The 55,948-nt window shown below is 72.7% G+C and carries 52 protein-coding genes and 2 pseudogenes; 18 read left to right on the top strand and 36 right to left on the bottom strand.

Features of this window, described 5'->3' with window-relative positions:
• Nucleotides 1-229: 229 nt before the first annotated feature.
• Nucleotides 230-709 carry a helix-turn-helix transcriptional regulator gene (locus ABTW95_RS15560; protein ID WP_500226615.1) on the bottom strand — a complete coding sequence of 160 codons (480 nt, stop codon included), beginning with the start codon at nt 707-709 and terminating at the stop codon, nt 230-232.
• A 205-nt stretch (nt 710-914) separates the two neighbouring features.
• Here ABTW95_RS15560 and ABTW95_RS15565 point away from each other — a divergent pair, with 205 nt between their 5' ends.
• The 8 genes from ABTW95_RS15565 to ABTW95_RS15600 all read left to right on the top strand — a co-directional run bounded on the left by ABTW95_RS15565 (nt 915) and on the right by ABTW95_RS15600 (nt 11,716).
• On the top strand, nt 915-2,132 hold the full coding sequence (locus ABTW95_RS15565; RefSeq protein WP_396445944.1) for a hypothetical protein: 1,218 nt from the start codon (nt 915-917) through the stop codon (nt 2,130-2,132).
• Nucleotides 2,129-4,546 carry a serine/threonine-protein kinase gene (locus ABTW95_RS15570; protein ID WP_500226616.1) on the top strand — a complete coding sequence of 806 codons (2,418 nt, stop codon included), beginning with the start codon at nt 2,129-2,131 and terminating at the stop codon, nt 4,544-4,546. Before ABTW95_RS15565 ends, ABTW95_RS15570 begins: the two co-directional genes overlap by 4 nt.
• Nucleotides 4,543-5,811, top strand: a complete 1,269-nt coding sequence (locus ABTW95_RS15575) for a protein phosphatase 2C domain-containing protein (protein WP_500226617.1) — start codon at nt 4,543-4,545, stop codon at nt 5,809-5,811. Before ABTW95_RS15570 ends, ABTW95_RS15575 begins: the two co-directional genes overlap by 4 nt.
• Nucleotides 5,808-7,142 carry a vWA domain-containing protein gene (locus ABTW95_RS15580; RefSeq protein ID WP_396445940.1) on the top strand — a complete coding sequence of 445 codons (1,335 nt, stop codon included), beginning with the start codon at nt 5,808-5,810 and terminating at the stop codon, nt 7,140-7,142. The genes ABTW95_RS15575 and ABTW95_RS15580 overlap by 4 nt, the downstream gene beginning before the upstream one ends.
• Nucleotides 7,143-7,144: 2 nt before the next feature.
• Complete coding sequence (locus tag ABTW95_RS15585; RefSeq protein WP_500226618.1) at nt 7,145-7,996, top strand: FHA domain-containing protein; 852 nt, start codon at nt 7,145-7,147, stop codon at nt 7,994-7,996.
• Entirely contained in the window at nt 7,993-9,516 is a 1,524-nt protein-coding gene (locus ABTW95_RS15590; RefSeq protein ID WP_500226619.1) for a GlnX family signal transduction membrane protein, read from the top strand. Before ABTW95_RS15585 ends, ABTW95_RS15590 begins: the two co-directional genes overlap by 4 nt.
• Nucleotides 9,513-10,355: a glutamate ABC transporter substrate-binding protein gene (locus ABTW95_RS15595; RefSeq protein ID WP_500226670.1), complete on the top strand. Its 843-nt coding sequence runs from the start codon at nt 9,513-9,515 to the stop codon at nt 10,353-10,355. Before ABTW95_RS15590 ends, ABTW95_RS15595 begins: the two co-directional genes overlap by 4 nt.
• 173 nt (nt 10,356-10,528) lie before the next feature.
• Entirely contained in the window at nt 10,529-11,716 is a 1,188-nt protein-coding gene (locus ABTW95_RS15600; protein ID WP_396445934.1) for a hypothetical protein, read from the top strand.
• Here the strand turns inward: ABTW95_RS15600 and ABTW95_RS15605 are convergent.
• Complete coding sequence (locus ABTW95_RS15605) at nt 11,680-12,267, bottom strand: hypothetical protein (protein ID WP_396445933.1); 588 nt, start codon at nt 12,265-12,267, stop codon at nt 11,680-11,682. The genes ABTW95_RS15600 and ABTW95_RS15605 overlap by 37 nt on opposite strands.
• Nucleotides 12,268-12,403: 136 nt before the next feature.
• Between ABTW95_RS15605 and ABTW95_RS15610 the strand changes: the two genes are divergently transcribed.
• The gene (locus ABTW95_RS15610; protein WP_396445932.1) at nt 12,404-12,922 is read left to right on the top strand and encodes a PH domain-containing protein; all 519 of its coding nucleotides are present in this window, start codon (nt 12,404-12,406) and stop codon (nt 12,920-12,922) included.
• A 16-nt stretch (nt 12,923-12,938) separates the two neighbouring features.
• Here the strand turns inward: ABTW95_RS15610 and ABTW95_RS15615 are convergent, their stop codons facing one another.
• Genes ABTW95_RS15615 through ABTW95_RS15640 form a run of 6 tightly spaced genes read right to left on the bottom strand, consistent with a single transcriptional unit; the run spans nt 12,939 to nt 19,923 of the window.
• A complete protein-coding gene (locus tag ABTW95_RS15615) occupies nt 12,939-14,351 on the bottom strand; it encodes an NAD(P)/FAD-dependent oxidoreductase (RefSeq protein WP_396445930.1) in 1,413 nt (470 codons plus the stop codon).
• A 26-nt stretch (nt 14,352-14,377) separates the two neighbouring features.
• Nucleotides 14,378-15,205 carry an ABC transporter permease gene (locus ABTW95_RS15620; protein ID WP_500226620.1) on the bottom strand — a complete coding sequence of 276 codons (828 nt, stop codon included), beginning with the start codon at nt 15,203-15,205 and terminating at the stop codon, nt 14,378-14,380.
• A complete protein-coding gene (locus ABTW95_RS15625) occupies nt 15,202-16,062 on the bottom strand; it encodes an ABC transporter permease (RefSeq protein WP_500226621.1) in 861 nt (286 codons plus the stop codon). The genes ABTW95_RS15620 and ABTW95_RS15625 overlap by 4 nt, the downstream gene beginning before the upstream one ends.
• Nucleotides 16,062-17,306: a polyamine ABC transporter substrate-binding protein gene (locus tag ABTW95_RS15630; protein WP_396445927.1), complete on the bottom strand. Its 1,245-nt coding sequence runs from the start codon at nt 17,304-17,306 to the stop codon at nt 16,062-16,064. The genes ABTW95_RS15625 and ABTW95_RS15630 overlap by 1 nt, the downstream gene beginning before the upstream one ends.
• A complete protein-coding gene (locus tag ABTW95_RS15635; RefSeq protein ID WP_500226622.1) occupies nt 17,303-18,454 on the bottom strand; it encodes an ABC transporter ATP-binding protein in 1,152 nt (383 codons plus the stop codon). Before ABTW95_RS15635 ends, ABTW95_RS15630 begins: the two co-directional genes overlap by 4 nt.
• Nucleotides 18,455-18,489: 35 nt before the next feature.
• Nucleotides 18,490-19,923: a gamma-aminobutyraldehyde dehydrogenase gene (locus ABTW95_RS15640; RefSeq protein ID WP_396445925.1), complete on the bottom strand. Its 1,434-nt coding sequence runs from the start codon at nt 19,921-19,923 to the stop codon at nt 18,490-18,492.
• Between the two features lie 166 nt (nt 19,924-20,089).
• Here ABTW95_RS15640 and ABTW95_RS15645 point away from each other — a divergent pair, with 166 nt between their 5' ends.
• Nucleotides 20,090-20,551 carry an Lrp/AsnC family transcriptional regulator gene (locus ABTW95_RS15645; RefSeq protein WP_396445924.1) on the top strand — a complete coding sequence of 154 codons (462 nt, stop codon included), beginning with the start codon at nt 20,090-20,092 and terminating at the stop codon, nt 20,549-20,551.
• A 95-nt stretch (nt 20,552-20,646) separates the two neighbouring features.
• Nucleotides 20,647-20,907: a type II toxin -antitoxin system TacA 1-like antitoxin gene (locus ABTW95_RS15650; protein WP_396445923.1), complete on the top strand. Its 261-nt coding sequence runs from the start codon at nt 20,647-20,649 to the stop codon at nt 20,905-20,907.
• 77 nt (nt 20,908-20,984) lie between these two features.
• Here the strand turns inward: ABTW95_RS15650 and ABTW95_RS15655 are convergent, their stop codons facing one another.
• Entirely contained in the window at nt 20,985-21,416 is a 432-nt protein-coding gene (locus tag ABTW95_RS15655) for an HIT family protein (protein WP_396445922.1), read from the bottom strand.
• Nucleotides 21,417-21,622: 206 nt separating this feature from the next.
• Here ABTW95_RS15655 and ABTW95_RS15660 point away from each other — a divergent pair, with 206 nt between their 5' ends.
• Both ABTW95_RS15660 and ABTW95_RS15665 read left to right on the top strand, forming a co-directional pair.
• Nucleotides 21,623-22,297, top strand: a complete 675-nt coding sequence (locus tag ABTW95_RS15660; RefSeq protein WP_500226623.1) for an ATP-binding cassette domain-containing protein — start codon at nt 21,623-21,625, stop codon at nt 22,295-22,297.
• Nucleotides 22,294-22,983 (top strand): hypothetical protein, encoded by a 690-nt coding sequence (locus tag ABTW95_RS15665; RefSeq protein WP_396445920.1) that lies wholly within the window; start codon nt 22,294-22,296, stop codon nt 22,981-22,983. The genes ABTW95_RS15660 and ABTW95_RS15665 overlap by 4 nt, the downstream gene beginning before the upstream one ends.
• Before the next feature lie 19 nt (nt 22,984-23,002).
• Here the strand turns inward: ABTW95_RS15665 and ABTW95_RS15670 are convergent, their stop codons facing one another.
• Genes ABTW95_RS15670 through rlmN form a run of 3 tightly spaced genes read right to left on the bottom strand, consistent with a single transcriptional unit; the run spans nt 23,003 to nt 25,562 of the window.
• Nucleotides 23,003-23,818, bottom strand: a complete 816-nt coding sequence (locus tag ABTW95_RS15670; RefSeq protein WP_500226624.1) for a DUF1963 domain-containing protein — start codon at nt 23,816-23,818, stop codon at nt 23,003-23,005.
• A gap of 59 nt (nt 23,819-23,877) precedes the next feature.
• Nucleotides 23,878-24,381 (bottom strand): DivIVA domain-containing protein, encoded by a 504-nt coding sequence (locus ABTW95_RS15675; protein ID WP_500226625.1) that lies wholly within the window; start codon nt 24,379-24,381, stop codon nt 23,878-23,880.
• A 44-nt stretch (nt 24,382-24,425) separates the two neighbouring features.
• Complete coding sequence (gene rlmN, locus ABTW95_RS15680; protein ID WP_396445916.1) at nt 24,426-25,562, bottom strand: dual-specificity RNA methyltransferase RlmN; 1,137 nt, start codon at nt 25,560-25,562, stop codon at nt 24,426-24,428.
• Between the two features lie 115 nt (nt 25,563-25,677).
• Here rlmN and ABTW95_RS15685 point away from each other — a divergent pair, with 115 nt between their 5' ends.
• Complete coding sequence (locus tag ABTW95_RS15685) at nt 25,678-26,823, top strand: suppressor of fused domain protein (RefSeq protein ID WP_500226626.1); 1,146 nt, start codon at nt 25,678-25,680, stop codon at nt 26,821-26,823.
• On the opposite strand, the gene ABTW95_RS15690 is transcribed toward ABTW95_RS15685, so the two are convergent.
• The 5 genes from ABTW95_RS15690 to rpsB form a co-directional block, all read right to left on the bottom strand.
• Nucleotides 26,820-27,869, bottom strand: a complete 1,050-nt coding sequence (locus ABTW95_RS15690) for a phosphatidate cytidylyltransferase (protein WP_396445914.1) — start codon at nt 27,867-27,869, stop codon at nt 26,820-26,822. The two genes, ABTW95_RS15685 and ABTW95_RS15690, sit on opposite strands and share 4 nt — an antisense overlap.
• Nucleotides 27,869-28,426 (bottom strand): ribosome recycling factor, encoded by a 558-nt coding sequence (gene frr, locus ABTW95_RS15695; RefSeq protein WP_396445913.1) that lies wholly within the window; start codon nt 28,424-28,426, stop codon nt 27,869-27,871. The genes ABTW95_RS15690 and frr overlap by 1 nt, the downstream gene beginning before the upstream one ends.
• Before the next feature lie 74 nt (nt 28,427-28,500).
• Nucleotides 28,501-29,202 (bottom strand): UMP kinase, encoded by a 702-nt coding sequence (pyrH, locus tag ABTW95_RS15700; RefSeq protein WP_396445912.1) that lies wholly within the window; start codon nt 29,200-29,202, stop codon nt 28,501-28,503.
• Between the two features lie 150 nt (nt 29,203-29,352).
• The gene (gene tsf, locus ABTW95_RS15705) at nt 29,353-30,189 is read right to left on the bottom strand and encodes a translation elongation factor Ts (protein ID WP_396445911.1); all 837 of its coding nucleotides are present in this window, start codon (nt 30,187-30,189) and stop codon (nt 29,353-29,355) included.
• A gap of 83 nt (nt 30,190-30,272) precedes the next feature.
• Nucleotides 30,273-31,172, bottom strand: a complete 900-nt coding sequence (gene rpsB / locus ABTW95_RS15710) for a 30S ribosomal protein S2 (RefSeq protein WP_396445910.1) — start codon at nt 31,170-31,172, stop codon at nt 30,273-30,275.
• 383 nt (nt 31,173-31,555) lie between these two features.
• Here rpsB and ABTW95_RS15715 point away from each other — a divergent pair, with 383 nt between their 5' ends.
• Nucleotides 31,556-32,236, top strand: coding sequence for a murein hydrolase activator EnvC family protein (locus ABTW95_RS15715; protein ID WP_396445909.1), 681 nt, complete (start codon nt 31,556-31,558; stop codon nt 32,234-32,236).
• A 225-nt stretch (nt 32,237-32,461) separates the two neighbouring features.
• Here the strand turns inward: ABTW95_RS15715 and ABTW95_RS15720 are convergent, their stop codons facing one another.
• A complete protein-coding gene (locus ABTW95_RS15720; protein ID WP_396445908.1) occupies nt 32,462-33,382 on the bottom strand; it encodes a tyrosine recombinase XerC in 921 nt (306 codons plus the stop codon).
• A gap of 147 nt (nt 33,383-33,529) precedes the next feature.
• Here ABTW95_RS15720 and ABTW95_RS15725 point away from each other — a divergent pair, with 147 nt between their 5' ends.
• From ABTW95_RS15725 to dprA, 3 genes are read left to right on the top strand one after another with little or no spacing between them, the layout of a single operon-like run.
• Nucleotides 33,530-33,883 (top strand): YraN family protein, encoded by a 354-nt coding sequence (locus ABTW95_RS15725; protein ID WP_396445907.1) that lies wholly within the window; start codon nt 33,530-33,532, stop codon nt 33,881-33,883.
• Nucleotides 33,883-35,436, top strand: a complete 1,554-nt coding sequence (locus ABTW95_RS15730) for a YifB family Mg chelatase-like AAA ATPase (RefSeq protein ID WP_396445906.1) — start codon at nt 33,883-33,885, stop codon at nt 35,434-35,436. The genes ABTW95_RS15725 and ABTW95_RS15730 overlap by 1 nt, the downstream gene beginning before the upstream one ends.
• A complete protein-coding gene (dprA, locus tag ABTW95_RS15735; RefSeq protein ID WP_396445905.1) occupies nt 35,433-36,623 on the top strand; it encodes a DNA-processing protein DprA in 1,191 nt (396 codons plus the stop codon). The genes ABTW95_RS15730 and dprA overlap by 4 nt, the downstream gene beginning before the upstream one ends.
• Before the next feature lie 91 nt (nt 36,624-36,714).
• Here dprA and ABTW95_RS15740 read toward each other — a convergent pair whose 3' ends face one another.
• From ABTW95_RS15740 to smc, 18 genes and pseudogenes are all read right to left on the bottom strand, one after another.
• A complete protein-coding gene (locus ABTW95_RS15740) occupies nt 36,715-37,029 on the bottom strand; it encodes a DUF2469 domain-containing protein (protein WP_396445904.1) in 315 nt (104 codons plus the stop codon).
• Nucleotides 37,026-37,751: a ribonuclease HII gene (locus ABTW95_RS15745; protein ID WP_396445903.1), complete on the bottom strand. Its 726-nt coding sequence runs from the start codon at nt 37,749-37,751 to the stop codon at nt 37,026-37,028. The genes ABTW95_RS15740 and ABTW95_RS15745 overlap by 4 nt, the downstream gene beginning before the upstream one ends.
• A 412-nt stretch (nt 37,752-38,163) precedes the next feature.
• On the bottom strand, nt 38,164-39,033 hold the full coding sequence (gene lepB, locus ABTW95_RS15750; protein WP_396453730.1) for a signal peptidase I: 870 nt from the start codon (nt 39,031-39,033) through the stop codon (nt 38,164-38,166).
• 168 nt (nt 39,034-39,201) lie between these two features.
• Complete coding sequence (gene rplS / locus ABTW95_RS15755; protein WP_396445901.1) at nt 39,202-39,552, bottom strand: 50S ribosomal protein L19; 351 nt, start codon at nt 39,550-39,552, stop codon at nt 39,202-39,204.
• 118 nt (nt 39,553-39,670) lie between these two features.
• A pseudogene (gene trmD, locus ABTW95_RS15760) lies at nt 39,671-40,231 on the bottom strand (tRNA (guanine(37)-N(1))-methyltransferase); the annotation flags it as partial.
• A gap of 357 nt (nt 40,232-40,588) precedes the next feature.
• Nucleotides 40,589-40,810: pseudogene (locus ABTW95_RS15765) on the bottom strand (tRNA (guanosine(37)-N1)-methyltransferase TrmD); the annotation flags it as partial.
• Nucleotides 40,807-41,319, bottom strand: coding sequence for a ribosome maturation factor RimM (gene rimM, locus ABTW95_RS15770; protein ID WP_500226627.1), 513 nt, complete (start codon nt 41,317-41,319; stop codon nt 40,807-40,809). The gene rimM and the pseudogene ABTW95_RS15765, both read right to left, overlap by 4 nt.
• Nucleotides 41,320-41,330: 11 nt before the next feature.
• Nucleotides 41,331-41,573 (bottom strand): RNA-binding protein, encoded by a 243-nt coding sequence (locus ABTW95_RS15775; protein WP_067632131.1) that lies wholly within the window; start codon nt 41,571-41,573, stop codon nt 41,331-41,333.
• Nucleotides 41,574-41,575: 2 nt separating this feature from the next.
• On the bottom strand, nt 41,576-42,025 hold the full coding sequence (gene rpsP, locus ABTW95_RS15780; RefSeq protein ID WP_396445899.1) for a 30S ribosomal protein S16: 450 nt from the start codon (nt 42,023-42,025) through the stop codon (nt 41,576-41,578).
• A 231-nt stretch (nt 42,026-42,256) separates the two neighbouring features.
• Complete coding sequence (ffh, locus tag ABTW95_RS15785; protein WP_396445898.1) at nt 42,257-43,837, bottom strand: signal recognition particle protein; 1,581 nt, start codon at nt 43,835-43,837, stop codon at nt 42,257-42,259.
• A gap of 133 nt (nt 43,838-43,970) precedes the next feature.
• Nucleotides 43,971-46,337, bottom strand: a complete 2,367-nt coding sequence (locus ABTW95_RS15790; protein ID WP_500226628.1) for a [protein-PII] uridylyltransferase — start codon at nt 46,335-46,337, stop codon at nt 43,971-43,973.
• An 8-nt stretch (nt 46,338-46,345) separates the two neighbouring features.
• The gene (locus ABTW95_RS15795) at nt 46,346-46,684 is read right to left on the bottom strand and encodes a P-II family nitrogen regulator (protein WP_396445962.1); all 339 of its coding nucleotides are present in this window, start codon (nt 46,682-46,684) and stop codon (nt 46,346-46,348) included.
• A 2-nt stretch (nt 46,685-46,686) separates the two neighbouring features.
• Nucleotides 46,687-48,018, bottom strand: a complete 1,332-nt coding sequence (locus ABTW95_RS15800) for an ammonium transporter (protein ID WP_500226629.1) — start codon at nt 48,016-48,018, stop codon at nt 46,687-46,689.
• A 300-nt stretch (nt 48,019-48,318) separates the two neighbouring features.
• On the bottom strand, nt 48,319-49,473 hold the full coding sequence (gene ftsY / locus ABTW95_RS15805; protein WP_396445895.1) for a signal recognition particle-docking protein FtsY: 1,155 nt from the start codon (nt 49,471-49,473) through the stop codon (nt 48,319-48,321).
• 59 nt (nt 49,474-49,532) lie between these two features.
• Nucleotides 49,533-50,189 (bottom strand): DivIVA domain-containing protein, encoded by a 657-nt coding sequence (locus ABTW95_RS15810; RefSeq protein WP_396445894.1) that lies wholly within the window; start codon nt 50,187-50,189, stop codon nt 49,533-49,535.
• A 5-nt stretch (nt 50,190-50,194) separates the two neighbouring features.
• Nucleotides 50,195-51,340: a globin domain-containing protein gene (locus tag ABTW95_RS15815; RefSeq protein ID WP_396445893.1), complete on the bottom strand. Its 1,146-nt coding sequence runs from the start codon at nt 51,338-51,340 to the stop codon at nt 50,195-50,197.
• Nucleotides 51,341-51,346: 6 nt separating this feature from the next.
• The gene (locus ABTW95_RS15820) at nt 51,347-51,754 is read right to left on the bottom strand and encodes a globin domain-containing protein (protein WP_396445892.1); all 408 of its coding nucleotides are present in this window, start codon (nt 51,752-51,754) and stop codon (nt 51,347-51,349) included.
• A 333-nt stretch (nt 51,755-52,087) separates the two neighbouring features.
• Nucleotides 52,088-55,744 (bottom strand): chromosome segregation protein SMC, encoded by a 3,657-nt coding sequence (gene smc, locus ABTW95_RS15825; RefSeq protein WP_500226630.1) that lies wholly within the window; start codon nt 55,742-55,744, stop codon nt 52,088-52,090.
• Nucleotides 55,745-55,948: the final 204 nt, after the last annotated feature.

A 55,948-nucleotide genomic window follows, 5' to 3' on the forward strand; every position in this document is an offset into this window, starting at 1 on the left:
GAGTGGCACGCACCGGGCCGGTGGACGGACAGACCAGTGACGAGACCGCTGGTCAGGCTTCTATCAAGTCACGAACACCGGCCCGGGGCGCACCCCGCAGACACCACCGGCAGGCCGACAGATCCCGTCAAAGACACTCAACAACAAGGTCGCGGTTCCAAAGAGCCAGCCCCACCGGCAGCGTCTACATCCCTAGTCTCACTGGGTTCCAGGGGGTCGCCCCCCTGGGCTAACCCTGCCAGGGCAGGTAGCGGTCTGCGCGGCGGGGGCGGGCGCGGAGGCCGGTGGATTCGACGGCGAGGATGCGGTCGAAGCGGAAGGCGCGGACGCCGCGGCGCATGCGGCACCAGCCGACGAGGTACCAGTGGTCGCGGTGGACGAGGCAGGTGACGGGTTCGACTTCGCGGATCGTGACGTTGGCTCCGGCGTCGCCGTAGCAGAGCCGGACGACGCGGTGGTCGGTGATGGCGGCGGCGATCACGCGGGCGCGGTCGGAGGTGGAGGCGTCGAGGGGCGTGGTGAGGGTGGCGAGGGTGGTGGTGACGACGTCGTCGTGGGGGGCGGTGTCGAGGAGGGTGTGGAGGGCGCGGCGCGCGGTCGTGGCCTGCGGGCCGGTGCCGAGGTGCGCGAGGGACAGCGCGAGGGCGGCGATCTCGGCGGCGGTGAGGGGGGCCGGCGCGGTCTGGGGGTGCGTCGCAACGTTCGCCATGGTTCGATCATACGTTCGAACACTGACATTTTGCAGGGTCGGGGGACGGCCGGATCGCGTCGTGTGACGCAGGGCGGGACGGAGATCGCCGCGCGGTTGAGAAGGCGGCCTCGCATGGGGAAAACTGAGGCTCCAAAAGTGCTCTATTCGGGGGAATCGGGGGCGAACATGGGTCGACCGCGGACCGGCGTTGAGTGACGCGCGCGTGACCGGCCCCCCGATGAGCCGCGAGGAGGTCGACCGGACGCTGGCACGGCTCCGGGACGAGAAGGAGCGCATCGCCGCCGCGCTGCTCGAACTGGAGTCCCACCAGGGGTACCAGCTGCTGGAGGGGGCGACGTTGACCGGCGAGACTCGGCGCGTGCAGTCCGGCGTGCGGTCCCGCATGGCGTCGCTGTGGACGCTGTTCGACCTGTACGGGCGCGTGGTCGACGCCGCCGGGGAGCTGCGGGCCCGGCATCCGAGGCCGGGGCAGGCGCAGCTCGCGGAGCTGAGCCGGCTGCTGGCCGGGCCGTCGGTGGAGCTGCCGGTCCGGGAGGTGCCGCTGGAGCGGCGGACGCTGCTGGCCGTCCCGTCCGGGGAGCGGCTGACGCTGCGGGCGGCGGTCGACCGGATGACGCCGCTGTACGAGGAGGTCGCCCGGTCGGTCGCGGCGCTCGACGCGGTCTGGTCGACGCTGCTGTCCCGGCTCGCGGAGGTCGAGGCGGAGCGGCGGACGGCCGCCGGGCTGCTCGAATCCCTGGGCGGGGCCGACCCCGAGTTCGACCGGCTGTGCGAGGAGCTGGAGTCGGTCGCGGCCGTCGTGCGCGCCGACCCGCTGGCGCTGGCCCGGGACGGCCGGGCCGACACCGCGCGGCTCGACGCGGTCCTGACCGGCCTGGCGGGGGTGCGCCGCCGGCTGGAGGAGGCGGAGCGGCTGCGCGACGGGTTCGCCGACCGGATCCGCGGGATCTCCGCCGTCCTGGAGTCGCTGCGCGAGGCGGAGGCCGAGGCGCGCGCGGTCCGCGACGAGGTGCTCGCCAAGATCGCCTCCCCGGTGCTGCCCGACCTGCCCGACATGGCGGCGGGCCTCGCCGACCGGCTGGCCGCGGTGGCCGCGCCCGGGCGCGGCGGCTGGCACGACCTGGCCGAGCGGGTCGCGGGCCTGGAGCGGGCGGCGGCCGCGGCGCTGGAGCGGGCCCGCGAGGCCGCGGGGGTGATCCGCGGGCTGCTGGACCGCCGCGAGGAGCTGCGCGGCCGGCTGGAGGCCTACCGGGTGAAGGCCGCGCGGCTCGGCCACGCCGAGGACGCCGAACTGGCCCGGATCTACGAGCAGGCCCGCGAGCTGCTGTGGACCTCGCCGTGCGACCTGCGGAGCGCGACCGTGTCGCTGTCCGGATACCAGCGGGCCATCATGGCGCGGGCGAAGGGAGCGCAACGATGAGCCAGTGCACCGAGCCCGGCTGCGGCGGAACCGTCGACGGCGGCTACTGCGTCCTATGCGGCGTGGCGGCCTCCCCCGGAACCCCGGCTCCGTCCGCGGCGGCCGGGTGCGCGCGGCCCGGCTGCGGCGGGACGATCTCGGACGGCTACTGCGACGTCTGCGGCAGCCCGCCGGAGAGCGCCGCGCCCGCCGTGCCCGCGCCGCGCCCGCCCGCCGAGCGGCCCGCCGACGCGTGCGGGCAGGCCGGCTGCACCGGGACGGTCATGGACGGCTACTGCGATGTGTGCGGCTCGCCGCCCGCGCGGACGTCCCGCGTCCCGACCGCGAGCACCCGCACCGGCAGCACGCGCACCGGCAGCACGCGCACCGGGTCGTCGCGCTCGTCCGGCCGCCGCGGGATGCTCGGCGCGGGGCTGGTCGAGGTGCCGCGCGTCCCGTACCGGGACCCGTCGAGCGCGGTGATGAGCGACCCGCAGGTCGCGGAGAACAAGCGGTACTGCAGCAGCTGCGGCGAGCCCGTCGGCCGGGGCCGCGGCGACCGGCCCGGCCGGACGGAGGGCTTCTGCCCGAAGTGCGGCACCCGGTTCTCCTTCACCCCGAAGCTCAGCCCCGGCGACCTGGTCGGCGGGCAGTACGACGTGCTCGGCTGCCTCGCGCACGGCGGGCTCGGCTGGATCTACCTCGCCAAGGACCGCAACGTCAGCGACCGCTGGGTGGTGCTGAAGGGCCTGCTGGACAGCGGCGACGCCGACGCGATGGCCGCGGCGGCCGCCGAGCGCGCCTACCTCGCCGAGGTGGAGCACCCCAACATCGTCAAGATCTACAACTTCGTCCAGCACGGCGGCGACGGCTACATCGTGATGGAGTACGTCGGCGGCGAGTCGGTCAAGGACATCCTGCTGCGCCAGCCGCAGCCGCCCGGCGAGAAGCACCTGCCGCTCGCGCAGGCGATCGCGTACGGGCTGGAGTCGCTGCGGGCGTTCGAGTACCTGCACGCGCAGGGCCTGGTCTACTGCGACTTCAAGCCGGACAACGTGATCCAGTCCGAGGAGCAGCTGCGGCTGATCGACCTCGGCGGCGTCCGGCGGCTGGACGACCCGGACGGCGCCGTCTGGGGCACGGTCGGCTACCAGGCGCCCGAGATCGCCGACGACGGGCCGTCGGTCTCCTCCGACCTGTACACGGTCGGCCGCACGCTGGCCGTGCTGAGCTTCCCGTTCCGCGGCTACACCCGCCGGTACGCCCACTCGCTGCCGCCGCGCGAGGACGTCCCGGTGTTCCAGCGGTTCGAGTCGTTCCACCGGTTCCTGCTGCGCGCGACGCACCCCGAGCCGGACGAGCGGTTCCAGGACGCGGCGGAGATGGCGGAGCAGCTCACCGGCGTGCTCCGGGAGGTCCTCGCCGCCGAGGACGGCGCCCCGCGGCCCGCCCCGTCCGGGCTGTTCGGGCCGGAGCGGTTCACCGCCCGGATGGCGGGCGGGGACGCGGAGGAGCCGGCGCTGCCGCCCGTCCCGCCGGACGCGGCCGCGGCCGCGCTGCCGGTTCCGCTGGTGGACGGGACCGACCCCGCCGCCGCGTTCGTGTCCGGGCTGTCCGCGCTGGAGCCCGCGCAGGTCGCGGAGGCGGCGGCGAACGCGCCGGCGCGCACCCCCGAGGTCCGGCTGGCGCTCGCCCGCGTGAAGACCGAGCTGGGCGCGGTGGACGAGGCCGGCGCGCTGCTCGCCGAGCTGGCCGCCGAGCGGCCCGGCGACTGGCGGGTCGACTGGTACCGCGCGGCGGGGCTGCTCGCGCGCGGCCGGATCACCGAGGCGGAGCCGCTGTTCGACCGGCTGTACGGGCTGCTGCCCGGCGAGGCGGCGCCGAAGCTGGCCCTCGCGTGCTGCAGGGAGCGGACCGCTCCGGGCGACGCGGCCCGCCTGTACGAGACCGTGTGGCGCACCGATCAGAGCTACCTGACCGCGGCGTTCGGCCTGGCCCGGGTGCGCCTCGCGGCGGGCGACCGCGCCGCCGCGGTGGCCGCGCTCGACTCGGTGCCGAGGATCTCCATCCGGTACGTGCCCGCGCAGGTCGCGGCGGTGGCGACGGCGGTGCGCGGGCGGCCGCCCGCGGAGCTGTCGGCGGCCGAGCTGGTCGCCGCCGGGGACCGGCTCGCCGCGCTGGACCTGGACGCCGAGCGCCGCGACCGGCTCGCCGCCGAGGTGCTGGAGGCCGCGCTCGGCCGGCTGCTCGCCGGGGGCGGCTCGGCGGGCCGCCCGGCGGGCGGGTCGCTGCTCGGCGCCCCGTTCACCGAGACCGCGCTGCGCCGCCTGCTGGAGGCGACGTACCGGGAGCTCGCGCGCCGCACCCGCGACCGGGACGAGTGCCGCCGGCTCGTCGACTCCGCCAACGCCGTACGCCCGAGGACGCTGCTGTGACCGATGACCAGACCGGAGCCGGGCCCGCCGCGGCCGGCCGCGCTCCCGCCGCTCCCGCCGGCTCCGCCTCCGCCGACCACGCCAAGGCGGCGGAGCTGTCGTGCCCCGAGTGCGGCGAGATCGTCTACGCGGAAGAGCTCTTCTGCGAGAAGTGCGGGCACCGGCTCGGCGAGGCCCCCGCCGCGCAGCCCCCGCCGGGCGGGACGGCGGCGCAGGAGCCGTCCGCCGCGCGGCCGTGCGCCGGCTGCGGCGGGACGGCGGTCGACGCCGACGGCTACTGCGAGCACTGCGGGCTGCGCCAGCCCGCGGAGCACGACCACGTCGAGCTCGCGCTGCCGGCGCCCGGCGACGGCGGCGGTCCGGCGCCGGCGGCCGGCGCCAGCGACCGCGGCCGCCGCTACAGCCGCAACGAGGACGCGCTCGCCCTCGCCGCGCACGCCGCCGGGGTCGCGGCCGTCGTGTCCGACGGCGTCGGGTCGTCGCAGCGGCCCGAGGACGCCTCCCGCACGGCCGCCGACACCGGCGCCGCCGAGCTGGTGGCGCGGCTGGACGCCGGCGACGACCCCGAGGACGCCACCCGGCAGGCGGCGCTGCGCGCGGCGGAGGCCGTCGCCGCGCTGGCCACCTCCCCGGCGGACGCGCCGTCCTGCACGTACGTGTCGGCGGTGACCCGCGGCGCGACCGTCACCGTCGGCTGGGTCGGCGACAGCCGCGCCTACTGGCTGTCCGCCGGCGGCGCCGCGGAGCCCGCCGCGGACGGCGACCCCGGCGGGACGGCCCTGGACGCCGCCGAGGTCAGCACCGGCGACATGGCCGAGCTGGGCCCGTCCCGCCGGCTCACCGAGGACGACTCGTGGGCGGCGTTCATGGTCGCCGAGGGCTCGCTGAGCGAGGCGGAGGCGGAGGCGCACCCGAACGCGCACGTCATCACCGCGTGGCTGGGCGTGGACGCCGGTGAGGTGCGCCCGCACGTCGCGACGTTCCGCCCGGCCGGCCCCGGCACCCTCCTGGTCTGCAGCGACGGCCTGTGGAACTACTTCCCCGCGGCGGGCGACCTGGCCGCGCTGCTGGGCGGGCCCGGCGGCGCGGACGGCGCGCCCGACCCGGCGGCCGACCCGCTCGGCGCGGCGCGGACGCTCGTCCGGCACGCCCTCGACGCCGGCGGCCGCGACAACATCACCGTCGCCGTGATCCCGCTCCCCTCCCCCGCCTCCCACCGCCACGCCGAGAGCCGCGAGACCCCGCAGAGCACGGAGCCCCGATGAGCGAGCCGCAGTTCAGCATCAAGATCGACCAGAACCGGTACCTGCCCGAGGGCGGCCGCGAGGTGCACGCCATCGTGTCCGTCGAGGCGTCCGCCGCGGACGGGCCGCCCGCCGCCTCAGCGGCGAGGGCGTCGGAGGTCGTCATCATCGACACCTCGGGCTCGATGTCCTACCCGGAGACCAAGCTGCGCGCGGCGGTCGCGGCGGCGCAGGTCGCGGTGGACACGCTGCGCGACGGCGTGGAGTTCGCGGTCGTCTCCGGCTCCAACACCGCCTCGATGATCTTCCCGCGGCATCCGGGGCTGGTCCCGGCGACGCCGGAGACCCGCGCGGAGGCCAAGCTCGCGCTGAGCCGGCTGACGGCGTCCGGCGGCACCGCGATCGGGTCGTGGCTGCGGCTGGCAGGCCGGTTGTTCGACACGGTGCAGGGCGGGATCCGGCACGCGATCCTGCTGACCGACGGCAAGAACCAGCATGAGACGCCGGAGGAGCTGGACGCCGCGCTGGCGGCCTGCGGCGGCCGGTTCGTGTGCGACTGCCGCGGCGTCGGCACCGACTGGGAGGTCGCCGAGCTGCGCAAGGTCGCGTCCGCGCTGCTCGGCGGCGTCGACATCGTCGCCGACCCGGCCGGGCTGGTCGCCGACTTCCAGGCGATGACGGAGGCGGCGATGGGCAAGTCCGTCGCCGACGTCGCGCTGCGGGTCTGGACGCCGCGGACCGCGAAGCTGCGGTTCGTCAAGCAGGTGATGCCCACGGTGGAGGACCTCACCGGCAAGCGCGTCGGGTCGGAGCCGCAGGCGGGCGACTACCCGCTCGGCGCGTGGGGCGCCGAGAGCCGCGACTACCACATCTGCGTGGAGGTGGAGCCCGGCCAGGTGGGCGGCAGGGAGCTGCGCGCCGCATGGGTGAAGCTGGTCGTGCCGGGCGCGCCCGGCGAGGAGGCGAAGGTCCTCGCGACCGGCAACGTGCTCGCCCAGTGGACCGACGACGAGGCGCTGTCCACCAAGATCAACCCGAGGGTCGCGGACTACACCGGGCAGGCGGAGCTGGCCGACGCCATCCAGAAGGGGCTGCAGGCCAACCGGGACGGCGACGTCGACACCGCGACGGCGCTGCTCGGCCGGGCCGTGGTGCTCGCCGACGAGGCGGGCAACGACGCGATCACGGCGATGCTGCGCAAGGTGGTGGACGTCGTCGACCCGGCGACGGGCACCGTCCGGCTGAAGCGCAACGTCGACAAGGTCGCCGAGATGGAGCTCGACACCCGGTCCAGCAAGACGGTCCGGACCCGCAAGGACGAGACCGTGACCACCCGGCGAGGCGAGGGCTGAGCATGGCGAGCTGCCCGAGCGGACACACCTCGCAGTCGGCGGACTACTGCGACGTCTGCGGCGAGCGCATCGGCGGCCCGCCGGCCGAAGGGGGCGGCGCGGCCGCGGCGCCGGCGCCCGCCGCCGGGACGCCGTGCCCGGACTGCGGCACGCCCGGCACCGACCGCTTCTGCGAGGCGTGCGGCTACGACTTCGCGACCGGCGGCGGCCTGCCCACGCCGCGGACCGCACCCGCACAAGCCGCGCAGCCCGCACAGGCCGGGCAGCCCGCACAGGCCGGGCAGCCCGCACAGGCCGGGCGGCCGGCGCCGCCCGATCCGCCGCTCCGGGGGCCGTCCGACCCCCGGCCCGCGCCGCAGCCCGACCCGCCGGTGCCGTCCCCGCCCGTCCCGCAGCCGCCAGTCCCGGCGCCTCCGGTGCCGTCCCCGCCCGTTCCCGGGGCGGTGTGGACAGCCGTGGTGACGGCCGACCGCGAGTACTTCGACTCGATCATGGCCGAGGAGGGGCCGGACTCGGCGGCGCTGTCCTTCCCGCCGTACGCGCCGGAGCGGCGGATCCCGCTCACCGGCCGGCAGGTCAGGATCGGGCGGCGCGGCTCGGCGCAGCCGTCCCCGCCCGAGATCGACCTGCGCGAGCCGCCCGAGGACCCCGGCGTCTCCCACGTCCACGCGGTGCTGCTGGCGAAGCCGGACGGCACCTGGACGCTGGTCGACCCCGGCTCCACCAACCGGACCTGCATGAACGGGTCCCTCGACCCCATTCCCTACAACGTGGAGGTTCCCGTCTCCGACGGCGACCGCATCCACGTGGGCGCCTGGACCACCATCACGCTCACCCGAGGCGAGGCGACATGACGGCCGTTCGGCAAGTTCCCCCGGCGGGGCGGTCCCCGGCCTCCGCGCCGCCGGCGCCGTCCGCGCCGCCGGCCCGGCGGCGTTCCGCCGGACGGCTCCGGCGGGCGGACGGCGGCCCGCCCGCCGGCGCCGCGCGGCTGCTGCCCCGCACGGTCGCGGCCCGCGTCCGGACGCTGACCGCGCTGTCGCTCGTCCTGCTCCTGGCCGTGCTCGGCATCGGCTGGGCGGCGATCGCGGACGCCCGCGAGGGCGTGCGGGTCATCGGCCACGACGCGGGCCCGCAGGTCGTCGCGACCGGCGACCTCTACTTCCAGCTCAGCGACATGGACGCGCAGCTCGCCGACGCGCTGCTGATCGGGAACGCGCCGGGCGGCGGGCGCGAGCGGGCGCTCGCGCGCTACGACGACGACCGGCGCAGGGCCGGGGACGCGCTGCTGAAGGCCGCGAAGCTCGCCGACGAGACGACGGAGACCAACACCGCCCGGGACCTGCTGGACGCGCTCGCCCGCTACGAGCGGCTCGCCGGGCAGGCGCTGCTGCTCGACCGGCAGGAGCCGCACGCGTCCGGGCCGCCGTCGCAGAAGGTCATCGACCTCTACCGGCGGGCGACCGACCTGATGAAGCTCGACCTGCTGCCCAAGGCGTACAACCTGACCCTCGACAACGGGACCCTCGTCCGGCACACCTACGAGGACAAGCGGTCGGCGGTCCTGGCGGGCCGCACCTGGCTGCTCGCCGCCGGGCTGGCGCTGCTCGCGACCCTGGCCGGTCTCCAGCTGTACCTCGCCAGACGCTTCCGCCGCCTGCTGAACGTGCCGCTCGCGCTGGCGACCCTCGGCACGCTCGCCCTTGCCGGGGCGGGCGCGCTCATGCTGTCCGGGCAGGCGGACCATCTGCGGAAGGCCAAGGAGGAGGGCTTCGACTCGATCCTGGCGCTCTCCCGCACGCGCGCCATCAGCAACAGCGCGAACGCCGACGAGACCCGCTTCCTGCTCGATCCCGGCCGGGCCGACGCCTACGAGCAGGTGTATCTGAGCAAGTCCCAGACCGTCCTGTACCTGAAGGCGGGCAACTTGACCCAGTACAACGACGCCGTGCAGAAGGGCCTGTCGTTCGAGCCCGGACGGGCGCCGTTCCTCGGGTTCCTCGGCACGGAGGCGAACCGGCCGGCGGAGTCGCCCGAGCAGAGGGCGCGTTTGAAGGACGGCATGGACCAGGCGCTGAGCGCCTACCAGAAGGTCCAGGCGAACGACCGCCGGATGAGGGACCTCGTGAAGGCCGGGCAGCGGGACCGGGCCGTCGCCGCGCGCGGCGCCGCCGCCGCGGACTTCACCCGGTACGACCGGTTCCTGCAGCGGCTGGCGCAGATCCACCAGAAGGCGTTCGACGAGGCCGTTGCGGACGGCGGCGGCGGGACGAGCGGCTGGTACGCCGTCCTGCCCGCCGCGGGCGCCGTGATCGCCCTGCTCGTGCTCGCCGGGGTGCGTCCGCGCCTCGCCGAGTACCGGTGGTCGAAGTGAGGGCGCGGCGCGTGCGGGCGGCCGTCGCCGCCGCGGTGGCCGTCCTCGGCGCGGGCGCGGCGTGCGGCATCGCCGGCGCCGACGCCGGCTCCGTGGCCGGCAAGGACCGGCTCGTCATCGGCGTCAACGGCGACCAGCCGGGCGTCGGCGAACGCGGGGGCGGCGGCTACGCGGGCTTCGACATCGACATCGCCAGGGAGATCGCGAGGCGGCTCGGCGTCACCGGCCCGGACGTGGCGTTCAAGCGGGTGCGGTCCGCGACGCGCGAGGAGATGCTCCAGAACGGCGACGTCGACCTCGTGGTGGCGAGCTACTCCGTCACCCCGGAGCGCAAGGTGAAGGTCTCGTTCGCGGGCCCCTACTACGTCGCCCACCAGGACATCCTCGTCCGCGCGGCGGACGCCCGGAAGATCCTGAGCATCCACGACCTGGCCGGCCGGCGGCTCTGCAAGGTGCGCGGCTCGGTGTCGTTCCCGCGCATCCACGACGAGCAGGGCATCGCGGCGCTGCCGGTCGAGGAGGACGGCTACTCCGCCTGCCTCACCGATCTGGTCGAACGCAGGCTGGACGCGGTCTCCACCGACGACCTGATCCTCGCGGGCCTCGCCGCCAAGGCGTCCGGAAGCGGCCACAGGCTCCGCGTCGTGAACGCGCCCTTCACCGACGAGCCGTACGGCGTCGGCATCCGGAAGGGCGACGTGGACGGCTGCGAGGCGGTGAACAAGGCGATCACCGGCATGTACCAGGACGGTACCGTGCCGAAACTGCTCGGGAAGTGGTTCGGCGACACCGGGCTGAAGCTCACCACCACCGTCCCCCAGTTCGAGGGCTGCGTCTGAACGGCCGCCACGCACAGCGGGGAGCCGGTCACGCAATGACGCGAACGCGCCACTTGAGACCGGATGGTACGGAGATCAGTCGGTTGCGTAAGTTCCGGTCGGCGCGCGTGATCGTAAGTTATGGTCGCGATCAAAACCCGGTCCGGCAATAACCGTCAGGGATGAGGGGTGCCATGACGACGGTCATCCTGGTGGTGATGTGCGTCGTGGTGGGGGCGCTCGAACTCTACGCGGGCAAGCAGAGCCGCGACCAGGCCAACGCGTTCACCCGCCGGATCGACGAGCTGAACGACCAGGTCACCAAGCAGAACAACGTGCTGGTCACGGTCGGCGAGCAGCTCACCGCCGAGCTGTCGCGGGTGAAGCAGGACGTGCTGCCCGCGCTCGACAACCGGCTCCGGCAGAACACCGGGCAGGTCGAGGAGCTGGCGGGCCTCGTCCACCAGGCCGACGACTACCTGCGCACGCAGGCCGGCCGGCTGCGCGAGCTGGAGCAGCAGCGGATCACCCTGGCCGCGCTGCGCCGCAAGCTCGGCGAGGTCGAGACGTCGGTGCGGGCCGTCACCCGGGCGCACGGCGAGTCCGCCTCCGGGAAGGTCGACGCGGCCCTGGAGCGGCTCGCCGACCTGGAGCGCGGCGGCGCGGAGATGCTGGAGCTGCAGCGCACCCTCACCCGCACCCTGGAGGACGTCGAGGACGTCGTCGCCGAGCTGCTCCAGTTCACCGAGGGCGAGCTGGACGACACCGTCACCGCCGCGCTCACCGGCCGCCCCCGCGCCCACGGCGACGCCGTCACCGCCACCGGGCGGCTCTGGACCCGCGACGGCCAGATGGAGGACATCCTCTGCGACATGTACGAGCGGTGCGTGCGGGCGAGCCGGCTGAACGTCCGGTTCCGCACCGCGGAGGGGCCGGACGGCTCCGCGCCCGGCTCCCCCGAGCGGCGCCGCTACTTCCTCGGCGGGCACGCGTCGGAGGACCTCGCCGGGGTGTTCAGCGCGCTGCTCATCTCGACGGGCGCCGACCTGCCGTACAACGGCGTCCACGAGTCCAAGCGCGGGCTCGCGCGGGTGGAGCCGGGCGTCCCGCCGGGGGTCGAGCCGGTGCGGCCGCCGGAGGACGAGGCGGCCCTCAAGTCCCTGCTCCGGACGCTCTCGGAATGCTCCGGCGCCGTCGCGCAGATCGGGCCGCTCATGGCCGTCCGGACGCGGGACGAGCTGCTGTGCGCGGTGCTGACGGCCGCGCAGTCGCTGGAACTGGAGAGCGACGAGGTGTTCTGGGACCCGGCAGCCGCGACCGTCCGGCTGCGGCGGCTGCCGTCCCATCAGCTGTGGGACCTCACCGCCTGGGCGGGCGTGTAGGCGGGGAGGCCGTAGACGCGCACGGTGCGCTCCGCCGGGCCGCCGATGCGCACGTAGAGCGGGCAGGCGGCGGTGCGGGTGAGCGGGTCGACCTCGGCGCACAGCCCGATCCCGGCCGCGCGGTCGAGGAACACCGCGTTCTCCACCGCCCGCGCGCCGCGCACCGCGTACGGGACGGAGTCGGCGTCGCCGGTGTCGAACAGCTCCTCGAACGTCAGCCGGCGCGCGAACCGCATCAGCGCGGCCGCGTCCACGACCCGGCTGCCGATCGCCGCCGCGGGGCCCGCGACGACGATGCCGAAGCTCGGGTTCTCCCGGCCGCGGACGTAGATCTCCCGGTCCGGCTCCAGGCCGCGCCTGCGGTCGGGGATCTGCACGCCGAACCCGGCGTCGCCGTCCAGGTAGGCGGGCGGTCCGAAGCCGCCGGCCGCCGCGCCCGGCCGGACGCGCAGCGCGCCCGACGGCATCTCCCAGCCCGGCAGGTACACGCCGAGGCCGCGCAGCAGCAGCCGCCAGATGGGACGTCCCGTCACGTCCGGCGCGAACTCCATGGGTTCCATCATCCGGCGCGGCGGCTCCCGTCCACAAGATCCTTCCGGGAGCCAGAGCCCTTACCGCGCGGCCTCTGCGCGGCGGGCGGCGGGTCGGCTACCGTTGTAGCGACCGGATCATGACGAGGACGCCGCCGTGAATCTGCAGGACATGATGGTGCGCCGCGACAACTCGTCGCGCACCGTCGACAAGTACCTGATGGCCCACGAGGGGCATGTCATCGCGGTGCGCAAGCACCCCGCCGTCCTGCTGCTGCCCGTCGCGGTCGTCGTGGCCGGGCTGATCGCGTGCGCCGCGGTCAGCGCGGTGACCGGCGTCGCCTGGGTCTGGTGGCTGTGGCTGATCGCGATCGGCTACCTGGTCTGGAAGGTCGTCGCCTGGTCCGTGGAGTTCTTCCTGGTCACCGAGCACCGGGTGATGATCGTCAGCGGCGTGCTCAACCGGAACGTCGTGATGATGCCGCTGTCCAAGGTCACCGACATCACGCTGAACCGGTCCATGGCGGGGCGGATGCTCGGCTACGGCGAGTTCCGCACCGAGTCCGCCGGGCAGAAGCAGTGGCTGCAGAGCATCCCGTACATGCCGTACCCGGAGCAGCTCTACCTGGAGGTCTCCTCGGTCATCTTCGGCTCCACCGAGGCATCCCCCGACTGACCGGGCGTCCGGCCCCTCACGAGTCGAAGCCGAGGCCGAGGCGGTCGAGGGTGCGCAGCCAGAGGCCGCGGCGCCCCGCGTTGCGGTCCGCGCGGGCCATCCCGCGGCGGGTCAGCTCGATGACGCCGTAGCGGAGCGGCTCCGGCGGGAACGGGACGGGCTTGGTCCGCACCATCTTCAGCCGCGTGCGTTCGGTCTCCTCGCCGGGCGCGAGGCCCACGTGCAGGAGGTCGAGCATGACGTCCGCGCCGAAGCGGGTGGCTCCGACGCCGAGGCCGGTGTAGCCGGCCGCGTAGGCGAGCCTGCCGCCGTAGGCGGTCCCGAAGAAGGCGCAGAAGCGGCTGCAGGTGTCGATGACGCCGCCCCAGGCGTTGGTGAAGCGGACGTCTTCGAGCTGGGGGAACGTCTCGAAGAAGTGCCGGGCGAGGATCTCGAACGTGGCGGGGCGGTTCTCCAGCTCGCGCCGTATCCCGTTGCCGTAGTGGTAGACGGCGTCGTAGCCGCCCCACAGGATCCGGTCGTCGGCGGTGAGCCGGTAGTAGTGGAACTGGTTGGCGGTGTCGCCGATGCCCTGGCGGTTCCGCCAGCCGATGGCCTCGCGCCGGGCCGCGTCGAGCGGCTCCGTCATCAGCGCGTAGTCGTAGACGGGGACGACGAAGCTGCGCAGCCGCTTCACGAGCGGCGGGAACGCGCCGGTGCCGAGCGCGACCCTGCGCGCGGTGACCGCCGCCCCGTTGAGGGCGGTGAGGCGGAGGCCGCCGCCCTCGGCGCGCAGGCCCGTGACGGGGGTCTTCTCGTAGACGCCGACGCCGAGGGAGCGGCATGCGTCCGCGAGGCCCCAGGCGAGCTTCGCCGGGTGCACCATCGCAGTGGACTCGCGGTTCCACAGGCCGGCGAGGTAGGTCGGCGAGCGGACTTCGGCGCGGACGGCGTCCCGGTCGAGCAGGACGGGCTCCCACCCGAGCCCGGCCGCCGTCTCCGCCGCCTCCTCCAGCGCCGGGACCTGCCATTCCTCGGTGGCGACGTCCATCTCTCCGGTGAGCTCCCACTCGGCGTCGATCCCGTACTTCACGAGGGTGTCGCCGATGGCCCGCAGGTTGTCGCGGCCCAGGCGTTCGAGCACGGGCATGTCGTCCGGCCAGCGCCCCGCGCCGTTCTCCAGCCCGTGCGTGAGGCTGGCGGAGCAGAACCCGCCGTTGCGCCCGGACGCGGCCGCGCCGATCCGGCCGGCCTCCAGCACGACCACGTCCAGGGACGGGTCGCGCTCCTTGGCGAGCAGGGCCGTCCACAGGCCGCTGTAGCCGCCGCCGACGACGGCGAGGTCGCACGTCCGCGCGCCGTCCAGCGGGGGCGTCGCGGCCGGGCGGCCCTCGTCCCGGAGCCAGAACGGCGCCGGCTCCGCGTCCGCGAGCGCCTTCGCGATGTCCATCTCGTCCCCCCGTTCTCCAGGCGCGGTCAGCGGGAGGCGCGGATGCTGCGCCGCGCCGAGATGACGGCGATCAGGATGCCGACCGCGAAGATGAGCGTGCCCATCACGTTCACCTGCGGAGGCGTACCCGTCCGGGTGGAACCGTAGATCCACAGCGGGAACGTCACGGTGGCGCCGCTGGTGAAGTTGGTGATGATGAAGTCGTCGATGGACAGCACGAACGCCAGCAGCGCCCCGGCCAGCACACCGGGCATGATCATCGGCAGCGTGACCAGGCGGAACCGCGTCCACGGCCCGGCCCCGAGGTCCTGCGCGGCCTCCTCCACCGCCGGGTCCAGGCCGACGACGCGGGCCCGGACGGTCACCGCGACGAACGCGATGGAGAACATCACGTGCGCGACGAGGATCGTCAGGTAGCCGCGCGGCAGGTTGAACGTGACGAACATCGACAGCAGCGACGCGCCCATCACGATCTCCGGGCAGGAGATCGCCATGAACAGCACCAGGTTCGTCGAGCCCTTGCCGCGGAACCGGTAGCGGCCGAGCGCGAGGCCCGCGAACGTCCCGAGGACCGTGGTGATCAGCGTGCTGAGCAGCGCGATCGTCAGCGAGTTCACGACCGCGGTGGTCAGGTCGCTCTTGTCGAACAGGTGCCTGTACCACTTGAGCGTGAAGCCCTGCCATTCGAAGTTCTGCTTGCTGCGGGTGTCGTTGAACCCGAACAGGATCATGATCGCGATGGGCAGGATCAGCCAGGCGATCAGCACGAGCGTGTAGACGTGCAGGCCGGAGATCCGGCGGCGCGGCCGGGCGGGGCCCCGCTTCGCCGGGGTCTCGGTGGTGAGCGTCGTCATCGTCCCGCCGCCTCCAGAACGTCCTGCGTGCCGAGGGTGCGCGCGTAGGCGAAGATCCCGACGAGCAGGATCGCCATCAGCGAGAACGACAGCGCCGACGCCATCGGGTAGGCGCTGTTGTTGAAGTACTCGGTCTGGATCACGTTGCCGATCATGGTGTTCTGCGGGCCGCCGAGGACCTCGGCGTTGACGTAGTCCGACGACACCGGCACGAACGTCATGATCACGCCGGCGAAGACGCCGGGCAGCGACAGCGGCAGGATCACCCGCGTGAACGCCTGCACCCGGCTCGCGTACAGGTCGTAGGCCGCCTCGACCACCCGGGGGTCGATCCGCTCCAGCGCGACGTAGATCGGCAGCACCATGAACGGCAGGAAGTTGTAGGTGAGCCCGGACACGACCGCCACGCCGGTATCGAGGATGTGGAAGTCGTTCGGGAGGATCGTGCCGCGCAGCGGCCCGAGGATCGGGCCGTTGTCGGTCAGCACCAGCTTCCACGCCACCGTCCGCAGGATGAACGAGACGAAGTACGGAAGCAGGATCAGGAACAGGTACGTCGACTTGTGCCGCCCGCCGCGGAACGCGATCCAGTACGCGGCCGGGTAGGCGATCGCGATGCACAGGACCGTCGACAGGAACCCGTACCACAGCGACCGGATGAACTTGTCGCCGTAGGTGTCGATCCCGTCGAGGTAGTTCTGCCAGTGGAACGTCTGCCGGAACCCGTCGATGAGGTTCCCCGTCTGCAGCGACAGGGACACCATCAGGACCATGGGGATGAGGAAGAACGCCGCCATCCACAGCCCGCTCGGCAGGATCATGAGGTACGGCGTGAGCCGCCCCCGTCCTCGCGCCATCACGACCCCTTGGCGATGGGCTCGAAGATCTTCTGGTACTCCTGCTCCTCGGCCTGGGTGAGCCGCCGGTAGTGCCGCAGCCGGGCCAGGTCGGCCTCGGACGGGAAGATGAGCGGGCTGGTGGCCAGCCGCGTCAGGTCCTTCTTCTCGTCGCCGGTGGCCTGCGCCGCCTTCTGCTTGAGGATCTCCTGCGTGGACGGGATCGGCGGCATGTAGTTGATGAACTCGGTCAGCGGGACGTTGTTCTCCGGGACGTACAGCCAGTCCATCAGGGTCAGCGCGTCCACCGGGTTCTCGGCGGTCTTCGGGATGCACATGTTGTCGGTCCAGATCGTGCCGCCCTCCTTGGGCACCACGAACTTCACGTCCGGGCTGGTGAGGCTGTAGACGTCACCCGACCAGGCCATCGTCAGCCACACGTCGCCCTTGCTGACGGCGTCCACGTAGTCCTGGCTGTAGTACTTGCGGACGATGCCCTTGTCGCGCTGCTCGCGGAGCTTGGCGGCGGCCTTCTCCCAGTCGGCCTTCGTCGACTTCTCCGGGTCGATGCCGAGCAGGAACATCCCGAAGTTGCCGAGCTCCTGGGAGTCGCCCATCATGCCGACCTTGCCCTTGTACTTCGCGTCGAAGAGCTGGGCGATGCTGGTGATCTCCTCGTCCACGTACTTGGTGTTGTAGGCGATGCCGGTGACGCCCGACTCGTAGGGGATCGTGTGCGCGTTGCCGGGGTCGTAGGACGGGTTCTTGAACGACTCCCCCGCGTTCTTCTGGAAGTTCGGCAGTTTCGAGAGGTCGAGCGGGGCCAGGTAGCCGAGCTGGCGGCACTGCTCCAGCTGGATGCCGTTCGTCATGATCATCAGGTCGAACCCGATGGACTGGCCCGCCGACAGCGGCGCCTGGATCTTGCCGAACCACGGGCCCATCTCCTGGATGACCTCCTTGTAGGTCACCTTGATGCCCGTCTCCTTCTCGAACGCCTTGATGGTCTCCCGGTCGTCCTGCATGTAGCCGGGCCAGTTCGCCCAGTTGAGCCTGCCGTTCTTGACCTTGCCCGCCCAGTACTTCTGCACGTCGGTCTGGCTGACCTTCTCCTTGCCGCCCTGGCCCTGCACGCCGCAGGCGGACAGCGCGAGCCCGGCGCCGGCCGCGCCCATCATCCGGAGGACGTCCCGGCGGGCGAAGGTGGAACGCGCCATGCGCGGCCGCGTGAGTCCGCGCAGGAAAGCGGGGTCGATGTTGCTCACTGGGGGGCTCCTATGGCGTAAGAGTGACGCGGTTCCCACGACAGCCAGACGGTGTCGCCGCGGGTGGCGATGTCGTCGGCGGACGTGGCGTTCTGCAGGAACACGACGACGTCGGCCCCGGCGGAAGTGGTGATGTTGTAGTTCGTCGCCGTCCCGAGGTACACGACCTCGGTCACGGTGCCGCGGACGCCGCACAGCTCGTCCGCCGGCTTGTCCAGGCCGATGCCGATCTTCTCCGGGCGGACGGTCAGCTCCAGCCGCTCCCCAGCAGCGACCTTCAGCCCGTCGCGGATCGGGACCTCGATCCGCCCGTCCGGCCCGTAGGAGATCACCGCGGTGCCCCGGCCGACCTCGGCGATCTCGCCGCCCAGCAGGTTGGACGTCCCGATGAACCCGGCCACGAACCGGGACGCGGGATGCTCGTAGATCTCCCGCGGCGTGCCGAGCTGCTCGATCCGCCCGTCGTTCATGACCGCGATGCGGTCCGACATCGTCAGCGCCTCGCTCTGGTCGTGCGTCACGTACACGAACGTGATGCCGACCTCGCGCTGGATGCGCTTCAGCTCGACCTGCATCGCCTGCCGGAGCTTCAGGTCGAGCGCGCCGAGCGGCTCGTCCAGCAGCAGGGCGCGCGGCCGGTTCACCAGCGCGCGGGCCAGCGCGACCCGCTGCTGCTGGCCGCCGGACAGCTCGGCGGGACGGCGCCTCTCCCGTCCCGCCAGGTCGACGATGCCCAGCATGCCCCCGACCCGCTCGGCGATCTCGGCCTTCGGAACGCCGCGCCGGCGCAGGCCGAACGCGACGTTCTCGAAGACGCTCATGTGCGGGAACAGCGCGTACGACTGGAACACCATGTTCACGTCGCGCCGGTTCGGGGGCACGCCGGTGACGTCCTGCCCGAGGAGTCGGACCGTGCCCGCCGTCGGCTCCTCGAAGCCGGCGATCATGCGCATGGTCGTCGTCTTGCCGCAGCCGGACGGACCGAGCAGCGAGAAGAACTCGCCCTGCGCGATCTCCAGATCGATGCCGCGGACCGCGGCCACGGTCTCGCCATGGGCGTGGTAGTCCTTCTCCACTCCCGTGAGCTCGATGGCGGGGACTACGCGACCCGGGTCGTCGCGCGCCGGGGCCTGCTGGGTCTCGGTCATGGCCGGTCTTCCTTCACGGGCTCGTCCTGCGGTGGTCAGCCGCCGATGTAGTGCATGACGTGCTTGACGCGGGTGTAGTCCTCGATGCCGTACATCGACATGTCCTTGCCGTAGCCGGAGTGCTTGAAGCCGCCGTGCGGCATCTCCGACACGAACGGGATGTGGGTGTTGACCCACACGGCGCCGAAGTCGAGGGCCTTGCTCATGCGCATGGCGCGGCCGTGGTTCTGCGTCCAGACGCTCGCGGCGAGGCCGTACTTGACGCCGTTCGCCCACGCGATGGCCTGCTGCTCGTCCGAGAAGCTCTGCACGGTGATGACCGGGCCGAACACCTCGTTCTGCACCATCTCGTCGTCCTGCTTCAGCCCGCTGACGACGGTGGGCGCGAAGAAGTAGCCGCGGTCGCCGACCCGCTCGCCGCCGGTCAGGACCTTCGCGTGGCTGGGCGCCCGGTCGAGGAACCCCTGGACGCGCGCGAGCTGGTTCTCGTTGTTGACCGGCCCGTAGTAGGCGTCGGTGTCGCTCGGCGGGCCGACCGCGGTGCCCTTGGCGGCCTCGACGAGCGCCTCGGTGAACTCGCCCTGCAGCCGTTCGGCGACGAGGACGCGGGTGGCGGCGGTGCAGTCCTGCCCGGCGTTGAAGTAGCCGGCCTCGGCGATGCCGGTCGCCGCCGCCTCGACGTCCGCGTCGTCGAACACCACGACCGGGGCCTTGCCGCCGAGCTCCAGGTGGACGCGCTTCAGGTCCTTCGCCGCGGAGGCCGCGACCTCCATGCCGGCCCGGACGCTCCCGGTGATCGACACCATCTGCGGCGTCGGGTGCTCGACCAGCGCGCGGCCGGTGTCGCGGTCGCCGCAGATCACGTTGAACACGCCCGGCGGCAGGAACTCCGCCGCGATCTCCGCCAGCAGCAGCGTGCTCGCCGGCGTGGTCTCCGACGGCTTCAGGACGACGGTGTTCCCCGCCGACAGCGCCGGCCCGAACTTCCAGACCGCCATCATCATCGGGTAGTTCCACGGCGTCACCTGCGCGCACACCCCGATCGGCTCCCGCCGGATCGAGGACGTGTGGTCCGCCATGTACTCGCCGGTCGCCTTGCCCTCCAGCACCCTGGACGCCCCCGCGAAGAAGCGGAGATTGTCCACCATGGGCGGCATCTCCTCGTCCAGGGTCAGCTGGACCGGCTTTCCTGTGTCGCGGACCTCGGCCCGCACGAGCTCCTCGGCCCGCGCCTCGACCGCGTCCGCGAACCGCAGCATCGCGAGGCTCCGCTCCGCCGGGGTGGCGTCGCGCCAGGCCGGGAACGCGTCCGCCGCCGCGCGGAACGCGGCGTCGACGTCCTCGGCGCCGGACACGGGCGCCTCCGCGTACGTCTCGCCGGTGCTGGGGTCGACCACCTCCAGCGTCCGCCCGTCCTTGGCGTCCACGTACTCGCCACCGATAAAGTTGCGCAGCCGCTCGCCGCTCATCCTCAGGTCCCTCCTGGGCACCGTCGCCCGTTGTGTCCTGTAGGCCCAGACCCTTACAGAGGATCCCGCCCAATACAAGTGATTCCGTTGTTACGATCCAGTTTCACGACTGATTCACTTGACCCAGACGCCTCACACCCCCGATGCCGCACCTAGGAGACGATCGATGGAACGCGCAGCCCGCGTCCAGCTCGACGAGACCGCGAAGCACATCATCGAGCAGCTCCAACAGGACGGGCGCCGCTCCTACGCCGCGATCGGCAAGGCCGTGGGACTGTCCGAGGCCGCCGTCCGGCAGCGCGTGCAGAAGCTCCTCGACGCCGGCGTGATGCAGATCGTCGGCGTCACCGACCCCCTCATGCTCGGCTTCTCCCGGCAGATGATGATCGGCGTCAAGTGCGAGGGCGACCTGGAGAAGATCGCCGACGAGCTGGCCGACCTCCCCGAGATCGACTACGTCGTCATCACCGCCGGGTCGTTCGACATCCTGGTCGAGCTCGTGTGCGAGGACGACGAGCGCCTCCTGGAACTTCTCGGCCGTATCCGCGCCGTCCCGGGCGTCGTCTCCACGGAAAGCTTCGTCTACCTCAAACTGCGCAAACAGACCTACTCCTGGGGGACGCGCTGACTCCTCCGCACACCCGACGATTCTCGTTCTCAGTGGGGATGCCCTGGCAACACCTCCCGGCGTACTTTTAGATGCCGCAAGGAGGGAGACCGGCCATGCCCGAGTCGGTCCGCCAGGACCTTCCCGCCACCGAGCACATCGCCTTCCCCGCTTCCGCCGACCAATTCCTCGTCATCCGCAAGGCGGCCGAACTGGTCGGCTGGACCATCACCGACTACGTCCTGTCCGCAGCCCTGGACCGCGCCGAACGAGACCTCTACGAACACGCCGCCGCCCTTGAGGCCACCGCCCCCGCCGACCCCGCCGCCCCGGACCCGTCCGCCCCCTTCGTGGCCCTCCTCACGGCCATGGCCTGACTCCATGACCGCTCTGGCGCAGGACGGCCGGGGCAACGCCTCCCGGCCGTCCCGCGCCACGGACGCACCACCCGCCCCTAGCCGCTGAGGCCCTCCGCCAGGCGCGCGGCATAGCCGGCGGCCTCGGCCTCCGACTCGTACTTCTGCCGCGGCCAGAAGAACCCGCGGAGCCCGTCCTTGCGATTCCGGGGGACCACATGGACGTGCAGGTGCGGCACGCTCTGGCTCACCCGGTTGTTCATGGCCACGAACGACCCCGCCGCGCCGAGCACCGACTCCATCGCACCTGCGAGCCGCTGCGCATGCCCGAAGAACGGCCCCAGGAACTCCTCGGGCAGATCCATGAGCGTCTCGACATGCGCACGCGGAACGAGCAGCGTGTGCCCCTTGAACAAGGGCCGCATATCGAGGAAGGCCATCACGTCCGCCGTGTCCAGCACGACATGCGCTGCCCGCTCCCCCTTGACGATCTCGCAGAACACACACGCCTTGCCCGCCGACTCACCCATCCCTCCATCCTCCCGCACCCCCCTGCGCTCGACGGTGCGAAGCGCTGGTAAGGGCAGCCGCGAGTGGCTGGGTTCATGGGCACCTTCGGGTGGCCGGACTCGTGAGCCAGCGGTGGTTAACGCCGGGCTTACGGCGCTGGGCCTACCGTTTGGTGATCATGCGGCTGGAGAACGTGGCCTTTCGTTATCGGCGGAAGGATCCCTGGGTGTTCAGGGACGTCTCGTTGTCTCTGGCGGCGGGCACCGTCACCGAGGTGACAGGGCACAACGGCGCGGGGAAGTCCACGCTCCTCCGCGTCATCGCCGGTCTGCGCCGACCGCGCGTCGGCGCCGTCCACGGCCGTCCGTCCAGGGTCGGGTACGCGCCAGAGCGGTTCCCCGTGGACCAGCCGTTCAGCGTCCGGACCTATCTGGGTCACATGGCGGCGATCCGCCAGGTGCCCGGAGACCCGGTCGCCACGTGGGCGGAGCGGCTCCGCTTCGATCACCTCCTTGACGTCCGGCTCTCCGAACTGTCGAAGGGCAGTGCTCAGAAGGTCGGCCTCGCCCAGGCCCTCATGGCCGATCCGGAACTCCTCATCCTGGACGAGCCGTTCGCGGGCCTGGACGCCGCCACCCGCGACGCACTGCCAGAACTGATCTCCCAACTGGCGGCGGCCGGCACGACCGTGGTCGTCAGCGACCATCAGCGCTGCATCGAGGCCCTCCCGGGCGTCGACCGCCTGAGGGTGGCCGACGCCTCCGTCACCCGCCTCACCTCCGACACCCCCACGACTGAGGAGCGGGTCACCCTGGAGGTTGAGGTGTCCGGGGACGAGGCTGAAAGTCTGGAGAGCAAGCTCCGGGCGGACGGCTACCGGGTGCGGAGGCGCGAGCGATGATCGCTGTCGTCCGGTTCCAGATGGCGGGGTATGTCCGTTCGCTGCGCGTCTTGCCGCCGTTCATCGTCGTGGTGCTGTTCGTGGCGCTGATCCTCATCCAGGGGCCGGGCGGGCCCGATGCCTCCGATCTCGCGGTCAGGACGTTCGCGGACGTGGCGGCGTTCATGTTCCCCGTGTGGGCGTGGGCGGCGCGCGCTCTGCTGGATACGCAACCCGATGAGCAGCGCGCGCTCACCGCCACCGCGGTCCGTGGCCCGTTCACGCCGGTCTGGGCGGGGCTGCTCGCGGCGTATGCGATGAACCTCTGCCTGGGCGTTGTCGTGCTGGCCGTTCCTCTCCTGCAGGCCGTGCAGGCGGGCTCGCCCGGCTCGGCGATCCTGACCGGCTGCGCACTGAACCTCCTCGTCGCCGTCCCGGGGACGCTGCTCGGCGCGTGGACGAGCCGGGCGGTCATCCCCGACCCCGGTGTTTCGCTGCTCGTGCTTCTGGGCGGGGCTCTGGCGCTGCTCCTTCTCGGCATCGGCCCCCTCGCCCGGCTCTCCGTGCCGATGATCGAGTGGCTGCGCGCGGCCCACGACGGGCCCGGCGCCTTCACCTCGGACTTCCCCGCCATCGCTCTCCACCTCGTCCTGTGGTCCTTGATCGTGGGCGCGCTCTACGTCGCGACGTCGCGCCACCGCCCCTAGCCCCTCAAGCCACCGTGGGTCAGGCGGCTTGGAGGGTCAGCCAGGTCTCCTCCGGAGGGGTGTTCTGCCGGTTGCAGAAGTAGAGGCGGCCCGGGTCGCCCCAGTACCAGCCGAGGCGGGGGTCGGAGTCGAGCTGGAGCAGGAGGCGCCACTCTTCGGCCGTGCGCTGCTCGTCCGGGGTGAGGGCCGGCGAGTTCGGGGAGACCAGGGTGCGGCCCGTCGAGGCGTAGACGCAGTCGGGGCCGAGCGGGCGCTGGACGAGGACCGGCCAGCCGCCCAGCTGGTGCGCCGGCGCGTTCTCCGCCCAGGTGTGGCGCGTCCAGGCGGCGTGGAGCTGCGCGTAGACCGGCAGGACGCCGCTGTTGATCGTCTCCAGGCGCTGGACGGCGGGCTCCTGAGGTGAGGGCAGGGAGAGGAACGGGGTCGCGGCCAGCGCGGTCTCGGGATACAGGGCCCTCTCGGGCGCGGCGGGTCGGAGAGGCCCGGTGAAGACGCGCCAGCCGCCCCAGTGCGAGGGTTCGTCTCCCCAGGGGCGGGGCGTCTCCGCCGCGTAGTAGAACGCGATGACCGAGGTGGGCAGGCCCGGTATGTCGCCGAAGCGCGCCAGGTCGGCGAAGTCGATCGCGCCCAGGAAGTCGAGGGGGCGGCCGTTCCACTCGGGCCAGGGCTCGTCCGGCGGGAGGAGGGGCGCGCCGCCGAGGCGGACGGGGGCGCCGTCGCCGGCGCCGAGGCGCAGCGCCGGCCTGGCCAGGGGCAGCAGGAGGGCGGTGATCTCCGGGGCGAGGAAGGCGTCGAGCAGGAGGCGGAGCCGGCGGAAGTGCGCGATGAGGTCCATGCACGTAGCGTCGCGCTAACGGGACGCTGCGTGCAGGGGTCCGCGAAATTGTGGATAACTCAGCATTCCAGTGCGCTCGCGAGCTGCACCAGGAAGCGGTCGACCTCCTGCTCCTCGTAGCCGGGCAGCAACCGGACGACGCGGAAGACGGTCTCCCGCACGTCGCGGGCCGTCACGGGCGGGGCGGTCCCGCGCAGGCCGGCGATCACGCGGTCCAGGAAGGCGTCGACGTCCCGGACGTCGTAGCCGGCGCGCAGGCCGCTGCTGGCGAACCGGGCGTTCTGGATCCAGTTGATCAGCCAGTCGGGTCGTGCGCGCGGCCTCCCGGCGCGTTCCGCGACCGGCCCCTTAGCCTGCAGCTCCCTGATGCACTCGCGGAGCAGCTCGTCCACCGCCCGGTGGTCGTAACCGCGCAGGACGACGTCGAAGCGGGTCTCGCGCACCTCGTCCACGGTGATCGGCGGCCCACCGTCCAGCGCCTGGGAGACCCGCTTCAGCAGCGTGTCGACCTGGTGCCGGTCATAGCCGCGCATGACCACCGGCAACCGCGCGCCCGTCCTCACCACTCCTCCGCTCGCGCCAGCGGGGCGCAGGGCACGCCCGCGGCTCAGTCCTTCGCCGACGCGGCCAGCTGCCCGCAGGCCCCGTCGATCTCCCTGCCCCGAGTGTCGCGCACCGTGACCGGGACTCTGTGGGCCTCCAGGCGCCTGACGAACTCGCGCTCGTCCTCCGGCCGGGAGGCGGTCCACTTGGACCCCGGCGTCGGGTTCAACGGGATCAGATTGACGTGAACGAGATTCCCGCGCAAGAGCCTTCCGAGAAGATCAGCCCGCCACGCCTGGTCGTTGACGTCCTTGATGAGGGCGTACTCGATCGAGACGCGGCGCCCGCTGCGGTCGGCGTAGGCCCAGGCCGCGTCCAGGACCTCGGACACCTTCCACCGGTTGTTGATGGGGACGAGGTCATCCCGCAGCTCGTCGTCGGGCGCGTGCAGGGACACCGCCAGCCGGACCGACATGTCCTCCGCGGCGAGCTTCTCGATCGCAGGGACGAGCCCCACCGTGGACACGGTGACAGAACGCTGGGAGATGCCCAGCCCGGCGGGTGCCGGATCGGTGATGCGGCGCACCGCGCCTATGACGGCCTTGTAGTTGGCCAGGGGCTCGCCCATGCCCATGAAGACGATGTTGGAGACGCGTCCGGGCCCGCCCGGGATGCGTCCGCGCGCCAGTGCGCGCGCGCCCGCGACGACCTGTTCCACGATCTCGGCGGTGGAGAGGTTACGTGTGAGCCCGGCCTGACCCGTCGCGCAGAAGGGGCAGTTCATGCCGCACCCCGCCTGGGACGAGACGCACATCGTGGCCCGGTCGGGGTAGCGCATGAGCACCGACTCGAACAGGACGCCGTCGAACGCCTTCCAGACGGTCTTGAGCGTCGTCCCGCCGTCGCAGTCCAGTTCGCGGACGGGCGTCAGCAGCGTGGGCAGCAGCTCCGACACCAGGCGCTCGCGGACGGCGGCGGGCAGATCGGTCATCTCGGCCGGGTCGTCCACCAGACGGGCGAAGTAGTGCCTGGACAGCTGGTCGGCGCGGAACGGCTTCTCCCCCAGCTCGGCGACCGCCTCGCGGCGCTCCGCCGCGGTGAGGTCGGCGAGGTGCCTCGGCGGCTTGGCGCGCCTCGGCGCGGCGAAGACGAGCTTCGCCGGGGTCTTCTCGGGCGCGGTGGCGGGCTGGGTCGCAGACATGGTCCTTCCAGTGTCGCAAACACCGGCCCGTGCATCGTCCGTCCGCGGCAAGGACGCCCGTCCCGGTAGGGCGACATTCCTGCACATGACCTTGTCTGCGACTAAGGTCTCGATCATGTCGGTTTTGCGTAAGGGCGGTGTCTCGTCCCGGGGGTCCGCGGCCAAGGTCGTCCACGCCGCGGCGAGCCCGTACGGCAGCCGGCGGCTCGTCGTCGAGACCGACGGCGACGTCACCGTGGCCTACCTGAAGGACGCGCGGGACTCGGTGGTCGGCGCGACATGGGTCGCGAACCACCGCAAGGCCCCGCCGGAGCTGGACCAGTCCCGGCTGGACGCGGGCCGCCCGCCCCTCCTCCCGGCGTCCCACCTGCGCGATCCGTCGGGACGCAAGGCGCTGGACGCCAAGTCCCTGGAAGTCGTGTGGTTCGAGGAGGGCGACGGCGTCGCCGTCCTGGAGGCGGGCGACCCCCTGTTCGTGATACCCGGCTGGTCGGACATGGGGCGCGGCATCCCCGGGTACGCGCGCGACGCCGTGCGCCAGAGCCCCTTCGCGTTCCCGCTGGACGAGGAGATCGAGGACTTCGGCCCCCGCATCGACCTGGCGCGCGAGCACTGGAAGCGGTGCAGGGCCGACGGTTCCTGGGCGGAGTTCCAGCAGTCGGTGCTCGGACACCTGCTGCAGCGGCTCGGCCCGAGCGGCCACTACTGGCACGACGTCGGACGGCAGCTGGCCGGCGGGAGGACGGGTGTCGCCCCCACGGTCGGGGTTTCGGAGCGTCCTGCGAGGAGCGGCCGCGATTTCACGGTGTTGAGCACGGTCGGGATGAGCCGCCAACGCATGCCCACGGTCGAGCTGTACGAGGACGATGTCGCGCCCTACGCGCGGATCGAACTCGCCGTCGCCAGCACGCTCCCCAGCCAGAAGGCCGGCAGCATCTTCCCCTGGCTGGCTCAGTACCCGTGGCGGTCGGTGACGTGGTTCGCCCCCGGGGACGTCGTCAAGTGGTACCACGAAGCCCGCACGTTCCCCCTGAGCAGCGGCGAGTCGTCCTGGGAGGGCGTGCTGCTCCTGGACGACCCGAGCCGTCTGGCTGGCCCTGAGGCCCCCGCCATGGGCGGGTTCACGCTCAACGGGGATGCCGTCCGGTGGCTGTGGCTCGTCCCCATCACCGGCGAGGAGCACCGCTACGCGAAGAGCGAGGGATCGGACGCGCTGATCCGGCGCCTGGCGCAGCAGGGCCGCTCCTGGGTCATCTCTTAGGTCGGGAGGAACAGCTCCAGGAAAAGCCACACGACGGGGGCCGTCGCGACCAGCGAGTCGAGGCGGTCCATCACCCCGCCGTGGCCCGGTAGGAGCGTTCCCATGTCCTTGATGCCGAGATCCCGCTTGATCATCGACTCGACGAGGTCGCCTGCGGTCGCGGTGACCACGGCGGCGAGCCCGATGACGACGCCCTGCCAGACCTGCCCGCCGTCCAGCAGCCACCAGACGAGCCACCCGCCCACGGCCATGCACGTGATGGCGGAGCCGGTGACGCCCTCCCATGTCTTCTTGGGGCTGATCGTGGGGGCGAGCTTGTGCTTGCCCAGGAACGACCCCGCGAAGTAGCCGCCGATGTCGCTGGCGACGGTCGTCGCGATGAAGATGACGATGCGGTGGTCGCCGTCGTCAGGCCGCATGAGCAGCGCGACGATGCCGCCCATCAGCACCAGGTAGCCGGCCACGAACGACCCGGCGGCGACGTCCCGCACGTATCCGGCGGCGCCCTCGGTCATCCGCACCATCAGCAGCGCCAGCACCGTCAGGGACACCGCCGCCACCGTGGCGGTGGGCCCCCACACATACGAGACGACCGGTGTGCCCACCATGCCGGTGGCGACGGGGATGAACGGGACGCGGATGTCGCGGCTCTTGAACGCCTCGGTCAGCTCCCGCATGCCGAGGAAGAGGAACACGATCATCACGGCAAGGAAGATCTCCTTGACCGTGTAGAGCGACACCAGCACCAGCGCGCCCAGCGCGACGCCCACGCCGATGGCGAGCGGCAGGTTCCGGCCGGTCCTGCTCTCCCGCTTCCCCTCGGAAGCCCCAGCCGGCGCATCCGCGGACGCCTCGGAGGCCCCTTGCCTCAGGGGCGGGGCCGCGGCGGTGGCACCGACCGGCGGCGCCTCCTCGGCGGGGACGTCCTTCGAGGGACCGTCCTGCTCGGAGGGCGAGTCGAGCGCTTCTCCGGGGGGCGGGCCGGCCATGTCGACCTCCGGCTCGTCCGGGGAACCCGAGGGCTCCCCGGCATCGTCGAGTTCCATCAAACCTCGAGCAGTTCGGCCTTCTTGTGCTCGAGCAGCTCGTCGATCTGCGCAACGTAGCGGTGCGTCATGTCTTCGAGCTCCTTCTCGGCACGCCGTACCTCGTCCTCGCCGGCCTCGCCGTCCTTGGCGAGCTTGTCGAGGGTGTCCTTGGCGCGGCGCCGGATGTTGCGGATGGAGACCCGGCTCTCCTCGGCCTTGCTCCCGGCGACCTTGATGAACTCCCTGCGGCGCTCCTCCGACAGCTCGGGGAACACGACCCGGATGACGTTGCCGTCGTTGGTGGGGTTCACGCCGAGGTCGCTCTCGCGGATCGCCTTCTCCACCGCCTGCATGGACGACTTGTCGAAGACCTGGACGATGACCATCCGCGGCTCCGGCAGCGTGAACGACGCGAGCTGGTTGATCGGCGTCGGCGTCCCGTAGTACTCGGCGGTGATCTTGTTGAACATCGCGGGGGTTACCCGGCCGGTGCGGATGGCCTGGAAGTCCTCCTTGGCGACCGCGACCGCCTTCTCCATCTTCTCCTCGGCCTCGAGGAGGGTCTCGTCGATCACTGTGACTCCCATGTCATCTGGTCGGCCCTGGTTGTGCGGTTCCGCGGCGCGCCGGAGCGCCGCGGGGGCTGCGGTCAGCCCTGTGCCGGGCTGACCAGCGTGCCGATCTTCTCACCCCGGACGGCCCGGACGATATTGCCCTGCCCCATGAGGTCGAAGACCACGATGGGGAGAGCGTTGTCCATGCAGAGACTGATGGCCGTGGCGTCCATGACCTTCAGGCCCCGCTGTAGGACTTCACCGTAATCCAAATGGTCGAACTTGACCGCGTCTGGATTCTTCCGTGGATCGGCGTCGTACACACCGTCCACTTGGGTGGCCTTCAGTACCGCTTCTGCGCCGATCTCCAGGGCACGCTGGGCGGCGGTGGTGTCGGTGGAGAAGAAAGGCTGCCCGAGACCCGCGCCGAAGATGACCACGCGGCCCTTCTCCAGGTGCCGGATGGCGCGCCGCGGAATATACGGCTCGGCCACCTGGCTCATGGTGATGGCGGTCTGCACCCGCGTGTCCAGCCCCAGCTTCTCCAGGAAGTCCTGCAGGGCGAGGCAGTTGATGACGGTGCCGATCATCCCCATGTAGTCGGCGCGGCCGCGGTCCATGCCGCGCTCGGCCATCACGGCGCCGCGGAACATGTTGCCGCCGCCGCAGACGACCGCGACCTGCACGCCGTCCCGGACGGCCTCGGCGACGGCCTCAGCGACGTGCTGGACGACCTCGGGGTCGATGCCGAGCGGTTCGCGCCCGGCGAAGGCCTCGCCCGAGAGCTTCAGCAGCACCCGCTTCCAGCCGTCCCGGGGCGCGTGCCCGCGGGCGCCGTGCCCGTCGGACGACGAGGCCGCCGTCGCGCTAGTGGTCGTCTTGTCCGGCACGTCGGCGGCCTCCTCGTTCGTCGCGGTATCTCTCGGGTCCCTGTCTCCAGAGTGCCCCTACGCCTGCCCGACCTTGAACCGGGCGAAGCGGACGACCTTCACACCGGCCTCGTCGAGGACCTTGGCGATCGTCTTCTTGTTGTCCTTCACGAACGCCTGCTCCACGAGGACGAAGTCGCGGAAGTAGGCGTTCACCCGGCCCTCGACGATCTTGGGGATGGCCTTCTCGGGCTTGCCCTCGTCGCGGGTGAGCTGCTCGGCGAGCGCCCGCTCCTTCTCGATCACCTCGGCGGGGATCTCCTCGCGGGTGAGGTACTTCGGCGCCATCGCGGCGATCTGCTGCGCGACGTCCTTGGCGACCTCGGGGTTCTCCTTGTCCAGCTCGACCAGCACGCCGGTGGTCGGCGGCAGGGACGGGTCGGACTTGTGCAGGTAGCTGGCCACGTAGGCGCCCGTGAAGTGGGCGAAGCGGCGCAGCTCCAGCTTCTCGCCGATCTTGGCGCTGTTCTCCTCGATCAGGGCCTGGACGGTCTTGCCGGGCTCGATCTCGGCGGTCAGCAGGGCGGCCGCGTCGGCGGCGCCGCTGCCGGCGGCGAACTCGACAAGGCGCTGGGCCAGCTCGATGAACTGCGCGTTCTTGGCGACGAAGTCGGTCTCGCAGTTGAGCTCCAGCAGGGCGCCGTCGCCCGAGCCGTTGAAGTGCTCGGCGACGAGGCCGTTGGCGGCGGTGCGCTCGGCGCGCTTGCCGACGTCCTTGGCGCCCTTGAGGCGCAGCAGCTCCGTCGCCTTCTCGAAGTCGCCGTCCGCCTCGGTGAGGGCGTTCTTCACGGCCATCATGCCGGAGCCGGTCAGGTCGCGCAGCCGCTTGACGTCAGCGGCGGTGAAGTTGGCCATCGCTCTCTTCGCTTCTCTCGTCGTTGGTCGTGGACCCGCGACGGTCCCGGCGGCGCCCGTGCGGGGCCGCCGGGACCGCGGGATCAAGCCTGCTCGGCCTCGGCGGGCTTCGGCGCCTCGGCGGCCTCGTCGGCCGGCGCGGCCGCGGGGGCCTCCGCCGCAGCCTGCGGCTCGGCGCCCTCGGACGGCTTGTTCTCCAGCAGGTCGCGCTCCCACTCGGCCAGCGGCTCGGCGTTGCCGGCGGGGGCGGCGCCCTCGGCGGGCTTCTCGTCCCCTCCGGTCGCGGCGCCCGCGCGCGCGAGGAGGCCGTCGGCGACGGAGTCGGCGACCACGCGGGTCAGCAGGCTGACGCTGCGGATGGCGTCGTCGTTGCCCGGGACCGGGTAGTCGACCTCGTCGGGGTCGCAGTTGGTGTCGAGGATCGCCACGACCGGGATACCGAGCTTCTTGGCCTCGTTGACCGCGATGTGCTCCTTCTTGGTGTCCACGATCCAGATGGCGCTCGGAACCTTCGCCATGTCGCGGATGCCGCCGAGGGTGCGCTCCAGCTTGTCCTTCTCGCGGCGCAGGCCGAGCAGCTCCTTCTTGGTCATGCCGGAGCCGGCCACGTCGTCGTAGTTGATCTCCTCCAGCTCCTTGAGCCGGGTGAGCCGCTTGTGGACGGTGGAGAAGTTGGTGAGCATGCCGCCCAGCCAGCGCTGGTTCACGTAGGGCATGCCGACCCGGGTGGCCTGCTCGGCGATGGACTCCTGCGCCTGCTTCTTGGTGCCGACGAACAGGATCGTGCCGCCGTGGGCCACCGTGGCCTTGACGAACTCGAACGCGCGGTCGATGTAGGACAGCGACTGCTGCAGGTCGATGATGTAGATGCCGTTGCGCTCGGTGAGGATGAAGCGCTTCATCTTCGGGTTCCACCGGCGGGTCTGGTGGCCGAAGTGGACGCCGCTCTCAAGGAGCTGCCGCATGGTGACGACGGGTGCCATTGCCCGTGCTCTCCTTCTCTGGCCCTGCCGGGCCGCATTCGGTTGTCTGCCTGCGCCCGGGTGCGGCCCCACCGTCGCCGTGCGACGGACCTAGGGACTGCGCCCCACCGAGTGCGGTGGCATGCGGACGCGTGAAATCAGCCGCCGTGGGGCGTCCCACGCGGCCGGCCCGTTGCCGGGTCTGAGCCTGTCGTTCCGGGAGCGGCTTCTCGTCTCCCCACCCGGAGGCGGATCGATGACGGCCTGGCCCTGGCCGGTGTCCTTCCGGGCACCCCCACAGATTATCAGGGCGCCGACGCGTCCGGGCATCAACGGTCCGCGGGGTTATCCACAGTTCGCCGACCCCGTCGACGCGGCGCCGCGGGCCCGGCAGGCTGCGGTGCATGACGCTGCTCAGCCTGCTGCTCACCTGCGTGATCGCCGTCGGCGGACCCGGTCTGGACGCATGGCGCTGGCCGTTGGGCCCGCCCGCGCCGCGGGTGCTCCGGGGCTTCTCGCCGCCGTCCAGCCCGTGGGGGCCGGGCCATCGCGGGGTGGATCTCGCCGGCCGCCCCGGGCAGGCCGTCTACGCCACCGGGCCGGGGCGCGTCTCCTACGCCGACCGCCTGGCGGGGCGCGGCGTCGTGGCGATCGACCACGGGCCGCTGCGCACGACGTATCTTCCCGTCCGCCCGAGCGTGCATGTGGGACGCCTGGTCGCGTCCGGCACGCGCATCGGGGTCCTGGAGCGCGGCCGGCATTGCCGCGTCCCGTGCCTTCACTGGGGGCTGCGCCGCGGTGCCCTCTACCTCGACCCGCTCAACCTCGTCCAGCACCGGGTACGCCTCCTCCCCCAGTGGCCGCGCCGCTCTGCGAGCCCCTCGCCCGAACCGCCGGAGCCCCGAATGGCCCTGCGCGATGCGACCACGGCGACGGGCGGAGCGCTGACGGGCATGCTCCTGACACTGACCGCGGCCTTCGTCTGGCGCCGTACCCGTATCCGCTTCCGCCTCCACCGCCGCCGCCGTCACCCACCGGGCGTGATCAACCTGTCCCAAGAACGCCGCCTGCGCCGAACCCCCTGACACCCGAGGCCGCCGCCCCCCGCACGCGGGGGGCGGCGGCCCCCTCCAACGTCACGACCAGCCCCGGATTTCTCGCGCCTGGGCAGTACGGTCACGCGGCGGACGTGCCGTTGCTGGGGGCGGCGGGGGATACGAGCACCTCCAGGCATGATCGACGGATCCCGTTGATGAGCCTTGGTCAGCCAGTCGGGGAGATGCCGGGGGCGTCCGACTCCTCCATCACCCTCAGTCCGGGTGGGTGCTGCGGGGGTGGGCTTGGCGGTGAACCTGCTTCAGCCGTTCGGCTGAGACATGGGTGTAGAGCTGGGTGGTCTGGAGGGAGGCGTGGCCCAGGATCTCCTGGACGCTGCGCAGGTCGGCGCCGCCCTCTAGCAGGTGTGTGGCTGCGCTGTGGCGGAGCCCATGGGGGCTCAGGTCGGGGACCTGGCCGACCTCGGAGATCCGGTCGTGGACGATGCGGCGCGCGGTGGTCGGGTGGAGGCGTCCCCCGCGGACGCCCAGGAAGAGCGCGGGGCCGCTGTCCCCGGTGGCGAAGGAAGGGCGCCCCGCGCGAAGCCAGTCTTGGACGGCGCGGACGGCCGGTTCGCCTATCGGGACGATGCGTTCCCGTCCGCCCTTGCCGAGGACGCGGAGCGTCCTGCGCCCGGTGTCCAGGTCGTCGATGTCGAGTCCACAGAGTTCGCTGACACGGACGCCCGTGCCGTAGAGCACCTCCAGGACGGCCAGGTCACGGAGGCCGAGAGGGCCTTGGGCGTCCATGGTGTCGAGGAGGCGCGCCGCGTGCTCTTGGTTGAGGACGTCAGGGAGGTCACGCTGCCGCTTGGGGGCGCCCAGGAGCAGCCCTGGATCGTCCTGAAGGAGTCCCGTCCTGTGCAGGTGCCGGGTGAATGCGCGGGCGGCCGCCGTCCGGCGGGCCAGGGTGGCGCGGGAACGGCCTAGGGCGTGCTGGCGTGCGAGCCAGGCCCGCAGTAACGAGACGTCCAGGTCGGCGGGTTCGGTGACGCCGATGACGGCGGCATATGCGCACAGGTCGGCCAGATCGCCCAGATAGGCCCGCAGCGTGTGCGGCGACACGTCCCGTTCGGCGCTGAGATGGCGTCCGAAGTCGGCTACGGCGTCCTCCAGCGCGTTCGTCACATCCGCCACGCTGCGCCAACGATCCGGCCGGCGCAAGCACCGACGGGGGTGGCCCACGAATCGCCGCAAATCTCCAGGCGGGTTATCCACAGATTGTCGTTTCATGGCTACGCGTCGTCACCTCCCGGCAGTGTCGAAGCCGGAGGTGAGGAACCCGTGAACGCTCATATCGGTCTCGGCCGGCGCGGTGAGGACGCCGCCGTCGACTACCTCGTCGGCCTCGGCTGGACGATCCTCGACCGCAACTGGCGATGCCGCGAAGGCGAACTGGACATCGTGGCCCACGACGGGCGCCGGCACGTCGTCTGCGAGGTGAAGACGCGCAGATCCGCCCGGTTCGGCGATCCCGTCGAAGCGGTCACCACCGAGAAGGCGGCGCGGTTACGGCGGCTGGCCTGGCGGTGGGCCGCCGCCCACGGGGTCGGCGGCGCCCCCATGCGGGTCGACGTCCTCGGCCTGACCGGGGACGGCGACGGATTCTCGATCGACCACCTGCGGGAGGTGTGCTGATGACGCTCGCGAAGACCCGCTCGGTGTCGCTCGTCGGGGTGGACGGCTTCGTCGTCGACGTGGAGGCGGCCATCACCAGCGGCGTCCCCGGCCTGCATCTGGTCGGCCTCCCGGACACGGCGCTCAGCGAGGCCCGCGACCGCGTCCGCGCCGCCATCTTCAACTCCGGAGAAGACTGGCCCAACCGCCATGTCACGGTGTCGCTGTTCCCGGCGAGCATGCCGAAGAAGGGCTCCACGTTCGACCTCGCCATCGCCATTTCGCTGCTCGCGGCGGCGGAGGTCATCCCCGCGCGAAGCTGCGCCGGGATGGTGCTGATCGGCGAACTCGGCCTGGACGGCCGCATACGTCCGATCCAGGGGATACTCCCCGCCGTGCTGGCCGCCGCCAACCGGGGCTGCCGGACGGTCGTGGTCCCCCAGGCGAACGCCGCGGAAGCCGAACTCGTCCCCGGCATGCAGGTGGTGTCGGCGAGCACGCTGCGCGGGCTGCTGTGCACCCTGCGCGACGAGCCGCCGCCCATCGAGGAGGACGAGGAGGACGACTTCGCCCTTCCCCCCGACGGGTACGCCATCAGGCGGCAGGAGATCTCGCCCGATCTGGATCTGGCCGACGTCCGGGGGCAGGCCGAGGCCCGCCGCGCGCTGGAGATCAGCGCGGCGGGAGGGCACCACCTGTTCTTCGCCGGGCCGCCGGGCTGCGGCAAGACGATGCTGGCGGAGCGGCTGCCGACGCTGCTGCCGCCCCTGGAACCCGAGATCGCGCTGGAGGTCACCGCGATCCACTCGGTCGCCGGAACCCTCCGCCCGGGTCAGCCGCTGATCACCCAGCCGCCGTTTTATGCCCCGCATCACACCGCCTCGCGGGCGGCGATGGTCGGCGGCGGGTCGGGCCGGGTTCTGCAGCCGGGCGCCGTGTCCCTCGCGCACCGGGGGATCCTTTTCCTGGACGAGGCGCCGGAGTTCCAATTGGGGACGCTGGACGCCCTGCGCCAGCCCCTCGAAGAGGGCGTCGTCCGCATCTCCCGCATCGAGGGCATCGCGCAGTTCCCCGCACGGTTCACGCTCGTCCTCGCGGCGAACCCGTGCCCGTGCGCCGCGGCAAAGCAGATCGACTGCTCCTGCGCCCCGGGCGTCCGCCGCAAGTACGCCGGCCGCGTGACCGGCCCGCTCCTCGACCGCATCGACCTCAAACTGGAGCTGACACCGGCCAGCCGGGCCGAACTCCGCTACGACCTGGAGTTCGCCGAGTCCAGCAAGGTGGTGGCCGAACGCGTCCAGCTCGCCAGGGAACGGACGCGCCACCGCCTCGCCGGCACCCCGTGGCGTTCGAACTCCGAGGTCCCCGGCCCGGAGCTGCGCAAGCGCTTCACCCCCTCCGCGGAGGCGATGCGGGCGGCCGACGAGGCCCTGCAGCGGGGCACGCTGAGCGCACGCGGCCTCGACCGCATCCTGCGGGTCGCCTGGACCATCGCCGACCTGGCAGGCCACGACGAACCCGGGCCGGACGACGTCGGCGGCGCGCTCGCCCTGTGGTCCGCGGGGCGCCAATGAGCGACGAGAGAACCGCCCGCGCCACCCTCACCGCCGTCGCCGAGCCGGGCGACGCGTTCCTCAACCGCATCATCGACCACTGCGGCCCGGAGGGGGCCCTCGAAGCGGTCCGCACGGCTCGGCTCCCCAGCTCCATCGACGCCACTCCCAAGGAGGTCCGGCGCCTCGGCCAATGGCGGATCCGCCTCATCGCCGCGGAACCCGACCAGGACATGGCGGTCTGCGCCCAGTTCCGCGGCCGACTCATCTGCCCGGGAGATCCCGAATGGCCGACGACCCTCGACGATCTCGGCACCGGACGCCCCTACGCGCTGTGGCTGCGCGGCCCCGGCGACCTGCGCTACTCCTGCCTGCGTTCGGTCGCCGTCGTCGGTTCCCGCGCCGCGTCCCCCTACGGACTGCGCGCCGCCGCCGATTTCGCGTCCGACCTCGCCGACGGCGGCTGGACGGTGATCTCCGGCGGCGCCCTCGGGATCGACGCGGCCGCCCACCGGGGTGCGCTGGCCGCGGACGGCCCGACCGTCGCGGTCCTCGCCAACGGGGTGGACGTCCCCTACCCGGCGTCCAACGAGGGGCTGTTCGCCGAGATGGCGCGGCGGTCCCTGCTGGTGAGCGAGTCGCCGCCGGGGACCCACCCGCACCGGCTGCGGTTCCTCGTCCGCAACCGGGTGATCGCGGCGCTGTCCCGCGGCACGGTCATCGTCGAGGCGGAGGCCCGCAGCGGCGCCCTGAACACGGCCGGCTGGGCGTCCAGACTCGGCCGGGTGGTGATGGCCGTGCCCGGGCCGATCACGTCCCGCTCCTCGGTCGGCTGCCACCGGCTCCTGCGGGAGGAGGGCGTCACGCTGGTCACGCGCCCCGAGGAGATCATCGAGGCGGTGGGGCGCATCGGCGCCGACCTGGCGCCACCGCCCAGCACCCCCGTCCTCGCCCGCGACCGCCTCGAACCGGTCACCAGGTCCGTCCTGGAGGCGCTCCCGGCCCGCGGCGCGGCCGGCCCCGCGCAGCTCGCCGTCAAGGCGGGCGTCGACCTGACCACGGTCAACGCGAAACTGGGCCTCCTGTCGGCGGCCGGCTTCATCGAACGCGCCCCCTCCGGCTGGCGCCTCACGAAGTCCGGGAAATCCCCCAATGGCCCAGCCGAAGAACCCAACATCCCGGACTCTCCGCCCGAGGAGCCGAAATGACCCCGAGCCCGCTTCAGGAAGAGAAATCCGCGCCGGCGAGCACCGAGGCCACGGGACTCGGAGAAAGCCGCGGACGTCCACCGATCGCGGGCTACTCCTCAGAGGGGAGTTCGAAATCGCTCTTGGCGAGTTCTTCGACGTTCACGTCCTTGAACGTGACAACACGCACATTCTTGACGAAGCGGGCAGGGCGGTACATGTCCCAGACCCACGCGTCCTGCATCGTGACCTCGAAGAAGACATCGCCGGTATCGGTGTTGCGCACCTGAAGGTCGACGGAGTTCGTGAGGTAGAACCTGCGCTCGGTCTCGACGACGTAGCTGAACAGGCCGAGGACGTCGCGGTACTCGCGATAGAGCTGCAGCTCCATCTCGGTCTCGTACTTCTCGAGCTCCTCGGCGCTCACGCTCGTGCCCCTTCCGCGCGGCCTTCGCCGGAGACCTCCCCCTCGGTCTCCTCCCCCAAGCCCACATCTCCATTGTTGCGCAAGGCCCGCCCGACGTTGACGTAGGAGAACCGATGCTCTGGACACGGACCGTGCGCGGTGAGCGCCTCGCCGTGCGCGCGGGTCACGTAGCCCTTGTGGACGTCGAAACCGTACTGGGGGTACCGCTCGTGGAGCTCCACCATGATCCGGTCCCGGGTGACCTTGGCGACGATGGACGCCGCCGCCACGCACGCCGCGGCCTGGTCGCCTTTGATCATCGCCAGGCCGGGGACGTCCAGCCCCGGCACGCGGAAGCCGTCGCTGAGGACGTAGGCGGGCCGCTTGTCCAGGGCGGCCAGGGCCCGCCGCATCCCGGTGACATTGCACCGGTGGAGGCCGATCCGGTCGATGTCGTGGCACGGGATGACGATCGCGCTCCACGCGTACGCGCGCTCGGTGATCTCCGCGTACAGCTCTTCGCGACGCGCGGGGGTGAGCAGCTTGGAGTCGGTGAGACCGTCGATCCTTCCGCGTCCTCCCTGCAGGATCACCGCTGCCACCACGAGCGGCCCCGCGCAGGCCCCGCGCCCCGCCTCGTCGACGCCGGCCACGGGGCTGAACCCGCCATGGGCCAAGGCGCGCTCGAACGCGAACAGCCCTGCGTCCCGGCGGGGGGTGAAGCGGAGAGGACGTCCCTTCATGCTCCGCAGCGTACGTCCACGCACCGACGCCTCGCTCCGATTGCCCGCGATAGCCCACCATGTCCACTCCCGAACCACGACAGACTTCGCGAAACACCAGCGCACGCGAGGCAACAGGCGGCGCGAACACACGACCAAGCGCCTTCGCCTGTCCGATTCGCTCTCCGGGTGCCGTGCGCCCGACCCCCGTTGTGGGCGGGCGGGTGGCAGGCAGCTGGAAGCGGTACCTGGGAGGCGGCCCGGGCCGTTGTGGTCGCGGAGTGTGGGCTGCCGCAGTTCCGCCGGGGCGGCGGCCGGCCGTGCGCAGGCCGTGCGTGGGGCCGTGCGTGGGGCGTGCGTGGGGCGTGCGTGGGGCGTGCGTGGGGCCGTGCGTGGCCGGGGTCGTTTGTGCTTGCGGTGGTTGGGACCTCGGTCAGGTGGCTTTCAGCCGACGGCGGCGCAGGTAGGCGAGGGGGAGGGTGCAGAGGGCGCCGAGGGCGTACGGAGTGGCGGGGAGGGCGGCGGCCGCCGGCTTCTCCAGGCCGCGCTGCTTGAAGGTGCCGGGGATCGGAAGGGTGCTGATGCGGTCGAGGGGCCAGACGATGACGAAGGCGCGGCCGATGACGCGGTCGATGGGGATCGTGCCGCCGCCCGGGTCGCCGCGGTGGGAGCGGGAGTCGTAGGAGAGTTCGCGGTGGTCGCCCATGACCCAGAGCTGGCCCGGCTTCACGGTGACGTCGAACGGGTCGTTGGACGGCTTGTTCTGCTCGTGCGTGATCGGGTCGGTGAAGATGTAGGACTTCTCGTCGAGGGGGACGCCGTTGACGGTGACGCGGCCCTGGGCGTCGCAGCACTTGACGTGGTCGCCGGGGATGCCGATGACGCGCTTGATGTAGTCCTTCTCGTTGGGCGCCACGCCGAACGCGGTGCCGACGGCGCGCAGCGCCTTGGAGACCGGGTTGCCGGGCTCGTCCACCTGGACTTCGGGGTCCCAGGAGTCGAGGCCGTTGAAGACGATCACGTCGCCGCGGGCGATGTCCCGGGTGTGGTACACGATCTTGTTGACGAGGACGCGGTCGCCGACCTGGAGGGTGTTCTCCATGGAGCCGGACGGGATGTAGAACGCCTGGACCGCGAAGGCCTTGATGACGAGGGCCAGCACGACGGCGACGACGATGAGGACGGGGAGTTCCTTCCAGAACGATCCCTGCTTCTTCTGCTTCTTACCGCCGTCTTCGGAGTCCTCGGCCGAGTCCACTGGCTCCTTCTCTTCGGGCACCGCGCCCTCGGCTTCGGATCGCACGTCTCTCCGATCGTCCTCGTCAGTCATCAGAGCGAAAGCCTAGCGCCGCGGGGCCTGCGGGACGCCGCCCGCGGGCGTGTCGCGGGCGTCAGCGGCGCTCGCGCCGGTCCGGAACGGGCAACGCCCCGGGCACCCTCGCGGGTTCCCGGGGCGTCGTGGTCCATCGGCTCAGTGCTCGCGCTTCTCCTTGATGCGGGCCGCCTTGCCGCGGAGGTTGCGCAGGTAGTAGAGCTTGGCGCGGCGCACGTCGCCGCGGGTGACGACCTCGATCTTGTCGATCGACGGGCTGTTGATCGGGAAGGTCCGCTCGACGCCGACGCTGTAGCTGACCTTGCGGACGGTGAACGTCTCGCGCGCGCCGCCGCCCTGCCGCCGGATCACCACGCCCTGGAAGACCTGGATACGGCTACGGTTTCCCTCGGTGACGCGCACGTGCACCTTGAGCGTGTCGCCCGGACGGAAGTCCGGGACGTCGGTGCGCATCGCCTTCTTCTCGATCTCCTGGATCAGGGTGTGCATCGCAGCTGTTCCTCGTGGTCGAACGCGGGCGTCGAGAGGCCCCGGTGGGATGTTCATGGGGGCGTCGCGCCGCGGGAAGTGGTCTTGGGGTGCCGTGCGCTGTGGAGGCACGGACGCTCTAGTCTGCCATACCTTCGGAGTCAACCGGAAAACCGGCCTCGCGCAGGACCGCGCGGTCCCGGTCGTCGAGGTCCTCCGGTGCGAGGCGGGCGAGCAGTTCGGGGCGGTGCCGGGCGGTCCGGCGGAGCGCCTCGTCGCGCCTCCAGCGGGCGATCGCGCCGTGGTGGCCCGACAGGAGGACGTCCGGAACCGGCCGATCCCGCCAGACGGGGGGCTTGGTGTAGACGGGGCCCTCCAGGAGCGACTCCATGGCGCCCGGGGCGAAGGAGTCGTCCGCGACGGAGTCGGCGTTGCCGAGCACGCCGGGCACGAGCCGCGCGATCGCCTCGATCATCACCAGGACGGCGACCTCGCCGCCGGCGAGGACGAAGTCGCCGAGGCTGACCTCGTCCACGGGCATGCGGGTGCGGGCCTCCTCGGCGACGCGGGAGTCGATGCCCTCGTAGCGTCCGCAGGCGAACACCAGCCAAGGCTCTTCCGCGTACCGCACCGCGTCGGCCTGCGTGAACGGCCGCCCGCTCGGCGTCGGAATGATCAGCCGCGGCACCGCCCCAGACGCTCCGCCCCCATTTGACGCCTCTTCAGTCGCCGACGCGGCACCGCCAGCCGATTGATCCCCACCGGCCGACGCGGATCCGCCGGCCGACACGTCCCCGGGGCCCGACGAAACGCCGCCAGGCGACTGCCCCCCACCGGCCGAGACATCCCCAGGATCCGGCGAAACGCCGCCGGGCGACTGGTGCCCGCCGGTCGGCACGTCCCCGGGGCCCGACGCGGTGTCGGTGGGGGACGCGTGGCCACCTGGTCCGGCGGGCTCCGGGGCGCCGGGTGACTGGGTGTTGGAGAGTGCCGCGTGTCCGGCGGCGGGTGTGGCCTCGGTGGCCGACGGCTGCCCGTGGTTTTCGGGAGGGGGTGGGGCGATGGCGTCCAGGGCTTCGCCCCAGGGGTCGGGTTTCATGACCATGCCGGGGCCGCCGCCGTAGGGGGTGTCGTCGACGGTGCGGTGGCGGTCGTGGGTCCAGTCGCGCAGGTCGTGGACGCGGACGTCCAGCAGGCCGGCGCGGCGGGCCTTGCCCAGGAGGGAGAGGTCGAGGGGGGCGAAGTACTCGGGGAAGATCGTGACGATGTCGATTCTCATGGTTCGTCGAGCAGTCCGGGGGGCGGGTCGATGACGAGCCGCCCCCCGGGGACGTCCACCTCGGGGACGAGCGCGGCCACGAACGGCACGAGCTTCTCCCCGCCGGGGCCGCGCACGACGAGCAGGTCCTGGCCGTGGTGCAGCACGTCGGCGACGGCGCCGACGTCGGCGCCGTCAGCGGTGACCACGGCGAGGCCGATCAGCTCCTGGTCGTGGAAGTCGTCCGGGTCGGCGGACGGGGGGATGTCACCGGGGTCGACGACGAGCCACGTGCCGCGCAGGGCCTCGGCGGCGTCGCGGTCGCCGATCCCGGCGAAGCGCACGAGCAGGCGTCCCGAATGCCAGCGGGTCCGCTCGACGGTGAGCGGACCGGCGGCGCCGGGGTCGGTGGCGATCTCGGTGCCCGCGGCGAACCGGATGTCCGGCTCGTCCGTGCGGACGTCGATGGTCATCTCGCCGCGGACCCCGTGCGGCCGTCCGATACGTCCCACCACGAGCGGTTCGCTCATCGGAACGCCACTCAGCGGACCTCGTTGACGTCGAGCAGGTCAACGCGCACGTAGCGGCCCCCGGAGAGGGCGCTGATCACCGTGCGGAGGGCCTTGGCGGTGCGGCCGCCGCGGCCGATGACCTTCCCGAGGTCCTCGGGGTGCACGCGCACCTCCAGGACCCGGCCGCCCCGGATCCGGCGGGCGCGGACCCGGACGTCGTCCGGGTTCTCGACGATCCCGCGGACCAGGTGCTCGAGCGCTTCTTCGAGCACTGTCAGCCCTCGCTCTTGGCTTCGTCGGTCTCGGCGGCCTTGGCCTCGGACTTCTTCGGCTCGGCCTTCTTCTTGCCGCGGGTCGCGGTGCCGGCGGCCTCGTCCTCGCCCAGGGACTCCTTGACGGCGGCCTCGAAGGCGGCCTTCTTGTCGGGCTTGGGCTCGGCGACCTTGAGGGTGCCCTCGGCGCCCGGCTCGCCCTTGAACTTCTGCCAGTCGCCGGTGATCTTCAGCAGGTTCAGGACGGGCTCGGTCGGCTGCGCGCCGACACCGAGCCAGTACTGCGCCCGCTCGGAGTCGATCTTGATGAGCGAGGGCTCCTGCTTCGGCTGGTAGAGGCCGATCTCCTCGATGGCGCGCCCGTCCCGCTTGGTGCGGGCGTCGGCCACGACGATCCGGTACTGCGGGTTCCGGATCTTCCCCAGACGCTTGAGCTTGATCTTGACTGCCACGGGTGTGGTGTACTCCGATTTCATAACTGGGTGGACGAGCCCGCGCCAGGTGGGGAACACCGGCTCACGGCCGCCCGATGGACTCCGGCCGCGCAGGACGAGAGAGGGCGCCTCGCGGTTCCGGGTTTCCAGCCTGTCATTCTGCCAGACGTTCGGCGCGAAGGTGCAATCGCAAGGCCCCGTGTCCCCGACTCGCCCGCCATGGCGCCGCGGGGACCGCGGGGCCCGCGGTCACTTCTTCTTGCGGTTCTGCAGTTTGCCCAGGTCGGGCATCTGGAAGCCCGGCGGGAGCCGGCCCGCGAGGCCGGGGGGAAGTCCGTCCTGGCCGGCGCCGCCGGGGCCGCCGAGGCCCGGCGGGAGCGACTGGGGCATGCCGTCCGCGGCGGGCTGCCGGTTCTTGCCGGCGGCGCGCTTGCGCGGGTCGCCGCTGCGCTGCTTGCCCTTCCGGTTCTTCTTGGCTGCCGCCTTCGCCGCCTTCTTCCGCCCGCCGGGCATGCCGGGCAGCCCCATGCCGCCGGCCATCTGGCGCATCATCTTCTGCGCGTCGAAGAACCGGGTGACGAGGCTGTTGACCTCGCCGACGGACACGCCGGAGCCCTTGGCGATGCGGGCGCGGCGGGAGCCGTTGATGATCTTGGGCTGGGCGCGCTCCTGCGGGGTCATCGAGCGGATGATCGCGGCGATGCGGTCCAGGTCCTTGTCGTCGATCTGGCTGATCTGGTCGCGGACCTGCCCCATGCCCGGCATCATCCCGAGCAGGTTCCCGATCGGGCCGAGCTTGCGGATCATCATCATCTGCTCGAGGAAGTCCTCGAGGGTGAAGTCCTCGCCCGACGCGAACTTGGTGGACATCTTCTCGGCCTGCTCGGCGTCGAACGCCTGCTCGGCCTGCTCGATCAGGGTGAGGATGTCGCCCATGTCGAGGATCCGGCCCGCCATGCGGTCGGGGTGGAAGACGCTGAAGTCCTCCAGCTTCTCGCCCGTCGAGGCGAACATGATCGGGCGCCCGGTGATGTGCCGCACCGACAGCGCCGCGCCGCCGCGCGCGTCGCCGTCGAGCTTGGTGAGGACGACGCCGTCGAAGCCGACGCCGTCCATGAACGCCTGGGCGGTGTTGACCGCGTCCTGGCCGACCATGGCGTCCACGACGAAGAGGATGTCGTCGGGCTGGACGGCGTCGCGGATGTCGATGGCCTGCTGCATCATCTCCGCGTCGACGCCGAGGCGGCCCGCGGTGTCGATGACGACGATGTCGTGCTGGGCGTGCCGGGCCTGGTCGAGCGAGCGGCGCGCCACGTCGACCGGGTCGCCGACGCCGCTGCCCGGCTCGGGCGCGAACACCGGCACCCCGGCCCGCTCGCCGACGACCTGGAGCTGCTGGACGGCGTTGGGCCGCTGCAGGTCGGCGGCCACCAGCATCGGGGTGTGGCCCTCCTGCTTCAGCCACCGGGCGAGCTTGCCGGCGAGGGTGGTCTTGCCGGCGCCCTGCAGACCCGCGAGCATGATCACGGTGGGCGGCGTCTTGGCCAGCCGGAGCCGGCGGGTCTCGCCGCCGAGGATCTCGATGAGCTCCTCGTTGACGATCTTGACGACCTGCTGCGCCGGGTTCAGCGCCTGCGAGACCTCCGCGCCGGCGGCCCGCTCCTTGACCTGCGCGATGAAGTCCTTGACGACGGGCAGCGCGACGTCGGCCTCGAGCAGCGCGATCCGGATCTCGCGGGCCGTCGCGTTGATGTCGGCCTCGGAGAGCCGGCCCTTGCTGCGCAGGGACGAGAAGACCGTCGTCAACCGGTCGGAGAGCGTCTCGAACACGTGTCTGGACCGTCCTTGGAAAGCTTCTGGGATCGCTATCAGCGTATAGGGTCACCGGCCCGGCCCGCCCGCCTCGCCGGACCCGTTCCCGGAGGCTCCGCGACGCGCCCGCGCCGGAGCCGCCGCCGCCGCTTCAACGCAGGGCGGCGAGGACCTCTTCCCGGACGGCGGCGAGCGCGGCGGGGTCGTCGAGCGGGCGCCCCGCCCCGTCCACCACGTAGAAGACGTCCACCGCCTCGGCCCCGAGGGTGTCGACCTGGGCCGCGCGCACCTGCAGCCCGCACGCCCCGAGCGCCTGCCCGACCCGCCACAGCAGGCCGGGGCGGTCGTGGGCGCGCACCTCGATGACGGTCGCCGTCCGCGAGGCGTCGTCCACGATCATGACCCGCGGCGGGGGCGCCGCCGCCCCGGGCCGCACCCGCACCGACCGCGCCCTGCGCTCCAGCCGCCCCGCCACGTCGAGCCGCCCCGCGAGCATGAGCCGCAGGTCCGCCTCCAGCCCGGCCGGATCGGGCGGCGCCCCGAACTCCGGCACCGCCGTGAAGTCGAGCACCGCGGTCCCCGCGCCGTCCCCGGCCTCCCCCGCCCCGGTGTCCGCGGGCGCGGCGGCGTGCGGGGAGGAGGTGGTCCGGGCGGTCTTGACGGCCAGGCGGTGCAGGGCGAGGACGCCGGCGGCGCGCCAGAGGAGGCCGGGGCGGTCGGGGGCGGCGATGGTGATGCGGGAGCCCGCGACGCGGACCGCCGCGCCGTCGTGGCGGGCCAGGGCCAGGTGGTCCGGTGAGGGGTCGGGGGCGGGCGGGGGCGTGCCGCCGGAGAGGGCGGCGGCGGAGCGGCGGGCGAGTTCGGCGACGAGGCCGGCCTTCCAGGCGCCCCAGGCGGCGGGCCCGGTCGCGGTTCCGTCGGCGATCGCGAGGGCGGCGAGGAGGTCGAGGATCTCGCGTTCGCGGCCCGGCACCTCCGACACGGCGGCGGTGACGGTCTGGACGGTCACCGGGTCGTCGATGTCCCGGCGGGTCGCGGTCTCGGGGAGCAGCAGGTGGTGGCGGACGAGCGTTTCGAGTACGCGCACGTCGTCGTCGGGGAAGCCGAGGCGGGCGCCGAGGTCGCGGACGACGACGGCGCCGCCGGCCGAGTGGTCGCCGGGCCATCCCTTGCCGATGTCGTGCAGGAGGGCGCCGACGAGGAGCAGGTCGGGGCGGGCGACCTCGCGGGTGAGGGCGGCGGCGCCGGCGGCGGTCTCCACGAGGTGGCGGTCGACGGTGAAGCGGTGGATCGGGTTGCGCTGCGGGCGGTTGCGGACGCGTTCCCAGTCGGGCAGCAGCCGGACGATCAGCCCGGCCTGGTCGAGGGCCTCCCAGACGGCGATGGCGGCGGGACCGGCGCCGAGCAGGGAGACGAGCGCGTCGCGGGCGCCGGCGGGCCACGGCGCGGGCGGCAGCGCGGCGTGCTCGGCGAGCCTCGCGACCGTGGCGGGAGCGAGCGGGAGGCCGGCCTGCGCGGCGGCGGCGGCGACGCGCAGGACGAGGACGGGGTCGCCGAGGTCGGCGTTGCGCGCGAGGACGACCTCGCCCTCGTGCTCGACGGCGCCGTCCCCGACGGGGCGCCGCTGGATCGCCCGCCGGCGCCCGGTGGCCGGGGTGGGGAGCCGGCCGGGAACGCCCTGGGAGCCGCGGGGCCGGGTGACGCGGTCCACTCGGCGCCACAGGTTGGAGCCCGCGTAGGTGATCGTGCGGGCGGCCTCCACGATCGAGCGCTGCAGGGCGTCGGCGTCCAGCAGGCCGAGGGCGCGGGCCACGGCCTGCTGCTCCTGCAGGACGAGCCGGTCGGTGGCGCGGCCGGTGGTCTCGTGCAGGGCGTGGCGGACGTCGAGGAGCAGGTCGTGGGCGGCGCGGACGCGGCCGTCCGGGCCGGACGCCACCCAGGACGCGGCGACCGCGTGCATGACGTGGACGTCGCGCAGGCCGCCGTGGGCCTCTTTGACGTCGGGTTCCAGGAGGAAGGCCAGCTCCCCCTTGGCCTCCCAGCGGTCGCGGCACATCGCCGACAGCTCGGGCAGCCGGACGGCGGCGTCGGCGCGCCAGTCGGCGAGGACGGCGGCGCGCAGTTCGTCCACGAGGGTGTGGTCGCCCGCGATGCGCCGCGCCGACAGCAGGCCGAGGGCGGCCTTCATGTCGCCGCGCGCGACGGTCCGCGCCTCGTGGACGGTGCGGACGGAGTGGTCGAGCCGCGTCCCGGAGTCCCAGAGCGGGTACCAGACCCGGTCCGCGATCCCGGCGATGTCGGGGCGGCCGCGGTGCAGCAGGACGAGGTCGAGGTCGCCGCCGGGGGTCAGCTCGCGGCGCGCGTGGCTGCCGACCGCGACGAGCGCGACCCCGTCCGCGTCGCAGGCGGCGGCCAGCAGGGAGGCGAGGCGGCGGTCCAGGTCGGCGGCGCGTGCGGCCCGCGCCGCCGCCAGGGCGTCGCGGGCCGCCTGCGCACCGCCGGCCTCGGTGATGGCCACGGGGCGTCCTAGAGGGCTTCCGGGCCGGTCTCGCCGGTGCGGACGCGGACGACGGTGTCGACCGGCACCGCCCACACCTTGCCGTCGCCGATCTTGTCGGTGCGGGCGGCGCGGACGATCACGTCGATGATGTCGTCGGCGTCCTCGGCGTCGACCAGGATCTCCACCCGCAGCTTGGGCACGAGGTCGACCTGGTACTCGGCCCCCCGGTAGACCTCGGTGTGGCCCTTCTGCCGCCCGTAGCCGCTGGCCTCGCTGACGGTCATGCCCTTGACCCCGAAGGTCTCCAGGGCCTTCTTGACCTCGTCCAGCTTGAACGGCTTGATGACCGCCGTGATGAGCTTCATCCTCACGCCTCAACCTTCTTCGCGGGGGCGGCGGGCGCCGCCGCGGTCGCCCCGGAGCCGATGCCCGCGCGGATGGTGCCGAAGTCGTAGGCGGTCTCCGCGTGCGCCGTGCTGTCGATGCCGGCGGCCTCGTCGTCCTCGCTGATCCGGAAGCCCATCGTCAGGTCGATGACCTTCGCGATCAGGAAGGTCACGACGAACGAGTAGGCGAGGGTCGCCAGGACGGCGACGGCCTGCTTGCCGAGCAGCCCGAGCCCGCCGCCGGCGAACAGCCCGTCCGCGCCGCCGTCGTTGACCGCGGTGGTGGCCAGGAGGCCGATCAGCAGCGCGCCGACGATCCCGCCGACCATGTGGACGCCGACCACGTCGAGCGAGTCGTCGTACCCGAGCCGGTACTTGAGGCCCACCGCGAACGCGCACACCGCGCCGGCGACGAGGCCGAGGACGATGGCGCCGAGCGGGGTGATGAACGCGCAGGCGGGGGTGATGGCGACCAGCCCGGCGACGACGCCGGAGGCGATGCCGAGCGTGGTGGAGGCGCCGTCGCGCAGCTTCTCCACCACGATCCAGGCGAACGCGGCGGCGCAGGTCGCGGCGAGCGTGTTGATGAACGCGACGGCCGCGGTCTCGCCGGCCGCGAGGGCGGAGCCGGCGTTGAACCCGAACCACCCGAACCACAGCAGCCCGGCGCCGAGCAGCACGAACGGCAGGTTGTGCGGGCGCATCGGCTCCTTCGGCCAGCCCTTGCGCTTGCCGAGGACGATCGCCAGCGCGAGCGCCGCGACGCCGGCGTTGATGTGGACGACCGTGCCGCCCGCGAAGTCGAGTGCGCCGAGGTCGAACAGCCAGCCCGCCTTGCCGCCGTCCTGGCCGTCCGACCACCACACCCAGTGCGCGATCGGGAAGTACACGAGCGTGGCCCAGACCAGGGCGAACACGACCCAGGCGCCGAACTTGGCGCGGTCGGCGACGGCGCCGCTGATCAGCGCGACGGTGATGATGGCGAACGTCGCCTGGAACGCCACGAACACCAGCTGCGGGATGCCCGTGCCGTCGTCGGCCGTCGCCGCGTTCTCCAGCCCGACGAGCCCCCAGTCGCCGAAGCCGCCGACGAACGAGCTGAGCGGGCCGCCGTCGCCGAAGGTGAGGGAGTAGCCGTAGACGACCCACGCCATCCCCACCACGGCGATGCTGACGAAGCTCATCATCATCATGTTGAGCACGCTCTTCGCGCGGCTCATGCCGCCGTAGAAGAAGGCCAGCCCGGGTGTCATCAGCAGGACGAGCGCGGTACTCGTCAGCATCCAGGCGGTACTACCGCTGTCGATCTTCATCTCTCTGAGAGCCCCTCCTCGCCAGGGAACTTCGAACTGCTCAGAGACTCGACCTCGGCGGTTTCGCCCGCGGGACCCCCACGTTTCCACGGTGTGAAAACCGACACCGGCGTGTTTCGCAGGTGTTTCTAAATCCTCACATGTCGTAATTCGCTGATCGGCGGGCGGTCCCGGCCCCCGCAAACCCCGCGCGGCCGGCGTCCCCGGCCGCCCGGACCCTGCGCCGCCCGGACCCTGCGCCGCCCGGACCCTCCGCCGCCCGGACCCTCCGCGGCCCGGACTCTCCGCCGCCAGGGATTCTCAGTCGCCCAGGATCGCGTCCACGAACGCCTCCGGCTCGAACGGGGCGAGGTCGTCCGGCCCCTCCCCCAGCCCGACCAGCTTGACCGGGACGCCCAGCTCCCGCTGCACCTGGACGACGATGCCGCCCTTCGCGGTGCCGTCGAGCTTGGTCAGCACGACGCCCGTCACGTTGACGACCTCGGCGAACACGCGCGCCTGCTGCATGCCGTTCTGCCCGGTCGTCGCGTCCAGGACGAGCAGGACCTCGTCCACCGCGGCCTGCTTCTCCACGACGCGCTTGACCTTGCCCAGCTCGTCCATCAGCCCGGTCTTGGTGTGCAGCCGGCCCGCGGTGTCGATGATCACCACGTTGACCTTGCTCTCGATGCCCTGCCGGACCGCGTCGAACGCGACGCTCGCCGGGTCGGCGCCCTCGTCCTTGCGGACGACCTGCGCCCCGACGCGCGCCCCCCACGTCTCCAGCTGGTCGGCGGCGGCGGCGCGGAAGGTGTCGGCGGCGCCGAGCAGCACCGTGTTGCCGTCGCCGACGAGGACGCGGCCGAGCTTGCCGCAGGTGGTGGTCTTGCCGGTGCCGTTGACGCCGACGACCATGAGCACCGCCGGGCGGTCGCCGGCCGCCTCGGTGCGCAGCGAGCGGTCCAGGTCCGGGCCGATCTGCTTGATCAGCTCCTCCCGGAGCAGCTCCCGGACCTCCGCCGCGGTGCGGGTGCCGAGCACCTGGACGCGGGTCCGCAGGTCGTCGGTGACCTGCCGGGCCACGGCGGTGCCCATGTCCGCGGTGATGAGGGTGTCCTCGATCTCCTCCCAGGCGTCCTCGTCGAGCGTGTCGCGCGACAGCAGGCCGAGGAGGGTCTTGCCGAACGTGTTCTGGGAGCGCGCGAGCCGCGCCCGCAGCCGGACCAGCCGGCCCGCGCCCGGCGGCGGCTTCTCGATCTCGACCGTGGGCCGCGGCGCCGGCACCTCGGCCGGCGGCGCCCGCTCGATCGTGGGGGCTCCGGCCTCCGCCTCGTCGGCGGCGGTCGCGCCGCCGGTCCGTTCCGTCGGACGCTCAACCGGCGGGCGCGGGCGGGTGCGGCGGGGCCGCAGCAGGGTGATGCCGCCGACGATCAGCGCGACGGCGGCCAGCGCGGCGATGACGATCAGATATTCCATAGCGCCCCCAGTTTTCCATGCTCACCCCGGGGGACGGTCCGGGTGACCGGTCCGGGTGATCAGTCCGGCGCTCCCCGGGGCAGCGATGCCCGCTCGGAGGACTCCCATTCGTCGACGTTGCGGAGCAGGGCCTCCAAGTAGGAGCGCAGGTGGGTGCGGTAGACGTCGCTGTAGGTGCGCAGGTAGGCGATCTCGCGCTCCATGGCGCGGCGCTCGTCGGGCGGGAGGGGCGCGGCGGGGGCCTGCCCGGCGGAGCGGACGGCGGCGTCGGCCACGGCGGCGGCCTTGCGGTGGGCGTCCTCCAGCAGGTGCTCCGCGCGGCCCTTGGCGTCGGAGATGATCGCCTCGCGGTGCAGGCGCGCCTCGTGGGCCAGCTCGCGGGTGTAGCGCTCGGCGTCCGCGACGTAGAGGTCGGCGGTCTGCTGGGCCTGCGACAGGATCCGGACGGCCTGGAAGTGGGCGTCCTCGGGAGCCAGCACGCCGGAGCCGCCCCCCTTGGCCGCCTGGGCGCGCAGCCGGTTCACCTCGTTGGCGAGGGCGGCCTTGTCGTTGAGGATCTGGACGAGCTCCCGCTCGACGTACGCCAGGAAGTTGCGGACTTCGTCCTCGTCGTATCCGCGGCGGCCGAGGGCGGCCCGGGCGAACACCACCGAGTGGAGCTCGCCCGGGGTCAGCCGCGACCCCGTGGACACGACGGGAAGGTTCGGGGAGTTCAACGCGCTCACCTCTGTGCGTCGGCGAAGGTTTCCAGGCGGATGCGGTCGCGCGCGACGCCGAGCCGCGCGAGCTGCTCGACGGTGTGCCCGACCATCGCGGACGGCCCGCACACGTAGGCGTCGCGGCCGTCCCAGGGGCCGTGCCGCGCCACGATGTCCGACAGGCCGCCGTACTCGACGTCGCCCGACTGGAGGAACGCCGAGAAGCCGTGGCCGCCCGGCTCGTCCGACACGGCGGGCACGACGGTGAGCCAGGGGAACTCGCCGGCCAGCTTGGTCAGGTGCTCCAGGTCGTACAGGCCGTCGCGGGTGCGGGCGCCGAAGAACAGATGCACGCGCGGCGGGACGGGTCTCCGCGCGATCTGCTCCAGGATCGCCTTGAGCGGCGCCAGGCCGGTGCTGCCCGCGACGAGGAGGACGTCGCGCGGCGACTCCTCGTCCAGGGTGAGCGTGCCGACGGGCGCGCCCATGCGGATCCGGTCGCCGGTCTCGGTGGCGCGCACCAGGACCGGGCTCACCGGCCCGCCGTCCACCAGGCGGACGTGGAAGTCGACAGTGTGGTCGGGCCGGGGCGCGTTCGCCATCGAGTAGTACCGCCAGTGCCGCAGCCTGGACGGCACCTCCAGCGCGACCGACTGGCCGGGCAGGTAGGGCAGCGGCCGGTCCGGCTGGACGCGCAGGACGGCGATGTCGAACCGGCGCCGCTCGACCGCGACGACCAGCCCGTTCCACCAGGCGGGGCTGGTGAGGGCGTTCTCGTCGGCGGCCTCCAGCATGACCTTGGCGACCAGGCTGTAGGCGGCGTTCCAGTCGCTCTCGACGTCGTCGGTCCAGCCGTCCCCGGCGAAGTGCCGGAGGGTGGCGATGAGGCTGGCGCCGACGTGCGGGTAGTGCTCGGCGACGATCCCGAACCGGCGGTGGTCGCGGCCGAGCTGCTGCAGGAACGGGACGAGCGCGGGAAGGTCGTCGACCCGCGCGACGATGTGGCCGAGGGCGCGCAGCAGCTTGTCGCGCTGCCCGCTCATCCCGACCGGGAACATGTCGCGCAGGTGCGGGTTGCGCACGAACAGGTCGGAGTAGAAGAACAGGGGGACGGCGTCGCCCTGGCCGGCGACCCGCTCGAAGCTGTCCTTCAGTCGCTGGGCGTCCACGCGGGATCAGGCGACGGGCTCCGCGGCGGCCTCGGTCATGACTCTCGCGACGACGCCGTAGGCGGCCGTCCAGTCGCGTTCGAGGTCCTCGGTCCACGCGGGGCCGCTGAAGTGGGCCAGGGTCGCGAGAAGGCTCGCCCCGACGGGGCCGTAGTGGTCGGGGACGACGCCGAAGCCGTGGTGGCGCCGGCCGAGGTCCCGCAGGAACGGGACGAGGGAGTCCGGATCGTCGACCGACGAGACGATCTGGGAGAGCGCGGCGAGCAGCACCTCGTGCTGCTTGGCCATCGCGGCCGGGAACATCGATCTGAGCTGCGGGGAACGCGCGAAAAGGTCGGCGTAGAAGAATTCGGCGACGTCCACGCCGTTCGCGCCCACCAGCGCGAAATTGTCTTTGAGTTTCTGGGCGTCCACGGGCATCGGACCTCTCCGGTTCTCCGTCCCGGGCGGGAGGCCCGGGTGAGGGGAGGCCGGAGAACCACGGTGCACATGGGTAGCCGATGCCCACGGGGTGCACAAGTCCGCCAGCGTAGCCGCGGCGTCACGGTCGGTGCGGTCCGGCCGCGCCCATTACTCCTCACCGGCGAAAATGCATCGTGATCCATCAGTTATTGGACGCGCCATGTTTTTTTCGTCTGCCCGAAATGCAGACGGATGGGCGGTACAACGTTCCAAGAAGAAAAATGAGTGGATATTACGGACATATGAAATCCGCAACCCACTCGAATCGGACGGCGTCGGCCGGGTTCAGTCGCGCAGCCGCTGGCTGACGACCTGGGTGACGCCGTCGCCGCGCATGCTGACGCCGTAGAGGGCGTCGGCGCCCTCCATGGTGCGCTTCTGGTGGGTGATGACGATCAGCTGGGACGACTCGCGCAGCTCCTCGAAGACGGTGATGAGCCGCTGCGTGTTGGTGTCGTCCAGCGCGGCCTCGACCTCGTCCAAGACGTAGAACGGCGAGGGGCGCGCCTTGAAGACGGCGACGAGGAAGGCGATGGCGACCAGGGACCGCTCGCCGCCGGACAGCAGCGACAGCCGCTTGACCTTCTTGCCGGGCGGGCGGGCGGAGACCTCGACGCCGGTCGTGAGCATGTCGCCGGGCTCGGTCAGCGAGAGGGCGCCCTCCCCGCCGGGGAACAGCCGCGCGAAGATCCGCTCGAACTCGCGGGCGGTGTCCTCGTAGGCGGCGGCGAACACCTCCTGGACGCGGTCGTCGACCTCCTTGACGAGGCCGAGCAGCTCGCGCTGGGTCTTCTTGAGGTCCTCCAGCTGCGAGGTGAGGAACGCGTGGCGCTCCTCCAGCGCGGCGAACTCCTCCAGGGCGAGCGGGTTGACCTTGCCGAGCTGGTTGAGCTGCCGCTCGGCGGCCTTGGCGCGCTTCTCCTGGACGGCCCGGTCGTAGGGGGCGGGCTGCGCGTCCTCCCCCTTCTCGGGGTCGGGCGGGACGGGCTGGTCGGGCCCGTACTCGGCGACGAGCGACTCGACCTCCAGGCCGAACTCGTCCAGGGCGCGCTGCTCGTACTGCTCCAGCCGGAGCCGCTGCTCGGCGCGCGCGACCTCGTTGCCGTGCACGACGTTGACCAGGCGCTCCAGGGTCGCCGACAGCTCGCGGACCTGCGTGCGGACGACCTTCAGCTCGGCCTCGCGGGCGGCCTTGGCCTGCTCGGCGGCCTCGCGGCGGCGGACGGCGGCGGCGAGGGAGTGCTCGATGCGCTCCAGCGCCGTGCGGGCGCCGCGGTGGACGGCCTTGGCGACGCGCGCCTGCTCCTCCCGGCGGGCGCGGCGCCGGGCGGCGCGGGCGCGCTCCTCGCGCTCGCGGCGGGCGCCGCGTTCGAGGGCGTCGGCGCGGCCGGCGATCGCCTGCACCCGCTCCTCGGCGGTGCGGACCGACAGCCGCGCCTCCATCTCGGCGGACCGCAGCTCCTGGCAGCGGGCGTTCAGCTCGTCGCGCGCGGCGGTGTCGTGCCCGGCCTCGTCGGCGACCTCGGCGGCCTCCTCCGACTCGGCGAGCCGCATCGCGAGCTCCTCGGCCGCCTCGGTGTCGCGCTCCAGCGACTCGTTCGCGGCGTCCAGGGCCTTGGTGAGCCGCTCCACCTCGCCCCGCGCCGCCCGGACGTCGGCCTCCAGGCGCGCGGCGCGCTTGGCCTCCTGCGCGGCCCGCGCGTCGAACTCGCGCACGCGGGCCCTGACGCGGTCCAGGTCGCTCTGGGCCCGGTTGACGGCCGACTGGGCTTCGGCGGCGGCCGCCTCCGCGGCCTCCAGCGCCGCCTGGGCGGAGTGCTCGCGCTCCACCGCCGCGCCGAGGTCTCCGGCGGCCGCCGCGGCCGCGGTCTCGGCGGCGGCGAGCTCCTCGGCGGCCTGGTCGAGCGCCGCGCGCATCTGCAGCAGGCTCTGGCCCCCGCCGGCCGCGCCGCCCTGGGCCCAGTGGGCGCCCACGAGCTCGCCGTCGCGGGTCACGGCGCGCAGGGACGGCTCGCGGCGGACGAGGGACGCGGCGGCAGGCACGTCGTCCACCACGGCCACGTCCCGCAGGAGATGCTCGACGGCCGGGCGCACCGCGCCGGGGACGCTGACCGCGTCGACCGCGTAGTCGACGCCGGGCACCCGCGCGGCCGGCGCCGCCGCTCCGCCGCCGATGAGCAGCCCGGCGCGCCCGGCGTCGCGCGCGCGGAGCAGCGCCAGGGCGGCCTCGGCGGTGTCCAGGGAGCCGACGGCGATGGCCTCGGCGGCGTTGCCGAGCGCGGCGGCGACCGCCGTCTCGTAGCCGGGGCGCACGTTCAGCAGCGACGCGACCGTGCCGAGCACCCCGTCGAGCGACCCGTCCGCGCCCGCCGACAGCAGGGCCTCCCCGCCCTCGGCGGCGCTGGACAGCGTCAGGTTCAGCGCCTCGATGCGGGCCTGCAGCGCCGCGACCCTCTTCTGCGCGGCCTGGTCGGCGGACCGCGCCGCCCCGACGGCGGACCGCGCCTCCTTCAGCGCCCGCCGCGGGCCGTCCACGGCCGCGCGGGCGGCCTCGGCGGCGTCCTTGGCGGTGGCGAGCGCCTCCTGCGCGGCCTCATGCTCGGCGGCGAGCGCCGGGTCCTCGACGACCTCGGCCTCGAACGCCTCGAACTCCACCCGGGCGTCCTCGGCGCGCTGCTCGGCCTCCTCGCGGGCCTCGGCGAGCCGGCCGATCTCCGACCGCCCGGCCTGCGCCTTGCTGCGCAGCGCCTCGACGCGGCCGCGCAGCCGGGCCAGCTCCTCGCGGCGGTCGGCGGCGGCGCGCGCGGCGGCCTGCAGGCGGCGCTCCTCGGCGGCGAGGGCCTCCTCGACGCCCGTCCGCTCCTGGACGGCGTCGGCCAGCCCGTCCTGCGCCTCGTCCAGCGCGGCGCGGAGCATCTCCTCCTGCTCGCGGATCTCCGCGGCCTCGCGCTCCATGTCCTCGGGGTCGCGCCCGCGCCGCTCCTCCTCGCGCGCCTCGGCCGCGTTGCGGTGCCGCTCGGCGGCGAGCTCGGCGACGCCGTTCAGCCGCTCCTTCAGCGCCGACAGCCGGAACCAGGTGTCCTGCACCCGCGCGAGCCGCGGCGCCTGCTCGGCCTCCTCCGCCTCCAGGACGGCCTCGCGCCGCTGCGCCTCGGCCAGCGCCCGCTCCGTCTCGGCGCGGCGCTCCCGGATCGCGGCCTCGTCGGCGGCCTCCTGCTCCAGCTTCGTCCGCAGCGTGACGAGGTCGTCGGCGAGCAGCCGCAGCCGCGCGTCGCGCAGGTCGGCCTGGATCACCGCGGCGCGCCGCGCGATCTCGGCCTGCCTGCCGAGCGGCTTCAGCTGCCTGCGCAGCTCGCCGGTGAGGTCCTGGACGCGGGTGAGGTTGCCCTGCATCGCGTCCAGCTTGCGGAGGGCCTTCTCCTTGCGCTTGCGGTGCTTGAGGACGCCGGCCGCCTCCTCGATCACCGCCCGGCGCCCCTCCGGGCCCGCGTGCAGGACGCGGTCGAGCTGCCCCTGCCCGATGATGACGTGCATCTCGCGGCCGATGCCGGAGTCCGACAGCAGCTCCTGGATGTCCAGCAGCCGGCACGGGTCGCCGTTGATCGCGTACTCGCTGGACCCCGACCGGAACATCAGCCGGCTGATCGTCACCTCGGTGTAGTCGATGGGCAGCGCCCCGTCGGAGTTGTCGATGGTGAGCACGACCTCGGCGCGGCCGAGCGGCGCCCGGTTCGCCGTCCCGGCGAAGATGACGTCCTCCATCTTGCCGCCGCGCAGCGACTTGGCGCCCTGCTCCCCCATCACCCAGGCCAGCGCGTCCACGACGTTGGACTTGCCCGACCCGTTGGGCCCCACGACGGCCGTGATCCCCGGCTCGAACTTGAGCGTGGTGGAGGACGCGAAGGACTTGAAGCCGCGCAACGTCAAGGTCTTCAGGTACAAACCTTCGCCATCCTCCCTGCTCCGCGCCGGCGCCGGGCGCCGGGCGCCCGCCCGTTCCGCGCCCGGCGGCAACGCTAGAGGCTATCGCGTACCTGCGCCGACGATCCGTTCCGCCGCCCGGTCCCTCCGGCCGGGGCGCGCCGTCCGCCGCCCCGTCCGGCAGATGCCGCAATTCCATAGATCAACACGTAACGCGCAGATTCG

Origin of the sequence: Spirillospora sp. NPDC127506 (genome assembly GCF_040302145.1) — a bacterium.
GTDB lineage: Bacteria > Actinomycetota > Actinomycetes > Streptosporangiales > Streptosporangiaceae > Spirillospora.

Bases quoted from the DNA above. Each gene is read 5' to 3' on its own strand.
- ABTW95_RS15560 (WP_500226615.1), bottom strand. From the start codon at position 709: ATGGCGAACGTTGCGACGCACCCCCAGACCGCGCCGGCCCCCCTCACC.
- ABTW95_RS15570 (WP_500226616.1), top strand. From the start codon at position 2,129: ATGAGCCAGTGCACCGAGCCCGGCTGCGGCGGAACCGTCGACGGCGGC.
- ABTW95_RS15580 (WP_396445940.1), top strand. From the start codon at position 5,808: ATGAGCGAGCCGCAGTTCAGCATCAAGATCGACCAGAACCGGTACCTG.
- ABTW95_RS15585 (WP_500226618.1), top strand. From the start codon at position 7,145: ATGGCGAGCTGCCCGAGCGGACACACCTCGCAGTCGGCGGACTACTGC.
- ABTW95_RS15590 (WP_500226619.1), top strand. From the start codon at position 7,993: ATGACGGCCGTTCGGCAAGTTCCCCCGGCGGGGCGGTCCCCGGCCTCC.
- ABTW95_RS15600 (WP_396445934.1), top strand. From the start codon at position 10,529: ATGACGACGGTCATCCTGGTGGTGATGTGCGTCGTGGTGGGGGCGCTC.
- ABTW95_RS15605 (WP_396445933.1), bottom strand. From the start codon at position 12,267: ATGGAGTTCGCGCCGGACGTGACGGGACGTCCCATCTGGCGGCTGCTG.
- ABTW95_RS15615 (WP_396445930.1), bottom strand. From the start codon at position 14,351: ATGGACATCGCGAAGGCGCTCGCGGACGCGGAGCCGGCGCCGTTCTGG.
- ABTW95_RS15620 (WP_500226620.1), bottom strand. From the start codon at position 15,205: ATGACGACGCTCACCACCGAGACCCCGGCGAAGCGGGGCCCCGCCCGG.
- ABTW95_RS15625 (WP_500226621.1), bottom strand. From the start codon at position 16,062: ATGGCGCGAGGACGGGGGCGGCTCACGCCGTACCTCATGATCCTGCCG.
- ABTW95_RS15635 (WP_500226622.1), bottom strand. From the start codon at position 18,454: ATGACCGAGACCCAGCAGGCCCCGGCGCGCGACGACCCGGGTCGCGTA.
- ABTW95_RS15640 (WP_396445925.1), bottom strand. From the start codon at position 19,923: ATGAGCGGCGAGCGGCTGCGCAACTTTATCGGTGGCGAGTACGTGGAC.
- ABTW95_RS15645 (WP_396445924.1), top strand. From the start codon at position 20,090: ATGGAACGCGCAGCCCGCGTCCAGCTCGACGAGACCGCGAAGCACATC.
- ABTW95_RS15650 (WP_396445923.1), top strand. From the start codon at position 20,647: ATGCCCGAGTCGGTCCGCCAGGACCTTCCCGCCACCGAGCACATCGCC.
- ABTW95_RS15655 (WP_396445922.1), bottom strand. From the start codon at position 21,416: ATGGGTGAGTCGGCGGGCAAGGCGTGTGTGTTCTGCGAGATCGTCAAG.
- ABTW95_RS15665 (WP_396445920.1), top strand. From the start codon at position 22,294: ATGATCGCTGTCGTCCGGTTCCAGATGGCGGGGTATGTCCGTTCGCTG.
- ABTW95_RS15670 (WP_500226624.1), bottom strand. From the start codon at position 23,818: ATGGACCTCATCGCGCACTTCCGCCGGCTCCGCCTCCTGCTCGACGCC.
- rlmN (WP_396445916.1), bottom strand. From the start codon at position 25,562: ATGTCTGCGACCCAGCCCGCCACCGCGCCCGAGAAGACCCCGGCGAAG.
- ABTW95_RS15685 (WP_500226626.1), top strand. From the start codon at position 25,678: ATGTCGGTTTTGCGTAAGGGCGGTGTCTCGTCCCGGGGGTCCGCGGCC.
- ABTW95_RS15690 (WP_396445914.1), bottom strand. From the start codon at position 27,869: ATGGAACTCGACGATGCCGGGGAGCCCTCGGGTTCCCCGGACGAGCCG.
- tsf (WP_396445911.1), bottom strand. From the start codon at position 30,189: ATGGCCAACTTCACCGCCGCTGACGTCAAGCGGCTGCGCGACCTGACC.
- rpsB (WP_396445910.1), bottom strand. From the start codon at position 31,172: ATGGCACCCGTCGTCACCATGCGGCAGCTCCTTGAGAGCGGCGTCCAC.
- ABTW95_RS15715 (WP_396445909.1), top strand. From the start codon at position 31,556: ATGACGCTGCTCAGCCTGCTGCTCACCTGCGTGATCGCCGTCGGCGGA.
- ABTW95_RS15730 (WP_396445906.1), top strand. From the start codon at position 33,883: ATGACGCTCGCGAAGACCCGCTCGGTGTCGCTCGTCGGGGTGGACGGC.
- dprA (WP_396445905.1), top strand. From the start codon at position 35,433: ATGAGCGACGAGAGAACCGCCCGCGCCACCCTCACCGCCGTCGCCGAG.
- ABTW95_RS15745 (WP_396445903.1), bottom strand. From the start codon at position 37,751: ATGAAGGGACGTCCTCTCCGCTTCACCCCCCGCCGGGACGCAGGGCTG.
- rplS (WP_396445901.1), bottom strand. From the start codon at position 39,552: ATGCACACCCTGATCCAGGAGATCGAGAAGAAGGCGATGCGCACCGAC.
- rimM (WP_500226627.1), bottom strand. From the start codon at position 41,319: ATGAGCGAACCGCTCGTGGTGGGACGTATCGGACGGCCGCACGGGGTC.
- ABTW95_RS15795 (WP_396445962.1), bottom strand. From the start codon at position 46,684: ATGAAGCTCATCACGGCGGTCATCAAGCCGTTCAAGCTGGACGAGGTC.
- ABTW95_RS15800 (WP_500226629.1), bottom strand. From the start codon at position 48,018: ATGAAGATCGACAGCGGTAGTACCGCCTGGATGCTGACGAGTACCGCG.
- ftsY (WP_396445895.1), bottom strand. From the start codon at position 49,473: ATGGAATATCTGATCGTCATCGCCGCGCTGGCCGCCGTCGCGCTGATC.